The sequence below is a fragment of the Aeromonas sp. 159 genome (assembly GCF_963862045.1).
In the GTDB taxonomy this organism is placed as follows: domain Bacteria; phylum Pseudomonadota; class Gammaproteobacteria; order Enterobacterales; family Aeromonadaceae; genus Aeromonas; species Aeromonas veronii.
In genome coordinates this window covers 1-48,939 of the sequence record NZ_CAWLMI010000072.1, presented here as the reverse complement: position 1 = coordinate 48,939, position 48,939 = coordinate 1, and the positions used below count along the sequence as shown (strand labels likewise).

General features: G+C 59.6%; 45 protein-coding genes, 1 pseudogene and 1 riboswitch. Of the genes and pseudogenes, 8 read left to right on the top strand and 38 right to left on the bottom strand.

All coding sequences use genetic code 11. From position 1 onward, the window contains the following. The 7 genes and pseudogenes from AACR14_RS13205 to AACR14_RS13175 all read right to left on the bottom strand — a co-directional run. Nucleotides 1-222 (bottom strand): annotated as a pseudogene (locus AACR14_RS13205) (phosphomethylpyrimidine synthase ThiC); the annotation flags it as partial. Between the two features lie 279 nt (nucleotides 223-501). After that, nucleotides 502-614, bottom strand: a riboswitch (TPP riboswitch). A 74-nt stretch (nucleotides 615-688) separates the two neighbouring features. Continuing rightward, entirely contained in the window at nucleotides 689-1,843 is a 1,155-nt protein-coding gene (locus AACR14_RS13200) for a glutathionylspermidine synthase family protein (RefSeq protein WP_019446517.1), read from the bottom strand. A gap of 2 nt (nucleotides 1,844-1,845) precedes the next feature. After that, nucleotides 1,846-2,394, bottom strand: a complete 549-nt coding sequence (locus tag AACR14_RS13195; protein WP_019446516.1) for a DUF1190 domain-containing protein — start codon at nucleotides 2,392-2,394, stop codon at nucleotides 1,846-1,848. Between the two features lie 7 nt (nucleotides 2,395-2,401). After that, nucleotides 2,402-2,815, bottom strand: coding sequence for a DUF350 domain-containing protein (locus AACR14_RS13190; RefSeq protein WP_019446515.1), 414 nt, complete (start codon nucleotides 2,813-2,815; stop codon nucleotides 2,402-2,404). Between the two features lie 124 nt (nucleotides 2,816-2,939). Next, entirely contained in the window at nucleotides 2,940-4,403 is a 1,464-nt protein-coding gene (gene aerA / locus AACR14_RS13185) for an aerolysin AerA (RefSeq protein ID WP_192811957.1), read from the bottom strand. A 260-nt stretch (nucleotides 4,404-4,663) separates the two neighbouring features. Then, entirely contained in the window at nucleotides 4,664-5,149 is a 486-nt protein-coding gene (locus AACR14_RS13180) for a hypothetical protein (RefSeq protein ID WP_026035086.1), read from the bottom strand. 86 nt (nucleotides 5,150-5,235) lie between these two features. Beyond that, on the bottom strand, nucleotides 5,236-5,658 hold the full coding sequence (locus tag AACR14_RS13175) for a hypothetical protein (RefSeq protein WP_019446512.1): 423 nt from the start codon (nucleotides 5,656-5,658) through the stop codon (nucleotides 5,236-5,238). Nucleotides 5,659-5,746: 88 nt separating this feature from the next. Between AACR14_RS13175 and AACR14_RS13170 the strand changes: the two genes are divergently transcribed. After that, nucleotides 5,747-6,415 carry a response regulator transcription factor gene (locus AACR14_RS13170; RefSeq protein ID WP_019446511.1) on the top strand — a complete coding sequence of 223 codons (669 nt, stop codon included), beginning with the start codon at nucleotides 5,747-5,749 and terminating at the stop codon, nucleotides 6,413-6,415. Continuing rightward, on the top strand, nucleotides 6,412-7,656 hold the full coding sequence (locus AACR14_RS13165; RefSeq protein WP_019446510.1) for a sensor histidine kinase: 1,245 nt from the start codon (nucleotides 6,412-6,414) through the stop codon (nucleotides 7,654-7,656). The genes AACR14_RS13170 and AACR14_RS13165 overlap by 4 nt, the downstream gene beginning before the upstream one ends. 95 nt (nucleotides 7,657-7,751) lie before the next feature. Here the strand turns inward: AACR14_RS13165 and rimK are convergent, their stop codons facing one another. Both rimK and metH read right to left on the bottom strand, forming a co-directional pair. Beyond that, a complete protein-coding gene (rimK, locus tag AACR14_RS13160; RefSeq protein ID WP_005340088.1) occupies nucleotides 7,752-8,648 on the bottom strand; it encodes a 30S ribosomal protein S6--L-glutamate ligase in 897 nt (298 codons plus the stop codon). 231 nt (nucleotides 8,649-8,879) lie between these two features. Further along, nucleotides 8,880-12,575 (bottom strand): methionine synthase, encoded by a 3,696-nt coding sequence (gene metH, locus AACR14_RS13155; protein ID WP_019446509.1) that lies wholly within the window; start codon nucleotides 12,573-12,575, stop codon nucleotides 8,880-8,882. A 216-nt stretch (nucleotides 12,576-12,791) separates the two neighbouring features. Between metH and AACR14_RS13150 the strand changes: the two genes are divergently transcribed. Both AACR14_RS13150 and AACR14_RS13145 read left to right on the top strand, forming a co-directional pair. Next, a complete protein-coding gene (locus AACR14_RS13150; protein ID WP_019446508.1) occupies nucleotides 12,792-14,069 on the top strand; it encodes a cation:proton antiporter in 1,278 nt (425 codons plus the stop codon). 506 nt (nucleotides 14,070-14,575) lie between these two features. Then, nucleotides 14,576-14,752, top strand: a complete 177-nt coding sequence (locus tag AACR14_RS13145) for a hypothetical protein (RefSeq protein WP_005340085.1) — start codon at nucleotides 14,576-14,578, stop codon at nucleotides 14,750-14,752. A 153-nt stretch (nucleotides 14,753-14,905) separates the two neighbouring features. Here the strand turns inward: AACR14_RS13145 and AACR14_RS13140 are convergent, their stop codons facing one another. Further along, nucleotides 14,906-15,403: a GNAT family N-acetyltransferase gene (locus AACR14_RS13140; protein WP_019446507.1), complete on the bottom strand. Its 498-nt coding sequence runs from the start codon at nucleotides 15,401-15,403 to the stop codon at nucleotides 14,906-14,908. Nucleotides 15,404-15,531: 128 nt separating this feature from the next. Further along, the gene (locus tag AACR14_RS13135; RefSeq protein ID WP_019446506.1) at nucleotides 15,532-16,353 is read right to left on the bottom strand and encodes an HDOD domain-containing protein; all 822 of its coding nucleotides are present in this window, start codon (nucleotides 16,351-16,353) and stop codon (nucleotides 15,532-15,534) included. Between the two features lie 169 nt (nucleotides 16,354-16,522). On the opposite strand from AACR14_RS13135, the gene AACR14_RS13130 reads away from it, so the two are divergent. Continuing rightward, entirely contained in the window at nucleotides 16,523-16,789 is a 267-nt protein-coding gene (locus tag AACR14_RS13130; RefSeq protein WP_019446505.1) for a hypothetical protein, read from the top strand. Between the two features lie 72 nt (nucleotides 16,790-16,861). Here AACR14_RS13130 and aphA read toward each other — a convergent pair whose 3' ends face one another. Both aphA and AACR14_RS13120 read right to left on the bottom strand, forming a co-directional pair. Beyond that, entirely contained in the window at nucleotides 16,862-17,581 is a 720-nt protein-coding gene (gene aphA / locus AACR14_RS13125) for an acid phosphatase AphA (RefSeq protein ID WP_019446504.1), read from the bottom strand. Nucleotides 17,582-17,687: 106 nt separating this feature from the next. Further along, a complete protein-coding gene (locus AACR14_RS13120; RefSeq protein WP_019446503.1) occupies nucleotides 17,688-18,362 on the bottom strand; it encodes an ATPase in 675 nt (224 codons plus the stop codon). Between the two features lie 166 nt (nucleotides 18,363-18,528). On the opposite strand from AACR14_RS13120, the gene AACR14_RS13115 reads away from it, so the two are divergent. The 3 genes from AACR14_RS13115 (at nucleotide 18,529) to AACR14_RS13105 (ending at nucleotide 21,073) form a co-directional block, all read left to right on the top strand. Further along, the gene (locus AACR14_RS13115; protein ID WP_019446502.1) at nucleotides 18,529-19,848 is read left to right on the top strand and encodes an MFS transporter; all 1,320 of its coding nucleotides are present in this window, start codon (nucleotides 18,529-18,531) and stop codon (nucleotides 19,846-19,848) included. Nucleotides 19,849-19,987: 139 nt separating this feature from the next. Next, a complete protein-coding gene (locus AACR14_RS13110) occupies nucleotides 19,988-20,710 on the top strand; it encodes a MarC family NAAT transporter (protein WP_019446501.1) in 723 nt (240 codons plus the stop codon). Between the two features lie 159 nt (nucleotides 20,711-20,869). Continuing rightward, the gene (locus AACR14_RS13105) at nucleotides 20,870-21,073 is read left to right on the top strand and encodes a hypothetical protein (RefSeq protein WP_005340062.1); all 204 of its coding nucleotides are present in this window, start codon (nucleotides 20,870-20,872) and stop codon (nucleotides 21,071-21,073) included. A 133-nt stretch (nucleotides 21,074-21,206) separates the two neighbouring features. Here AACR14_RS13105 and tldD read toward each other — a convergent pair whose 3' ends face one another. The 25 genes from tldD to AACR14_RS12980 form a co-directional block, all read right to left on the bottom strand. Then, complete coding sequence (gene tldD / locus AACR14_RS13100; RefSeq protein WP_026035085.1) at nucleotides 21,207-22,655, bottom strand: metalloprotease TldD; 1,449 nt, start codon at nucleotides 22,653-22,655, stop codon at nucleotides 21,207-21,209. Nucleotides 22,656-22,788: 133 nt separating this feature from the next. Continuing rightward, nucleotides 22,789-23,610, bottom strand: coding sequence for a carbon-nitrogen hydrolase family protein (locus tag AACR14_RS13095; protein ID WP_019446499.1), 822 nt, complete (start codon nucleotides 23,608-23,610; stop codon nucleotides 22,789-22,791). 19 nt (nucleotides 23,611-23,629) lie between these two features. Further along, nucleotides 23,630-24,217, bottom strand: coding sequence for a nucleotidyltransferase domain-containing protein (locus AACR14_RS13090; protein WP_019446498.1), 588 nt, complete (start codon nucleotides 24,215-24,217; stop codon nucleotides 23,630-23,632). Beyond that, nucleotides 24,214-24,546, bottom strand: a complete 333-nt coding sequence (locus tag AACR14_RS13085; protein ID WP_019446497.1) for a Dabb family protein — start codon at nucleotides 24,544-24,546, stop codon at nucleotides 24,214-24,216. The genes AACR14_RS13090 and AACR14_RS13085 overlap by 4 nt, the downstream gene beginning before the upstream one ends. Nucleotides 24,547-24,580: 34 nt before the next feature. Next, a complete protein-coding gene (locus tag AACR14_RS13080) occupies nucleotides 24,581-28,474 on the bottom strand; it encodes a YhdP family protein (protein ID WP_019446496.1) in 3,894 nt (1,297 codons plus the stop codon). Then, nucleotides 28,475-29,944: a ribonuclease G gene (gene rng / locus AACR14_RS13075; protein ID WP_005340056.1), complete on the bottom strand. Its 1,470-nt coding sequence runs from the start codon at nucleotides 29,942-29,944 to the stop codon at nucleotides 28,475-28,477. A 95-nt stretch (nucleotides 29,945-30,039) separates the two neighbouring features. Further along, the gene (locus AACR14_RS13070) at nucleotides 30,040-30,627 is read right to left on the bottom strand and encodes a Maf family protein (protein WP_019446495.1); all 588 of its coding nucleotides are present in this window, start codon (nucleotides 30,625-30,627) and stop codon (nucleotides 30,040-30,042) included. Nucleotides 30,628-30,629: 2 nt separating this feature from the next. Further along, entirely contained in the window at nucleotides 30,630-31,115 is a 486-nt protein-coding gene (gene mreD, locus AACR14_RS13065; protein ID WP_005340054.1) for a rod shape-determining protein MreD, read from the bottom strand. After that, nucleotides 31,115-32,005: a rod shape-determining protein MreC gene (gene mreC, locus AACR14_RS13060; RefSeq protein ID WP_005340053.1), complete on the bottom strand. Its 891-nt coding sequence runs from the start codon at nucleotides 32,003-32,005 to the stop codon at nucleotides 31,115-31,117. The genes mreD and mreC overlap by 1 nt, the downstream gene beginning before the upstream one ends. A 42-nt stretch (nucleotides 32,006-32,047) precedes the next feature. Next, the gene (locus AACR14_RS13055) at nucleotides 32,048-33,088 is read right to left on the bottom strand and encodes a rod shape-determining protein (RefSeq protein WP_005340051.1); all 1,041 of its coding nucleotides are present in this window, start codon (nucleotides 33,086-33,088) and stop codon (nucleotides 32,048-32,050) included. A 204-nt stretch (nucleotides 33,089-33,292) separates the two neighbouring features. Next, complete coding sequence (locus AACR14_RS13050) at nucleotides 33,293-37,036, bottom strand: DUF6701 domain-containing protein (protein WP_026035084.1); 3,744 nt, start codon at nucleotides 37,034-37,036, stop codon at nucleotides 33,293-33,295. Further along, a complete protein-coding gene (locus AACR14_RS13045) occupies nucleotides 37,036-37,461 on the bottom strand; it encodes an MSHA biogenesis protein MshP (RefSeq protein WP_156808828.1) in 426 nt (141 codons plus the stop codon). Before AACR14_RS13045 ends, AACR14_RS13050 begins: the two co-directional genes overlap by 1 nt. Before the next feature lie 37 nt (nucleotides 37,462-37,498). Next, a complete protein-coding gene (locus tag AACR14_RS13040; RefSeq protein WP_019446491.1) occupies nucleotides 37,499-38,389 on the bottom strand; it encodes a type II secretion system protein in 891 nt (296 codons plus the stop codon). Nucleotides 38,390-38,427: 38 nt separating this feature from the next. Next, nucleotides 38,428-38,988, bottom strand: coding sequence for a prepilin-type N-terminal cleavage/methylation domain-containing protein (locus AACR14_RS13035; protein ID WP_019446490.1), 561 nt, complete (start codon nucleotides 38,986-38,988; stop codon nucleotides 38,428-38,430). Then, nucleotides 38,975-39,460 (bottom strand): pilus assembly FimT family protein, encoded by a 486-nt coding sequence (locus AACR14_RS13030; RefSeq protein ID WP_019446489.1) that lies wholly within the window; start codon nucleotides 39,458-39,460, stop codon nucleotides 38,975-38,977. The genes AACR14_RS13035 and AACR14_RS13030 overlap by 14 nt, the downstream gene beginning before the upstream one ends. Before the next feature lie 46 nt (nucleotides 39,461-39,506). Next, the gene (locus AACR14_RS13025) at nucleotides 39,507-39,941 is read right to left on the bottom strand and encodes a prepilin-type N-terminal cleavage/methylation domain-containing protein (RefSeq protein WP_019446488.1); all 435 of its coding nucleotides are present in this window, start codon (nucleotides 39,939-39,941) and stop codon (nucleotides 39,507-39,509) included. Between the two features lie 14 nt (nucleotides 39,942-39,955). Next, nucleotides 39,956-40,627, bottom strand: coding sequence for a prepilin-type N-terminal cleavage/methylation domain-containing protein (locus AACR14_RS13020; RefSeq protein ID WP_050547839.1), 672 nt, complete (start codon nucleotides 40,625-40,627; stop codon nucleotides 39,956-39,958). 77 nt (nucleotides 40,628-40,704) lie between these two features. Further along, entirely contained in the window at nucleotides 40,705-41,166 is a 462-nt protein-coding gene (locus AACR14_RS13015) for a hypothetical protein (protein WP_026035079.1), read from the bottom strand. Between the two features lie 88 nt (nucleotides 41,167-41,254). Then, nucleotides 41,255-42,475, bottom strand: a complete 1,221-nt coding sequence (locus tag AACR14_RS13010; protein WP_019446485.1) for a type II secretion system F family protein — start codon at nucleotides 42,473-42,475, stop codon at nucleotides 41,255-41,257. 3 nt (nucleotides 42,476-42,478) lie between these two features. Continuing rightward, nucleotides 42,479-44,188, bottom strand: coding sequence for an MSHA fimbrial ATPase MshE (gene mshE, locus AACR14_RS13005; protein ID WP_005340025.1), 1,710 nt, complete (start codon nucleotides 44,186-44,188; stop codon nucleotides 42,479-42,481). Between the two features lie 74 nt (nucleotides 44,189-44,262). Continuing rightward, nucleotides 44,263-45,357 carry a tetratricopeptide repeat protein gene (locus tag AACR14_RS13000; RefSeq protein WP_019446484.1) on the bottom strand — a complete coding sequence of 365 codons (1,095 nt, stop codon included), beginning with the start codon at nucleotides 45,355-45,357 and terminating at the stop codon, nucleotides 44,263-44,265. Then, nucleotides 45,354-46,244, bottom strand: a complete 891-nt coding sequence (gene mshM / locus AACR14_RS12995; protein WP_019446483.1) for an MSHA fimbrial biogenesis protein MshM — start codon at nucleotides 46,242-46,244, stop codon at nucleotides 45,354-45,356. Before mshM ends, AACR14_RS13000 begins: the two co-directional genes overlap by 4 nt. Nucleotides 46,245-46,336: 92 nt before the next feature. Continuing rightward, on the bottom strand, nucleotides 46,337-48,010 hold the full coding sequence (gene mshL, locus AACR14_RS12990; RefSeq protein ID WP_019446482.1) for a pilus (MSHA type) biogenesis protein MshL: 1,674 nt from the start codon (nucleotides 48,008-48,010) through the stop codon (nucleotides 46,337-46,339). Nucleotides 48,011-48,080: 70 nt separating this feature from the next. Beyond that, entirely contained in the window at nucleotides 48,081-48,410 is a 330-nt protein-coding gene (locus AACR14_RS12985; RefSeq protein ID WP_019446481.1) for a SctD/MshK family protein, read from the bottom strand. Further along, nucleotides 48,403-48,939 (bottom strand): hypothetical protein (locus AACR14_RS12980; protein WP_019446480.1); only part of this gene is annotated, 537 nt, incomplete at its 5' end. The genes AACR14_RS12985 and AACR14_RS12980, both read right to left, overlap by 8 nt.

Here is a 48,939-nt window from a genome sequence, read left to right as displayed (position 1 = left end):
CTCGTTGGGTTCGAATTTGGGATCTTCTTTGGTGCCGCCGACGAAGGTGTCGGCCAGCTGGATCTCCCTCAGCGGCACCCGGATATCGGGGCGAGAGCCTTCGATAAAGATGCGGCGGGAGTTGGGGTGAGCCATCCCCTTGAGGCTGTCGATAAAGGCCTGAGCGCTGAAGCGCTGCTCGCGGCGGCTGGATTTGGTGGTATCAGATACGGAAGTAGACATAGCAAAACTCACATTAACTGGTTGAAGTTATGGGTATTTGCTTGTCTGGAGTTCGAGGAGAAGATGAACTTGCGGCGGGGTGTTTATCTCGGGAGGGAGTGCGCGCGGGATGGATCTCCGTGCTGCTGTTCTGCCACTTCCCGCTCTCTGCATGCTGTGGGCAAGGCGCCCCACGTGCTGGACAACCGGACGGGACAGACTCCCTCCTGTGCGCCCTGACCCATCAGGGTTACCCCTTCGATGAGCGGAAGAGGCTTGTTCCTCCTCCGGCGCGGTAACCCGCAAGTTACCCTTGTTCCCTTCGCAGGTTTTAACCTGATCAGGTTCCACGGATCCCGAATTAACGGTCTCAGCTTCGCGTCGTTCGACGGTCAGCACTCCGACAAGATGGCGCCAGTATAAGGGGGAAAATTTAAAGCACAAGCCGTTAACAAAGTCGACCTCTTGCTCCCCTTGGGGTCTACGGCTAGTCGAGGATGATATGGGGCAGGAAACGGGAGCTGTCTTTGGTGATCAGGGTCGCATCCTCGCGAATGCCAATGCCAGCCGCCGCATCGCCGACCACCCAGCTGCCGATCAAGGTGTAACTGCCAGCAAAGCAGGGTAAGGGGTGAAAGGCCTGAAGCACATAACCCGAGTCGTTGTATGGGCCTGGCTCATGCAAGCGCATACCCTGATAATCCATCAGCTCGATATTGGCCCCCTCTCGTGAATAGAGAGGCTTACGTACCCAACCCGGCGCCATCTGACTAGCGGGATCGGGATCAAAAAAAGCGGGCAGCAGGTTGGGATGGTCAGGAAAGGCCAGCCACAACAGGGGCAACATCCCCTTGTTGGAGAGAATCATCTTCCAGGCTGGCTCGATAAAGCGGGTCTGGCTTGTGAGCAGCGTCTGGCCAAATGGCTCGCGCACCATGAACTCCCAAGGGTAAAGCTTGAATATCTCGTGGATCGGCTCGTTGCCCAGATCCACTAGCTGGCCCTGCAGCTCGCCGATATCCTCCAGATCCACAAAACGGGCATCACAACCAGCCTGCAGGGCGATATCGATGAGGTAGTCGAGGTTCCCCCTGTCTTCCAGGTTCTCGCCCACGCAGGTGAAGTGCAAAGGGCCACGATTGCCAAGGGCCGCGAAGGCGCCGTACAGCTTCTCCTGCAGGGAGTTGAACTGATCGACTCCGGCTGGTAGCACACCGCGATGCAGCTGATCCTCCAGCCAGATCCACTGAAAAAAACCCGACTCATAAAGGGAGGTGGGGGTGTCGTAGTTAAGCTCCAGCAGCTTGGCGGGCCCATGCCCGTTATAGGCGAGATCCAGCCGACCATAGAGATGGGGATCCCGACGTCGCCATGAGGCCTCCAGTGCGGGCCAGCAGTATTCGGGAATATCGAGCCGGGTCAGTAACTCTTCGCTGCCCACTATCTTTGAGACCAGCGAGAGGGCCATCTGATGCAGTTCCTCGGTGGGCGCCTCCAGATCATCCTCTATCTGCGAAAGGGTGAAGCGATAGCAAGCGCTCTCATCCCAATAGGGCTCCCCATCGAAGGTGTGAAACTCGAAACCAAGCTCGGCAGCCCGTTCGCGCCAATCCGGACGTTCGGGTAAGGAAATGCGCTCCATCTTTAACCTCCGCTGCTGTAGCTATTGCTATGGCAGAAGTTGGCTCGCCGCGCAGCTTCTCCACCGAAGCCACCACGCCGTACTTGTAAGGCGGGCTCCAGTGTCACCGCACTCTGGCAGACCCGAACCAGGCTACTGCCTGCGGGCAAGCGTGTTCCCTGAGCGGTGCGCAGCGCATAAGGCTCATCTGTACGTTGATAGAGCGGCTGGGTCGGGATCCCGGGGAGAGGGTCTGTTCCGATGGCAACGCCGCTGGTCAGAATCCCCCTCATCCGCGGCACCTTATCCTCACACCCTCCTGCGCCAAAATCCGCCTCACACTCCACCCGGTCAGGATAACGGGGCGCCCGCAGGAGGTGGCGACTGCGGGCCTCTTCAAAGGCCAGCTGGCACCGAGCCGGATCATTACTTGGGACAGCGACACATGCCTCGACCGAGGTGTAGACATAGGCCAGCTCGGGGCGTTCGTTGCACCCCTGCAGCCAGAGGGAGGCTGTCGGCACCATCATGACCAGTGCGACCTGGCTACTTCGCTTGTTGCTGCTCTTCATGGGATCCTCAGTAGGTCATGCAGGCAGCGTTGAGCAGCCCCACCGACAGGGACGCAGCAGCCAGCAAAATGGCGCCAGCCATCTCCCCACGGGAGATCCGTTCGCTTAGGTCGGTGAGCCAGCGTTGCATTACCCGAAACGCGGCAACCTGCACCAGCAGGGCAATCGCTCCCCAGATGGCGCAATCGAGCAGGGAGAGAGAGTGACTGATTGCACTGGCCAAGGGCAGCGCAAAGCCAATCAGCGCGCCGCCAAACGCGGTGGCAGCAGCCGGATTACCCGCACGGATCAGGGCAAATTCGTGGTGTGGCGTCAGCCAGGTATAGAGGCGAATAAAGGTCGCCAGCAGCGCCATGGCCAGCAGAAAGTAGGCGATAAAGGGGAGCAGCCCACTCAAGGAGCCGAGCAATTGGGAGAGCATCTCACAGTTCCTGTGACAAAAAGAGTCGACATCATAATGAAAGGACAAAGGGACCACAATGGGCCCCTTGAGAACGGCGGATACGAAAACAGGGTCCCCCCGCCAAGGGGATTTACCCCTTGGGTCAATAGGCAGGAGTCACCGTCAGACTGACATTGCCAAACCCTTCGTTGGCAAGGGCCTCCTGATCCAGATCTACACCGGTCAGAGCCACACCTTCAGCAGAGGCGTGACGCAACTGGGCAGAGGCCGCGGAACGGGTCTGGGGCTGACCGATTTCGATATCGCCGGCAAACTGGCTCTCGGCATAGAAGTCACCGGTCACCGCCGAACGGATCGGGCGCAGCACACGACCCAGGTTATTCTGCATGGTCGACAAACCATACTCGCTGATGGTCCAGTTCCAGTCCCACCACTTCACTTCACCCGGGATATAACGCTTGTCCCACTGATAGCGGATGCTGCTGGCCTTGTCGCGGAACGGGCCGACGGCAAAGGTGTGCTCCCAGGTCGGACGATTATCAGGATGGGTATACCAGGCATTGCCGCCCCAACGCAGGAAGCCCTTCATGGTCAGGTCATAATTGACCTCGGCCTTGAACTCGTAGGGGTAGGAGATGTTGGACTTGTAGAGGGCAACCCGCACCGGCAGGCTGGAGTGAGGCGGCACCGTGGGACGCGCTTCAACCGAGACGGTCTCGGTCGTCGAGCCTCCTTTCTGGGAGGCCCAGCTCTGGCTCGCTGCAATCTCGATGGCTAGTTCAGTTTCCCCCACCAGCGGCCACTGAAACTTGTTCTTGGTGGTCACCTTCTCGCTCAAGCTGTAGGTGTCGGTCTTCGACCAGTTGGTGGCCTTGTCGTACTTCAGGGTCACCACCACCTGCTGGGGCAGGTCGGTGTAGTTGGTCGCATTGGCCGTGATGGTCTTGACCAGCTGCTTGCCGCTCTCGGTGACCTGACCATGGCTGAAGGAGTCGGGTTCCAGAGTATATGAGAAGTTGCTTACCTTGATGGAGCTCTTCTCCCCGCAACGATATCCGGAGCAGCCGCCGTCATTATTTCCCTTTATCAGCCAGCCATCGCCAACCCGGGTAACATCCATATCTTCCCCGACATATGGGCTATGATTCCCACCCACCCAGGCGTATCCCAAATAATGGGCGAGATAACTGACCGGCTTGATAAAATAATCATTGTCGTGAACAAGCCGCCATTGCACATCGACCTCATCACCTGCCGGAATATTCCAGTCAGAGAGTGTTGGTATTTCTCCGGAAACAGGTGAATTGGGATAACACCAGGTTTCTCCGGCAGTGCCCTGTTTGATTTCGCCATTATATCCAGGCCCCATAATCACCCAGCGATCCGCCAGCCCGGTGATCTGCCACTGCCCCATGCGGCTGCCCAGATTACCCTTGATACTCATGGCTTCATCGCGGGTCAGAGGACGATAACCACTGGCACAGAGGCCCGTCCCAAGACCCGCCCACTTGACCTGATCAGGGTAGACAGGTTCAGCCGCCTGCACCTGAGCGAGCATCAATGAAGACGCCAAAAACGCCAGATTAGCGGTAATTATTCTATTCATCATTTATCCCTCTTTCAGACATACGATAATTGTTATTGTGTAGAAATATCCTTTTTCATTTGACAGGTATGGACTCCGACAAAACCTGACACAAATAAAATAAACCACCAAAAAACATCCATGACAAACAAAATAATGGTGATACAGGAAAATAATTAGAGCGATGACTTTATTGAGGAATAAATCATAAATATTGTGACAGTCATTATTTAATGGCTGCCACAATATGGTGAAACCATATTAAATAAGAAGATGCTGAATTACTCTTCCGGATTGATCACTTCAATTCCCTGCAATATTCCATCCGCCGAACGGATCAATACCAGCTCGCTCCCGCCATGCAGATCGGCGGCCGAACCGTTGACCCAGCGCACCTGCGGATTGAGTGGCACAGTGCCCAGGGTGGCCAGGGTGAGCTGCCGATCATCGAAGGATTGCAGGCGATCTTGCGCCCGCTGCCAGGGCTGATTGGCCCGCGGGGCTCTGGCGGCCAGCAGCTCAATCCGGGTGGCAACGCCATCGGCCACCAGCAGGGCGAGCTGGTCGCCGGGTTTGAGTGGCTGCGGCCAAATCTCCCCCTGCCGCCAGATGGCGGCACTGCCCTGCTCCACCTCGGCCCCCTGAAATTGCAGGCGGATGCCGTCGCTGTGCTCCAGCTCCACCAGCCACAATTCGTCGGCTCCCGCCTGCGCCGCCCAGAGCGGCACACCCAGCATCCATGCACACCACTTTCTCGATTGTTCCATCTTCGTTCGTCCCTGAACAAAAAGCCCATGCTGGACAAGCATGGGCTTCATTCGGGAGCATTTCTAATCGGAACGCAGAGATCGGATCAGTCATCCTCGCGGCAGCGGCTCAGGCGCATGCCGTCAAACTTGCACTCCAGCTCCAGCCAGCGCCCTTCAAACGGCGCTAGACTGTTGTCCGAGGTGGTGTAGCCCCAGATCCGCCCCCCTTCCACCGGCCCCTCCAGATCCATCTCGCCCTTGTCATCTTCGTCGAGGGCTTCGACCTTGCGTACATAGCGCACGCCGTTCTCCACCACCCCCTTCATCTCGACCCAGGTGCCGCCGAGATCATCCTCGTTGAGCCAATCCTTGAAGCGGGTCTGGTCGTCGATCACGAACGGCATGCCGTTGACCATCAACTGGCCAAGCTGCCAGGTGGTGCGGCCGGTCAGTTTGAATTCGGTCGCCTGTGCGGTGCCAAGTGGCAACAAGATCAACAGCAGGAGGGCGCAGAGAGACTTCTTCATCAGGGATCCTCGGGGTTACACTGGCAAACAGGATGCCGAATCCGGTGTGAAAAGAGCGTGAAACGCTCACCAACCAGGAGAGCAAAGCATGAAGATTTTGGTAGTGGAAGACAATCCTCAGGTGGCGGAAACCATCATGGATTATCTGGAGCTGGCCGGTCACCGCCTCGATTGTGCCTATCACGGTCAGGCGGCGCTGCAACTGCTGGAGGAGCAGCGTTTCGACGTCATCATCATGGATGTGATGATGCCGCGCCTCGATGGCCTCAGCACGGTGGCGCGCCTGCGCGAGCAGGGGATTGCCACTCCCGTGCTGTTTCTCACCGCCCGCGACAGCCTGGAAGACAAGTTGGCGGGCTTCAAGGCGGGAGGGGATGACTATCTGGTCAAGCCGTTCGCCATGGAGGAGCTGGAGGTGCGACTGCAAGCCCTCAGTCTGCGCGGCCCGCGCGGCGATGTGGGGGCCATCAGCTTTGGCGATCTGACGGTCGATGTCGCCAGCGGCCGCGCCACCCGCGCCGGTGAGCCCCTCAAGCTCGGCAAGATCCCGTTCCAAATCCTCGCCCTGCTGGCCCGCCGCGCCCCCGCCATCGTCAGCCGTCAGGAGGTGCTCGACACCGTCTGGGGGGATGAGGAGCCCGACTCCGATGCCCTGCGCAGCCATATCTACGCCCTGCGCAACGCGCTGGACAAACCCTTCCCCACTCCCATGCTGGAGACCCTGCACGGTCAGGGCTATCGACTGGTGAGCGCATGAGCCTGCCGAGCCTGCGGCGCCGCCTGATCATGGCGCTCGGCGGCGCCGGGGTGGTGCTGCTGATCCTGCTCTCCGGCTTGATGCTGGTGGCCGAGGACAAGATGGAGGAGCTGAGCCTGCGCCACTGGCTGGAGGCGGAAGTGACTCGCTACAGCGATGACTGGCTGCGACTCGGCCCGGCGGCGGCGGCCCCGAGCCCCAGACAGTTCTCCAGCTACTGGACCGAGGCGGGCCGCTTGCCCAAGTGGTTGAAGCCCTACCAGACTCCCGGCTTTTTCGAGCACCAGCTGGGCAAGGAGGACAAACACTTTCTGGTAGCCCGTCACCCCTCCGGCGAGGGACTGCTCTATCTGGTGTTCAACGACGATGCCGACGACTACCTCGACCCCTACGAAGACAAGCTGCATCTGGCCACCCGACTGATCGGGGTGACCCTGCTGCTGGGCTGCCTCGGCTTCGGTATCTGGCTGGTACGCCATATCACAGGGCCGCTGCAACGGCTGCAACAGAGGGTCGCCCACCTCACCCCGGATCAGGCGGATTTCGAGCCCGATGCCCCCTGGCAGGAGCTGCGGGATATCGAGCTGGCGCTGCTAGCCGGCAAGCAGGAGGTGAGCGCCGTATTCGCTCGCGAGCAGGAGTTCAGTCGCTTCGCCAGCCACGAGCTGCGCACCCCCAACATGGTGATCCAGGGCTCGGCCGCGCTGCTTGGCAAGGTGACAGATCTGCCCGCACCGGCCGCCCGCGCCACCACCCGCATCCGCGCCGCCGCCGACGAGATGGCGCTGCTCACCGAGACCTTCCTGCTGCTGGGCCGCAAGGAGGCTGTGGAGCGACCGCTGCAACAGGTCACCCCGCTGATCCGTCAGGAGCTGGCACGCCTCGCTCCGCTGTTGCAGCGGGAGGCCCTCGATATCCGGCTTAACCTGGACGAGAGCAGCGAAGTAAACGCCCCCCTCTCCCTGCTTGCCATCGCCCTCGGCAACCTGCTGAAAAATGCCCTGAGCTATGCCGAGGGACATATCGACATCGAGCTGTGCGGCCCGATGCTCACCATCAGCAACCCGACGGCGGCGGCGCCGGATCAGATCCTCGGCTACGGCTGTGGCCTCACCATCATTCAGCGCATCTGCGAGAAGCTGGGCTGGCAGATCGACACCCGGCTCGAGGATGGCGTATTTAGCGCCCGGCTGGCGATGATCACTGCCGAACAGTTCCCTCTCCCTTTGGGAGAGGGTTAGGGTGAGGGCGCAGTGGCACCGCTAACCCACCAGCCAGATAGCAACAAGGCGCCCGAGGGCGCCCTGTTTCTATCTGACAGATGCAAGCCCGCGGCTCACTCCGCCGGTTTGTTCTTGCGGCTCGCCTTGAGTTCGAGGAACTCGATGATCTTGCCGGCCACATCCTTGCCGGAGGCGGCTTCCACCCCTTGCAGGCCGGGGGAGGAGTTGACCTCCAGCACCAGCGGGCCACGGGCGCTGCGCAGGATATCCACCCCCGCTACATCCAGCCCCATGATCTTGGCGGCCTGCACCGCGGTCGCGCGCTCTTCCGGGGTGATCTTGATCGCCTCGGCGGTGCCGCCACGGTGCAGATTGGAGCGAAACTCTCCCGGCTGGGCCTGACGGCGCATGGCGGCAACCACCTTGCCGTTGACCACCAGACAGCGGATATCGGCGCCATTGGCCTCGCGGATATACTCCTGCACCAGAATGTTGTTGTTGGTCTGGATAAAGGCCTCGATCACGCTCTCGGCGGCTTTCTGGGTCTCGCAGAGCACCACGCCAATCCCTTGGGTTCCCTCCAGCAGCTTCACCACCAACGGCGCCCCGCCCACCATGGTGATGAGGTCGGGCACGTCGTGGGTGCTGTGGGCATAGCCGGTGATGGGCAGGCCGATGCCGTGGCGGGAGAGCAGTTGCATCGCCCGCAGCTTGTCGCGGGAACGGCTGATGGCCACCGAGCTGTTGAGGGCCATGGTGTTCATCATCTCGAACTGGCGCAGCACGGCGGTACCGTAAGCGGTAATGCTGGCCCCAATCCGCGGGATCACGGCGTCATAACTTCCCAGCTCCCCACCCTCGTAGTGAATGGAGGGGTTGTGGGAAGCGATATTCATATAGCAGCGCAGGGTGTCGAGCACCTCTACCTGATGACCGCGCGCCTGTGCCACCTCGACCAGACGGCGGGTGGAGTAGTTTTTCGGCTCACGGGATAAAATGGCGATCTTCATGACAATTCCGCTAGAAGGCTGTGCCTGGGCAGGATGGGGCGGGAGAGTATAAGGTGCCACAGCGCCAAGACAACGCCAATTGTTTATCCTGACAACAAGACAAACCACACCAAACCGCACGCTAACCTGTCACTATGACCAACAGGTTAAACGGCGGCTCTGCGCAGGTTGTTCAACCCGTGCAAGGATGCCGCCGTTTCTCGTTAAAGATCAACCGATGTCACGCGGGAGTCAGTTCAGGTTTGGCCCCAACCAGCGCTCAGCCTCTGCCAGCGTCATCCCCTTGCGAACAGCGTAATCTTCCACCTGATCGTGCTGGATCTGCGCCACTGCGAAGTATTTGCTCTCGGGATGAGAGAAGTACCAGCCGGACACGGCAGCCCCCGGCCACATGGCGTAGGATTCGGTGAGCTGCATGCCAATGGCCTGCTCGACATCCAGCAACTCCCAGATGCTCCCCTTCTCGGTGTGCTCCGGGCAGGCCGGATAACCGGGGGCCGGGCGGATACCCTGATAGTTCTCGCGGATCAACTCCTCGTTGCTGAGGGCCTCGTCGGGAGCATAACCCCAATGAACCTTGCGCACCTGCTCGTGCAGATACTCGGCAAAGGCTTCGGCGAGACGGTCGCACACCGCCTGAATGAGGATGGCGTTGTAGTCATCGTGCTGCGCCTTGTAGGCCTTGGCGATGGCCTCCTCACCGATACCGCCGGTCACCGCGAAGGCGCCGATCCAGTCCGGCTTGCCACTCTCTTTCGGCGCCACATAGTCCGCCAGACAGTAGTTGGGGAAGCCCTGCTTCTCGCTCTGCTGGCGCAGGTGGTGCAGCACCTTGATCACTTCTGTGCGGGACTCGTCGCTGTAGACCTCGATGCTGTCCCCTACCGCGTTGGCCGGGTACAGGCCGACCACCCCGGCGCAGCGCACGCTCTGATCCTTTTCCAGCTGATCCAGCATGGCGTTGGCATCGGCAAACAGCTTGGTCGCCTCCTCGCCGATGACCTCATCCTCAAGGATGCGCGGATACTTGCCCGCCAGCTCCCAGCTGAGGAAGAACGGCGTCCAGTCGATGTAGGGGCGCAACACCGAAATGGGCACATCTTCGAACTTCTGCACCCCGAGCTCGCGGGGCTTGGGTGGCTGGTAGCCAACCCAGTCCAGCTGGTGCCGGTTGGCGCGGGCGTGGGCCAGACTGACCGGGCGGGAGCGCGGCTGCTTGCGGGCATGCTGATCCCGGGCGATCTCGTACTCCTTGTCGATGCGGGCGACAAACGCCTCCTTGAGATCCGGACTGAGCAGGCTCTGGGCCACCCCTACCGCGCGGGAGGCGTTGGAGACATAGACCACAGGCTCCGAGTAGTTCTGCTCTATCTTCACCGCAGTGTGCGCCTTGGAGGTGGTGGCACCGCCGATCAGCAGCGGCAGCTTGAAGCCCTGACGCTCCATCTCCTTAGCAACGTGCACCATCTCGTCCAGCGACGGGGTAATGAGGCCCGACAACCCGATGATATCGGCGCCGACCTCCCGCGCAGTCTTGAGAATGGTCTCGCAGGAGACCATGACCCCGAGGTCGACAATCTCGAAGTTGTTACACTGCAGCACCACCCCGACGATGTTCTTGCCGATGTCGTGCACGTCCCCCTTCACGGTCGCCAGCACGATTTTGCCGTTGCTGGAGCCGCCCGACTTTTCCGCCTCGATGTAAGGTTGCAGGTAGGCCACCGCCCGCTTCATCACTCGGGCTGATTTCACCACCTGCGGCAGGAACATCTTGCCCGCGCCGAACAGGTCACCGACCACGTTCATGCCATCCATCAGCGGCCCTTCGATGACGTGCAGCGGCTTCTCGGCGCCAGCGCGTGCCTCTTCGGTATCCTCTTCGATAAAGTCGGTGATCCCCTTGACCAGTGCGTGCTCCAGCCGCTTGCCCACCGGCCAGCTGCGCCACTCCTGATCCCGCGGATCCTCAGCCTGGGCGCCGGCACCGCGATACTTCTCTGCGATGGCCAGCAGCTCTTCGGTGGCGTTGTCATTGAGGTTGAGCACCACCGCCTCGACCTTCTCTTTCAGCTCCGCCGGAATGTCTTCATAGATGGCGAGCTGACCGGCGTTGACGATCCCCATGTCCATGCCGTTCTTGATGGCGTGATAGAGGAAGACGGCGTGAATCGCCTCGCGCACCGGCTCGTTGCCGCGAAACGAAAACGAGACATTGGAGACGCCGCCGGAGATCATGGCGTGAGGCAGGTGCGTCTTGATGTCCTTCACCGCCTCGATGAAGTCCACCGCGTAGTTGTTGTGCTCATCGATGCCGGTCGCTACCGCGAAGATGTTGGGATCGAAGATGATGTCTTCCGGCGGGAAACCGACCTGATCCACCAGGATCCGGTAGGCACGCTGGCAGATCTCGAACTTGCGGGCGCGGGTATCGGCCTGACCCGCTTCATCGAACGCCATCACGATGACGGCGGCGCCGTAACGGCGCAGCAATCTGGCCTGCTGGATGAACTTCTCCTCCCCCTCTTTCATGGAGATGGAGTTGACCACCGGCTTGCCCTGCACGCACTTGAGACCCGCTTCCAGCACCTCCCACTTGGAGGAGTCGATCATCACAGGCACCCTGGCGATGTCCGGCTCACCGGCGATGAGGTTGAGGAAGCGCACCATGGCCGCTTCGGCGTCCAGCATCCCCTCGTCCATGTTGATGTCGATGATCTGGGCGCCGTTCTCTACCTGCTGCTTGGCAACATCGAGCGCCTCGTCGTAGAGCCCCTCCTTGATCAGCCGCTTGAACTTGGCTGAACCGGTAACGTTGGTGCGCTCCCCCACGTTCACGAACATGGATTCAGGGGTAATGATCAGCGGCTCAAGACCCGACAGGCGGCAGGCCACCGGCAGCTCGGGCAGCACGCGCGGCTTGATGCCCGCCACGGCGTCGGCCATGGCGCGAATATGGGTCGGGGTGGTGCCGCAGCAGCCACCGACCATGTTGAGGAAGCCGCTTTGGGCCCACTCGCGGATATGCTCTGCCATCTCACCCGCGTCGAGGTCGTACTCGCCGAACGCATTGGGCAGACCGGCGTTGGGATGGGCGCTGACATGGGTCTCGCTGATGCGAGACAACTCCTCCACATACTGGCGCAGCTCATCGGGCCCCAATGCACAGTTGAGGCCGAACGACACCGGTTTTACGTGGCGCAGCGAGTGGTAGAAGGCTTCGGTGGTCTGGCCGGAGAGGGTACGGCCGGAGGCATCGGTAATGGTGCCGGAGATCATCACCGGCAGGCTGTAGCCCAGCGCCTCGAACACCCCTTCCACCGCGAAGGCGGCCGCCTTGGCGTTGAGGGTATCGAAGATGGTTTCGATCAGGATGATGTCAGCGCCGCCCTCGATCAGGGCATGGGTCGATTCGGTGTAGGCGGCCACCAGCTGGTCATAGGTGACGTTACGCTTGCCGGGATCGTTCACATCCGGCGAGATGGAGGCGGTACGGTTGGTGGGGCCCAACACCCCTGCCACGAAACGCGGCTTGGCGGGATCTTTTGCCGTCCACTCGTCTGCCACGGCGCGGGCCAGACGGGCGGCTTCCCGGTTGATCTCGGCCGAGAACTCTTCCATCTCGTAATCGGCCATGGCGATGCGAGTGGCGTTGAAGGTGTTGGTCTCGAGAATGTCGGCCCCGGCAGCGCAATACTGCTCGTGGATCTCGCGGATCACCGCCGGACGGGTCAGCACCAGCAGATCGTTGTTGCCCTTGATGTCGGTATGCCAGTCGGCAAACCGCTCACCCCGATAATCCGCCTCCCCGAGTTTGTAGCCCTGGATCATGGTGCCCATGGCCCCGTCGATGATCAGGATCCGCTCCCTGAGGCAGGCTTCCAGCTTCTTTGTTACGTCCGACTGCTTGCTCGGCTCTCTGCTCGACATTACGTTCGACACCGCGTGTTCCTCTTACATCCATGCAACTGCGTAAATAGCATCCTAACAGCAAACAAATAAAATGGAAATCTAGCCGTCTATCAGTCCAAATGCGCCACCATATACTCATTTATGGGTAATGAGTAACATAGGGCCCGAGAGTAACCTATGCCCGTCCTGCATAGGGATACGTGCTTGCTGTCTACCAACGAGAAAAAAATAACTATGAGCGTCTACTACACACTCTGTTTTCTGGCAGCGTTGGCGATTTTTATCGCCTTTGCCAACCAGTATGTTGTGAAGATCCAGACCACCATCGCCATTACTGCGGGCTCCATGCTGATCTCCGCACTGCTGGTGCTGTTTGGCAAACTGGGCTGGTTCAACCTGGAACCTCTTGCCGTCAAGACCATGGAGAGCATCGACTTCCAGAACTTCCTGCTGAAGGGGATTCTGGGCTTCCTGCTGTTCGCCGGTGGCCTTGGCATCAACCTCAAGGCGCTGCGTAGCCAGAAGTGGGAAATCACCATTCTGGCCATCATTGCCACCCTGCTCTCCACCTTCCTCATCGGCTACGGCTTCTGGTTTATCGCCAAGCTGCTGGGCTGGGAGTTGCCGCTGGTCTACTGCATGCTGTTCGGCGCGCTGATCTCCCCCACTGACCCGATTGCCGTACTGGCCATCGTCAAGAAGATGAAGGCGCCACCCCAGATCGCCATCCAGATCGAAGGGGAATCCCTGTTCAACGACGGTGTTGGCCTCGTGATCTTCGCTACCGTGTTTGCCGTCGCCTTTGGCGGGGTCGAGCCCACCTTCGGTAGCGTGGCCGGTCTGTTCCTGCACGAAGCCCTCGGTGGCATCCTGTTCGGTGCCGTGCTGGGCCTCATCGCCCACGTGATGATCAGTGCCACCGACGACGGTTCATTGGAGCTGCTGCTGACCCTCTGCATCCCGACCGCCGGCTTTGCCTTTGCCAACATGATCGGCGTCTCCGGCGCACTGGCCATGGTGGTCACCGGCATCATGATCGGCAACTGGACCCGTCACTCCGGCTTCTCCGAGCAGAGCAGCCACCACCTGGATCACTTCTGGGAGTTGATGGACCAGTTCCTCAACGCCCTGCTGTTCCTGCTGATCGGTCTGGCACTGGTACTGCTGGATCTCGCCTGGCGTGACTGGATCCTGCTGGTCATTGCGGTGCCGCTCTGCCTGGGTGCCCGCTTTATCAGCGTGTCGCTGCCCTATGTGGCTTTCCGCCGATTCCGCAATTACAACACCTTCTCGGTACGGATCCTCACTTGGGGTGGCCTGCGCGGTGGTCTGGCCATGGCGATGGCGCTGGCACTCCCCTCCGGCGTCATGATGATCCCGGAACATGGCGTCGACCTGCGGGAGGTCATCCTGGTGATGACCTACTCGGTGGTGATGTTCTCTATCGTGGTGCAAGGCATGACCATCACCCCGATGATCACGGCCGCCAAGAAGGCCTGTGGCGACTACTGAGTCGGCCCACTGTGCAGGTTGCAGAATGAGAGAGGGCTCCCGTCGGGAGCCCTCTTTTTATGGCGGATAGATGCGAATATTTGCTGCTGATAGCCCCTTGATTACACAGAGGAAAAGCGTACTGACTTCAACATCGGCAAATTATTGTTTGCTTTTTATTCATTTCGAGGAGAGAATGCGCGCCGGCTAGTTAATCAGCCCTGTTTATGTTTATCCTGCAATGCTTCACCTCACGATGAATCCTGCCAGTACCCGCATAACCTTCTTCTGATTTACTCGCCTTGAGAACCGTCAGGCTGTCTGCCTGCGTTGCCCGGCTCTCACGGTGCAGACCCGATCTGCCCACCCAATTTGATTTATGCATCAGCATATTCCTTGAAAGTGCAGACGCCCCTTAACCGGGCTGGGTATTCCTGCGCGCTTGTCGTTCACCCAATCGACCGCGCCCATTGACCTGACATTTGCCAATACAAGGAGCAAACACCTAATTTATATAGAGAAATACCATGATGAAAGCAGTACAAACACACAAGCCCCTGCGTCGCAGCAAGCCCATCAACCTGCCTGTGCAAGAGCACGACAATGATGCGTTTCTGATCCAGTTCAGCACCCGCTTCAGCGGCGGTTTCGCCATCTCCTGTGATGGTATCGCTGGCGAGTTCTCCATCGAAGACCTCAACTGATCCTGCCTGCCCTCCGGCAGCGCCCGATGCAGACAGGCCGCAACTCACGGCGGCCTCTTTGCTTCTCTCACGCCTTTCGCCAGACCCGGGCTCTTGCTTGTCACTCAGCCTGACAGCCACCTCGCCATTCGCTTCCCCACTCTCTGACCTTGATCACTGCTCCAGCAGCAGGCACTCATCAGCATCTTCGCTCAACTTGACCAGTCGACTGCGCACCAGCCCCAGCTTGGCCAACAGGCCGATGGATCGCTCGTTACCCGGGGTGACGATGGCGACCACCTGCCCGATCCCCAACCGGCTTTTGCCATCGGCAAGGGCGGCATGCGCCGCTTCAATGGCGTAGCCCTGACCGCGATATTGCGGCAGGAAGGCGTAACCGATATCGACCTGCTCCAGGGTATCGCGCTTGATCAAACCGCAGATACCGAGGCTGGCACCGTCCTCCTTGCGCTCCACCAGATAGAGTCCGTGACCATAGCGGGCATAGCTGACCGCCGGTCCCTGCTGGATATACTCCTGCGCCTGCTCCAGGGTGCGAATGCCCCGATCACCGATGTAACGATAAAAGTCGCCGTCATTGAGCAGCTCAAGGATGAAGGGGGCATCGGTGGCGATCATTTCGCGCAGGATCAGGCGGGAGGAGGCAATCATGGCAAGGGCTCTCAAACGAAAAGTGAAGGGCAAAGAGTGCCCCGTCACTCCAAGACTGGCAAGCCTGTGGCACCATCGGCCATGAAAAAGGGGCCATATTGGCCCCTGATGAGATGGGATAAACGGGCTCAGGCAGCCAGTAACCCGGCGTAGCCATTACCCTGCTCGCGCAGTGCAGTGAACTGGGCGGCGCAATCGGCCCAGCTCAGCCCCAGCGCGTCTGCCACCTTGTGGGGCCACTCGGGCGGCGCCTCTTCCCCCACATCGGATTGCGCTGCCAGCACGATCGCCAGATGGATCAACCCGGCCTCGGGAGAGAACTCCTTGGCCAGCATGGGGTTGTAGTGATACTCCACCGCATTGCTGATGGTCTCGGGGAACTTCCAGTAACGTGCCATGGCCGCCCCGACCTGGGCATAGTTGAAGCCGACCACCAGCTCTTCCGCCTTGGCCCGCCCCTTGTGCAACTCCAGGTCGTGAATGTGATGGACGGTGTTTTCCGGCAGGCCCACATGCATCACCAGTCGGCCAAGGTCATAGAGCAGGGCGCAGGTAAAGACCTCATCTCCCTTCATCCCCTTCTTCACAGCCAGACGACGCGCCAGCTCCGCCACATTGAAGACGCAGCCCCAGAAATGTTTGAGGTCAATGCCGGGCACCGCAGTGACCGATTCGGTGAGCCCGCAGGCCAGCACCATGTTGCGCACCATCGCCAGTCCAAGCCGCACCGCGGCTTCATTGACGGTGCCGATCTGACGACTGCTGCCGAATTTGGCCGAGTTGGCCAGCCGCAGCAACTTGGCGGAGATGACAGGGTCCTTGTTGATCAACTTGCTGATCTTGAGCAGATCCGGATCCTTTTCATTGAAGGTCTGGATCAAATCGCGCATCACTTCCGGGATCTGGGGCAGTAGCTTGGGCTCGGCCAGCAGGGAATCTATCGTGGGCATAGGCGTGTCCATCCATGTTATCTGTGTTCCAACCTGTTTGCCTTGGCAAACTCCTCCTAATTATGGGTAACAAATGGCCTCCCCATCGGATTGTTTATTCGCTGGCCATTCAAGGTGTTAGTCACATTCAGGCTATACTGGCCGCCACATTCACTGCTGCGGATATCCCATGAACGACACTCAGGAATTTTTTGACGAAGAGACGCTGCTGGAGATGGTGGAGAACCAGCTCAACGATGGTCACCCGCCCCATGTGAAGGCGACTCTGATGCGGCTAGTGATGAAGGGCACCCCACGGGAAGAGGCGCTGCAATATATCGCCTGCGCCCTCGGGGCCGAGCTGATGGCAATGGAGGCCGATCAGGGCCCCTTCAATCTGACCCGCTATGGCGAGTTCCTCGACAGCCTGCCCGAGATGCCGTGGGCAGACGACTGACCCGAGCTTGATGACGGATGCAAAAAGGGCGGGTGCCAATGGCCCCGCCCTTTTGTATGGATCCACTCCGGATCAGAACTGGGAGTTGATGATCACCTCTTCCCCCAGCGCCCCTGCCAACGGCAGTGGCCGATAGCTGGAGTTGGCGGCCCGCAGCAGACGAATGCCGCGAATGCCGACCTCCTGCGCCGCCTTGATATCCCCATCGGCGTCGCCGTAGAAGAGCTTCATCTGCTTATCCTTGAGCCACTGCACCTTGGTGTTCTGGCTCGGCTGATCACCCGCGAAGATCACCGGATTGAGCTGGTCGGCCGGAATATTCATGGTCTGCTGCAGAGTCTGGCTCACGGTTTCGGTCTTGGTGGCCGAGCGACCGGTGACGAAATAGATGTGGTCACCGCGCTTGAGATGCATGGCGATGAGCGCCTTGCCCACCTCTTTCGGCATGCTGAACGCATCCCAGCCGTTATTCATCTTCTCCCAGAAGGCGGGGTTCTTCAGATAGCTCTCGTCGTTGGGCGAGAACTCCTGTTTGCCGCGATAGAAGCCCGGGCTGGAGAAGAGCAGGGTATCGTCGATATCAAACCCGACTGCCATTGGCGGCAGGCCATCCAGACTCTTGGCAATCTGCTCCACCGATACCCAGTGGATTGGCGCCTGCTGGGCCAGAGTGACGGTGGTGACACCGGCAGGGATAGGCTGAACGGTAGCGACTTGACCCGCCACGGCAGGCAGAGAGAGGGCGGCAGCCAGCAAGGAGGCAAGCAGCGCCGGACGATAGATGTGTTTCATAAGGCAGGTTGTCATCTCCAATCAAAAGAGGGGGCCAATAGTGCCCCCATCCCGCCTCTCAAATCTGTGAATACTCCAGCAAAAGGGAGCATTTGACGCCCGATAATTAATCTTCGATTGGCAGCAGATCGGTAAAGACAAAGCCGTCGCGCAGCACTGTCTCACCGACCCGAATGCCGAGCGGGCGGGAGAACATGGGGCCATCATAGGCCAGGGTGTGAAACTCGCCGTTCTCGCCGCACGGATCGACCCCCTCCGGCAGCGCCGCCAGCAGTGCCTCGTCAAAATCGTGGCCACCCAGGCTGGCATCCAGCTTGTTCGGGTCGAGAGCACTGATCCGCGCCTTCAACCCAGCGGCCACCATCTGCGGCGCCAGTTCACGGGTATTGCTGCCCCACAGCGGGAACAGTGGTTCGATGCCGGTACCTGCCAGCTGCTTTTCACGGTAGGCGCGCACATCCTCGAGGAACAAGTCGCCAAAGGCCATATGGCGGATCCCCTGTGCCACCACATCGGCGATAAAGCCGGTCATGATGCGGGCGTAATCCTCGTTGCTGCAGGGCCAGGGCAGATCGATGGTGATGAGGGGCAGCCCGACGCAGGCGGCCTGCTCGGTCAACAGTTGCTTGCGCACCCCGTGCATCGCCACCCGCTCGAATGCCTGATTGAGGGTGGTAAACAGCCCCACCACCTCGATGGCGGGATCTTGCCGCAACTGATGCAGTGCCCATGCGCAATCCTTGCCGCTGCTCCAGGAGAGCAGTACCCGTTTCTTTTCCATCATTCCTCCGCCAGCGGGGCATTCGGATTGCCCCAAAAAGATGCAAGACAGTGTTGCGAATTGCGCGATTTACACACAAGAGGCAGGCAGCATACTCTCGATCACCTGTATATGCCCCTTGTACGGGGTGACAATAACTAAAAAAACCGATGGGAAACATACGGATATGACCACGACCACACAACAGCACGATCACGCCCGCCCCCTCAATCGACAGGATTACAAAACCCTGAGTCTGGCTGCCCTCGGCGGCGCGCTGGAGTTTTACGACTTCATCATCTTCGTCTTCTTCGCCGTGGTCATCGGCGAGCTGTTCTTCCCAGCCGATATTCCCGAGTGGCTGCGCCAGTTCCAGACCTTCGGCATCTTCGCCGCCGGTTATCTGGCCCGCCCGCTCGGCGGCATCATCATGGCCCACTTTGGCGATCTCATCGGTCGCAAGCGGATGTTCACCCTCAGCATCATCATGATGGCGCTGCCGACCCTGTTGATCGGTCTGCTGCCCACCTATGCAGTGCTCGGCATCGGCGCCCCCATCGCCCTGCTGGGACTGCGGATCCTGCAAGGCGCCGCCATCGGCGGTGAAGTGCCCGGCGCATGGGTGTTTGTCGCCGAGCACGTTCCTGCCCGTCGGGTAGGGGTCGCCTGCGGCACGCTCACGGCGGGATTGACGGCAGGCATCCTGCTTGGTTCCCTCATCGCCACTGCGGTCAACAAGAGCCTGACCCCGGCCGAAGTGAGTGACTGGGGCTGGCGAGTACCCTTCCTGCTGGGCGGTATCTTCGGCATCGTCGCCATGTACCTGCGTCGCTGGTTGCACGAGACCCCGGTCTTCGCCGAGATGAAAGCCAACAAGACCCTGGCCGATGAGCTCCCCCTCAAGTCGGTGCTGCGCAACCACAAGAGCAGCGTGGTGGTCTCCATGCTGCTCACCTGGCTGCTCTCCGCAGGGATCGTGGTGGTGATCCTGATGACCCCGACCTATCTGCAGAAGGTCTATGGCATCAGCCCGGCCGACGCCCTGACCGCCAACTCGCTGGCGATCGTGGCCCTGACCCTCGGCTGCATCGTTTATGGTCGACTGATCGACCTGCTGGGCAGCGGTCTCACCTTCATGTTCGGCTCCCTGCTGCTGGCGGGCTCCAGCTACGCCTTCTATCACGGTCTGGCGGCAGGCACGAGCCAGCTGGTGCCGCTCTACATGCTGGCGGGCTTTGCGGTCGGGATTGTCGGTGCCGTGCCTTATGTGATGGTCAACGCATTCCCGCCGGTGGTGCGCTTCTCCGGTCTGTCGTTCTCCTATAACGTGGCCTACGCCATCTTCGGCGGCCTCACCCCGATGGCGGTGACCCTCTGGATGAAGAGCGACATGCTGGCCCCCTCCCACTATGTGGTGAGCCTGTCGGTGCTGGGTTTCGCCATCGGTCTCTGGCTCTGGTTCCAGCAACGGGCCATCCGGCAGCAGCAAGCGCCGCAAGCGGCCTGACCCGAACAACAAGCCCCGGTATCTGCCGGGGCTTTTTTGTACTGCTTATGTTCAGTTTCGCCAGCATAAGATATGCCTCCCTCTGGGGCCTGCCACCCGCATCGCCCCATGGCTTCCCACTCTTTATCCGAGGCTCAAGATGTTCTTTCAGGTCGTATTACTCACCTTGCTGGCGCTGCTGCCCATGGTCAACCCGCCTACCACGGCCACCCTGCTGCTGGGACTGAGCAAGGGGATGTCGCGCGAACACGTGCGCCGTCAGGTCAATCTGGCCGCCATCTATCTGTTCTGCACCCTCTGCACCACCTTCTTTATCGGATCCTCGATCCTGGATCTGTTCGGGATCTCCATTCCGGGCTTGCGCCTGGCCGGTGGCCTCATCATCGGCTTTATCGGCTTTCGCATGCTGTTCCCCGCCCCCAGCCAGCAGAGCGGGGTCGATATCAACCAGAGCATTGCCTTCGTACCGCTCACCATGCCCAGCATGTGCGGGCCAGGTACCATGGCGCTGGTAATAAGCGGGGCAGCCCAGATTGCCGAGCTGCCTGACGAGTACAACCGCCTCACCATCAACGCCGGTGTGGTAACGGCGTTTGCCCTGATGAGCCTGATCAGCTGGGGAGTATTGAAGCTGGCGGATCCGGTCTGCAAGATCCTGGGCGCCACCGGCATCGACGCCATAACCCGCATCATGGGCTTCCTGCTGGTCTGCATGGGTATGCAGTTTTGCATCAACGGCATCAAGGAAGTGGCACAGGATCCAGTCTTCCACGGCGGCCAGGCTGTGCAAACCGCGCCGGCGCTCCCAAAGGCTTCCGGCACGTTTGATCAGTTGCCGCAAAAGCCCACCGGCTCTGATTGAAAACGGTATCAAAAAGTCCCTGACGATCTGCACTGATCTTGTTCCTGATCATGTTATTGACACACAAATGAGTTAGTTTGTTTTTCATACAGACTGTATTCAGATGGACGCTGATAGGTTTGTTGATGAATACCCACTCAACTTCAGGAGAGTATGCAGATGGACAAGATGCTGACCGAAATAGGGAGCCATAGCCTGTTTCACGAGTACCTGAACGTGGTTGGGATTGCGAGCCCATCCCTCGCCAAGATCGAGCAACGCTGGGAATATAAAGATCAAGAGCAGCTGGTTGCCAAAATCCAGATCGACAAACAGGGTAACGCTCGCTATTTCATCGACGCCCGCGCCATATCCGTCAACTGATACCGAATCACCCGCCAGCCCCGGTCCAACGACCGGGGCTTTTTGTTGTCTGCGATCCCCTGAATAGCAAAACCCCGGCAAGAGCCGGGGGTTTGAATGCGTCGGGTTACGCCGCTGCGCGGCTAACCAAAACCTACGAAGTACCACCCACGGTGAGCTGGTCCAGTTTGAGGGTGGGCTGGCCGACACCGACCGGCACGCTCTGCCCCTCCTTGCCGCAGATGCCAACCCCACGATCCAGCGCAAGATCGCTGCCCACCATGGAGACCTGGCTCATCGCTTCTGGGCCGTTGCCGATCAGGGTCGCGCCCTTGATGGGGGCAGTGATCTTGCCATCCTCGATGAGGTAGGCCTCGGAGGCGGAGAAGACAAACTTGCCGGAGGTGATGTCCACCTGACCGCCACCGAAGTTGGGGGCATAAATGCCCTTCTTCACCGAGGCGATGATCTCGGCCGGATCGTACTGGCCCGCCAGCATGTAGGTGTTGGTCATGCGCGGCATCGGCATGGCGGCGTAGGATTCGCGGCGCCCGTTGCCGGTGAGCGGTACCCCCATCAGGCGAGCGTTCTGCTTGTCTTGCAGATAACCCTTGAGGATACCGTTCTCGATCAACACGTTGTAGCCACCCGGTGTCCCCTCGTCATCAATGGAGACGGAGCCGCGCCGACCCGGCAGGGTGCCATCATCGACGATGGTACAGTGCTTGGAGGCCACCTGCTCGCCGATGCGGCCAGCAAATGCGGAAGATCCCTTGCGGTTGAAATCCCCCTCCAGACCATGACCTACCGCCTCGTGCAGCAGCACGCCGGGCCAGCCGGAGCCCAACACCACCGGCATGGTGCCGGCTGGCGCATCGATGGCTTCCAGATTGACCAGCGCCTGACGCACCGCTTCACGCACATAGCCAAAGGCGCGGCTCTCCAGCCCGTCCAGTTCGAGGAACCAGTCGTAACCAAAGCGCCCGCCGCCACCAGCACTGCCACGTTCGCGGCGATCGCCCTTCTCGGCGATCACGGTCACCGACAGACGCACCAGCGGACGCACATCGGCAGCCAGGGTGCCGTCGGTGGCGGCCACCAGCACCTCTTCGTAGACGCCGCTGATGGAGGCCATCACCTGATTGATGGCGGGATCCAGACTTCTGGCGAACTTGTCCATCTGCTCCAGCAGGGCGATCTTCTGATGCTTGTCGAGGGTCTGCAGCGGATCCATGGCCGGATAGAGCAGGTTCGCTTCGGTGCGCGCCCATGCCTTCACCTTGCCGTGAGCACCGGCAGCGGCGATGCCGCGGGCGGCAGTCACCGACTGTTGCAGCGCCAGCAGGCTCAGCTCGTCCGAGTAGGCGAAGCCAGTCTTCTCGCCGCTGACGGCGCGCACCCCCACACCCTGATCGATGTTGTAGCTGCCATCCTTGACGATGCCATCTTCCAGCATCCAGGACTCGTGCCAGCTGCGCTGGAAATAGAGATCGCCGAACTCGACCTGATGGCTCATCAGGCTGCCGAGCAGTTGCTGCAGGCGCCCTTCGTCGAGATCGTTCGGGGCCAACAGGGAGGCACTAACCTGGCTCAATAGACTCAATCTTCTTCTCCACTCTCGTAACGAGCTGTTTTAAATCGTCTTGCCGACGGGTTGGCGACAAGCCACACCATCACAACAAACGGGTATGCTCCAGCACGGGCAAACGGCTGCGTTTCAATTTTTCACCACACCATCAGAGCAAACGGGCGTGTTGCAGCACTGGCATGGTGCGTTTCAATTCATCGATAAGCCCGGGCTCCATCTTCGCCAGCACTGTGCCGCGCCCGGACTCTTTGCTCGCCAGCACCCGACCCCAAGGGTCGACCACCATGCTGTGGCCCCAGGTCTGGCGCCCCGTCTCGTGAGTGCCGCCCTGATTGGCAGCGACTACGTAGCACTGGTTTTCGATGGCGCGGGCCCGCAGCAGCGGCTCCCAGTGCGCCTCGCCGGTCACGGCGGTAAAGGCGGCAGGCACCAGCAGCACGCGGGCACCAGCACGGGCCAACTGGCGGTAGAGCTCGGGAAAGCGCAGATCATAACAGATCGAGAGGCCGAGGGGACCAAAGGGGGAGTCCACCAGCACAGGCTCCTTGCCGGGGCTGAAGGTCTCCGACTCCCGATAGCGGCCGTGATTATCCGCCACATCCACGTCGAACAGGTGGATCTTGTGGTAGTGGCCCCTGAGCTCACCGCTTGGGTCAAACACCAGCGAGCTGGTGTGGATATGGTCGGAACCTGAGATGGTGGTCGGCATAGCCCCGGCCACCAGCCAGATGTCGTAATCACTGGCCCATTCCGCCAGTTGCTGCTGGATCGGCGCGACTCCGCTCAGGTCGGAGCCAATCGCCTCGGCACCATCCAGATAACCCTGCCGTTCGCCAAACAGGGCAAAGTTCTCCGGCAGCAGCACCAGCAGCGGCCGCTCTTTGGGCAAGGCCGCCAGTTCAGCGGCGATCTGCTCCCGGTTATCCTGCCAGTGACGGCCAGATACCAGCTGTATTGCGGCTAACCACATGACGTTCTCCTTGTCCGTATTAATCGCGATCCACAATATTCGGGTCTTTATCCATCTCGGCCAGCAGCTTGCGAAGATGATGCCGGACCAATCCCCGCTGCCCCCGCTCCGCCCATTTGAAGCAATCGAACAACTCCCAAACCAGACCATCTCCTTCGGCCATATAGGCAGGAAAGTCCCAATGGCTTGGTGCAGGGCCAGATACCTCAAGCGCACCAAGGGAGGAAGTTTTATCGAACAGTGGCAAATAAGGTTTGGCAAGGGGGAACTCAGCCCCCCGATCAAGGATATGGATCTCGATGCTGGACATATCGAGGAAGATGAAGCGCCAGTATGAACAGACCTCTTCATGTCTTCCTTGCCAGCAATGAAAGATGGGCCGCTCCCCCACAATGGTGCGCACCAGTTCGTCTCCCTGCTTATGGAAGCCCGGCTCGGCCAGCAACAAGAGATCGACATCGGATACCCGGTCTGCCTTGCCCTTGGCGAGCGACCCAACCACTACCCCGGCATCAATCGCAGGATGAGCTGCGCCATGTTTCATAACCGATTCCAGCAGTGCGCGCTGCAGTGGAGGGATGGCAGCCCAGTGCTCATCCACCATCATAACGGCCCCTCTGACACAACCCGATCCCCCGCCTGCAGGGTGTAATCCAGCACTATGATGCGCGCCAGCACAGGGCGGAAGATGGCCTTGAGGGCATCGTGATCCGGGTGGGGCAGATAGCGCTGGCGGGCCGCTTCGTCGGCGAAGGTCATCAGCACGCTGTGGGTAAACCCCTCGGCCCGCCCCTCCGGGCTGTCATCCCGACCCCACTCGACAGCGGTCACGCCGCTGACCTGATGGGGAATGGCGAGAAAGGCGGTACGCACCGCATCTATCTGGGCAGGCTGGGTGCCCGGCTTGAAGGCGATCAGCAGGATATGTCGGATCATGGCTCACTCCTTGTGATGGTGCCGGGCCGCTCGTTCAGCGCTGAGCGGGCCCTGCGTGTTTGGGGCTCAGCAGGAAAGGGGTCACTTCTTGGGTCGGCAGGCCGGGGGCAACGGCGTCAACCGCCTCTTTCTGCTGCTGGTTGAGCTTGATGCGCGCGCGATCTCGCCCCGCCTCGATCAGCTTGGGTGCGTCGAGCGGGCCCGAGATGCGAAAATCGATGCGGGTCACCACATCCACCACCGGCTCCAGCAGTTTGGAGAGGGCCAGCACATAGAGACCCGTGACCGGCGTGATGGAGAAGGCCGCCACCACCGGCAGGGTGCCCCCCAGATTGGGAGAGAAGCTCAGCTCGTAGTCGAGCCGCCAGCGCACCAGATCGGCGATCCCCTCGCCGCGAAGGTTGCCTGCCGCCCCCTTCATATAGAAATCATCGTTGCTGACCTGCCCCTGCTTGATGGTGGCAGAGGCAGACATGGATTCGAAGTAGAAGCCCTTGTCGAACACATCGCGAAAATCGAGTCGCAGTTTGCGCAGCAGGGAGTCGAGACTGAGCAGGGAGAGCAGCCGTGCCCCCTTGTCGTTGACCTCTCGCAGGGTGCCGCCCTCCAGCTGATAGTTGGCACTTCCCCCAAGAGTCGGCAGGCTCGGGCGATAGGGCACATCCTGCCAGTTCAGATCAAAAGCGAGGGAGCCGGGGGCATCGCCGATGGGCGAGGTGTAGCCGAGCCGCTTGAGCAGCAGTTCGCTGTTGTTGCTGGTCAGCTTGCCACGAGCGCGGGTCTCCATCCGGTTGCCATCGGCCAGCCAGTCGACGCTGCCGGTGAGCTGACTCCCCGCCAGCCGCACATCCAGCCCCTTGAGGGTCACCTTGTTGGCACCGGGCACCAGCTCCCCTTTCACTTCGCCGAGCGGCAATGCGCCAAAGCGGCAATCGACACAGCTGAATGTCAGCCAGGGGATGGAGGCCATGATGGCATTATCCTGCTTCGTATCGGGATCCGGGCTGAGATCCGAACTCTTGCCGGACCAGTAGATGCGGGCAAACTTGGCATCCACCGGACGATTGGCTACTGCAGGCAGGCGGATCACCCCCATCACATCGGGGCTGTCGATCATCACTTCGGTAGCCTGATTGGTCGGCCCCACGGTGAAACGCGCCGCCTTGAGGGTGGCACTGCCGATATAGGCGCGAGCCAGCTGTCCATCCACCCACCACTCCTGCGGCAGGAAGGCCGGGCCGACCACCGCATTGCCGGTCTGGTTCTGCGCTGGCAGCCACTGCTTGAGTCTGGCCAGCCAGCCGCCCACATCGGCCTCCTGCTGGTTGATGGCGAGCAGCATGGGGGCATCGCGCATTACCCGGGCGCCCGGCTGACCCACATCGACCCGCACCCGGCTGAGATAAGGTACCCCTTCGCCGTAGACCAGTCGGGTCTGCATATCCACATCAGCCCCCAGTACGGCACGAATGTCGGCGCTGCCATCCCGGCCACGGGCGATCACCTTGAGCGGCAGCCGGCTGGCGCTGCTCTTGGCCAGCGGCAGCGGCAGATCCAGCGCCATCCCCTGCAGGTTGGAGTCAAGCGCCAGCTGGAAGCTGAACGGCTTGCTGTCGGGCAGGATCAACCCAAGCTTGCCGCCCCAGTTGCTGCGGCCGTTGAGGATACCGTATGAGGAGATGGCGGTGGGCTGGCGGCGGCTATCCCACTGCCCCTTGAAATCGAGGTCGACCTGATAGTGATCCGGATGCTGGCGCCCCTGATAATCGAGGGTCAGCGGCTGGTTCCACAGGCTCGCCTTGAGGTTGCTGAAACGGGTCTGTTCGTTGTCATATTCGAGCCGCCCCTGCACCTTCTCCAGCGGCAGATCCAGACTGGCGACCCGCACCTTGTTGTTGCTGAAGGTGGCATCGCCGCTCGCCTTGACCTCGCTCTCGCCATCGAGAGGAATATCGAGCTTGACCGAACCGGCCATCGGGCCGCGGATCTCGATCTCTCGCAGCGCCTGACCTACCGAACTGCCCAGCGGGGAGTCCTGCAGGTAGTCGCTGATGGCCTTGCCCTCCCCCTGCACCTTGGCATCCACATAGAGGTGGGCGCCGGGGGAGAGATCCGGGATCCAGGCATGCACCGAGTCGGAGCTCGCCTTGCCGAGTTTGGTGGAGTGGCTGCGCATATCGAGACCGGCATTCTGGAACAACAGGTCGATCTGCAGGTCGGTGAGCGGTTGCCAACCGGGGAAGAACTCGTAGGTGGCCTGCTCCAGCGGCACCGCCACCTGGAAGATGCCCTTGCCGTTGTCGTAGGGAAAGTCCCTGAACTCGCCATACCAGAGCAGGTCGGCCCCCTTGGCCTTGCCCCCCTTGATGGCGCCGCTCAGGTAATCCACCAGCCCCTTATCCATCGCCTGCAGCGGGAAGTAGCGATCCGCATGGCCCGCATTCTTCACATCGATGCGGCCGGTCAGGGCCAGGAAAGGGTGCTCGAACAGATCGAGGCGGAAACGGCTGGCCAGGGTCAGATCCGGGTTATCCAGCGCGATATCCTGCCCGTAGAGCACCCAGCCCTGTTCCTCGCGCCACCAGTCGAGGCGGGCCGAGAAGTTGTCGACCGGGATCGGCATCTTGAAGTGACGGGCGGGATCCACCTTGTCGTTCGCCAGCGCCAATCTGGCGCTACCGCCGGTCGGGGTAAGCCAGAACTCGCCGTTGAGATCCTGCATCCCGGGTATATCCTGCCACGCCTTGAGGCGCACCTTGCTGAAGCGGCCACTGAGGGAGAGATCCTGCCAGTCGGCATTGGCCAGCAGCGTCAGCTCCTGCACCGAACCCTGCGGATTGGTCTGGCGCAGGGTCTCGCAGAGTGTGGGGTAGAGCGCCGAGACCAGCTGACTGATCTGGGTGATCTTGTCGAACTCTATGCTGGGCAGATAGCCCTGCACCCGATCCCCGATCCGCTCCAGCTGCAAGCGGCTCTGCAACCAAGGCTTGCCGTCCAGCTTGAAGTTGACGTTGTGGCTCGCCAGTTGCCAGTCGGTGCCCTCACGGCGCAGCTGGATCTTGCCACCATCGAGGCCGAAACGGTGCATCTCCCCTTTCTTGGGATCCTTCCAGATCAGGTAGTTGTTGCCAAACGCCAGCAGGGTATTGCCCAGCTTGCCACTGTCAAACTCGCTCCAGAGCTGGAAGTCGAGCTGACCGGCAACCTTGGGTTCGCCCGCATGGATCTTGGCCAGGGTCGGGGTGATATCGAGCTGGCGGGCCCCCAGATAGAGCTGACCCTTGAGGCGATCGAGCCGGGCGGTCGGGGCGTCCACATCCAGAATCAGGTCGAGGGTGCTCTCGCCCACCCCGTTGATGAGATAAGCCTTGCCGACCCCCTGATGGCGCTTGCCACGGTTCTGCCAGCGCAGTTGGGCGATGTCGAGGGCACGCAGATCACCGAGGGAGGTGGTGACGCTGAGGCGGGTGTTGTGCACATCGAAGGTGGAGAGCTGGGTCAGCAGAAAGCGCAGCAGGGCGCCCTGCTGGGGATCGCCGGAGGGGCTGTCGTCAGCCGGTTGGCGCAAGTCGATGGTGATATCGCCATCGCTCAGGATTAGCTCGCCAAACACCGGCTTGAGCTCGTTAATGGTGCGCCAGAAGTCGAGGTGCACCCAGGCTTTGCCGAGCTGTACGGTAAAACGCCCCGAATCCGGGGCGATGGCGAGTTGCTGCAGTTCGAGAGCGGGCCCGGACTGTGTCCAGTCCAGCCCCACTTGCTCCACGCTGACCTTGAGTTGTGAATCGCCCAGCAGAGTGTGGATCAGACTCTCCCGGTATTGATTCAGCAAAGGGCCCCCGACCCGTACCAAGGTGACCAGCATGGCCATCAGTACGAACAGGACCCCCAGGGCCAACCAGCCCCGACTCAGCCAGCGATAGACCAATTACATCATCACCACGTCGAACTGCTCCTGACCACAGAGGGGTTCGCTCACTACCCGCACCTGCTTGCCGATGAACACTTCCAGCTCCGCCAGACTGTGGGACTCCTCGCCATGGAGGTAGTCGGCCACGGCAGGGGCCGCGTAGACGGTGAACTGATCCGCATCATAGGCACGATTGACCCGGATGATCTCCCGCAGGATCTCGAAGCAGACCGACTCCACCGTCTTGACCCGGCCGCGCCCTTTGCACTCGGGGCACTCGGAGCAGAGCACATGCTCCAGACTCTCGCGGGTGCGCTTGCGGGTCATCTCCACCAGACCGAGCTGGGAGAAGCCATTGACGTTGGTCTTGGCGCGATCCTTTGACAGCGCCTGCTCCAGACTGTGCAGCACCCGACGGCGGTGATCTTCCGACTGCATGTCGATGAAGTCGATGATGATGATGCCGCCGAGGTTGCGCAGGCGCAGATGACGGGCGATGGCCGCCGTTGCCTCGACGTTGGTGTTGAAGATGGTCTCTTCCAGATTGCGATGGCCGACAAAGGCGCCGGTGTTGATATCCACCGTGGTCATGGCTTCAGTCTGGTCGATGATGAGGTAGCCGCCGGATTTCAGCTCTACCTTGCGCTCCAGCGCCCGCTGGATCTCGTTCTCCACGTCGTAGAGATCGAAGATCGGCGACTCGCCAGGATAGTACTCCAGCTTGCTGGCCAGCTCAGGCACGTACTCCTCGGTGAAGCGCTTGAGCTGATCGAAGCTCTGGCGGGAGTCAACGCGGATCTTGTCGAGCTCGGCACCGACGAAGTCGCGCACTACCCGGAACGCCAGACTGGGATCCTCGTAGAGGATCTTGCAGGGAGGATACTTCTGCTTGCGCTCGAGGATCTTGCGCCACAGCCGTTTCAGGAATGCTGCATCCTGCTCCAGCTCCTGCTCCCCCACCCCTTCGGCGGCGGTGCGGATGATGTAGCCACCCAGCTCGTCCACATAGCCAGCTACGGTGCGCTTGAGGCGCTCACGCTCTGCTTCGGACTCGATACGCTGGGAGACGCCGACATGGGCGCTGCCCGGCATAAAGACCAGATAGCGGGATGGCAAGGTGATATCGGTGGTGAGACGGGCCCCCTTGGTACCCAGCGGATCTTTCACCACCTGCACCATGATGTCCTGCCCCTGGCGCACCAGCTCGGCGATGTTGCCGACCTGGAACTGCTCCTTCTCCTTCACCGCCACACACTCGGTATGGGGCACAATATCGGAGGCGTGCAAAAATGCCGCCTTGTCCATACCGATATCGACGAAGGCTGCCTGCATGCCAGGGAGCACCCGGCTGATCTTGCCTTTGTAGATGTTGCCGACAATGCCGCGTTTGGCCTGACGCTCTACATGCACTTCCTGCAGCAGACCGTTTTCGACCAGAGCGACCCGGGTTTCGGAGGGGGTAACGTTAACCAGCAGTTCTACCGACATAAGTAACCTTGCCTGTTCCAGTTTTGAATTCTATAGAGCCAATCCGGTACAACGCGCGCAAGGGAGAAACGCAGCAGAGCACAGCTGACGGGAAATTATTTGAGCTGTTCCAGATGATGCTTGATCAGCAAGTCTGTCTCCAGCAGGGGCAGGCCGACCACGGCGCTATAGCTCCCCTCGATGCGGCTGACAAACTTGCCGGCAATCCCCTGAATGCCATAAGCCCCGGCCTTGTCACAGGGCTCACCGGTCTGCCAGTAGGCCTCGATCTCGGCCTCGTCCAGCTTGCGAAACGCCACGTTGGTGGTGACCAGACGCACGTCACAACGATCCTTGCTGGCCAGCGCTACCGCCGTCATTACTTGATGCACCTTGCCGGAGAGGGACTCCAGCATATCTTTGGCATCCAGCAGATCGGACGGTTTCTCCAGTACCCGCTCGCCCAGCACCACTATGGTGTCGGCACCCAGCACCGGCAACGCCGTCGGCGCACACGCCACGCCCGCCATCGCCTTGTCACGGGCGAGGCGGCAGACGTAATCCTGCGCCTTTTCACCCTCTTCCCGCTGCTCGGGCACATCCAGTTTCAGAACCTCGAAGCGGTAGCCAATCTGGGTCAGCAGTTCACGGCGACGGGGAGAAGCCGAGGCGAGATAGAGTTGTGGTTCGTTGTTTTTGTTCATATTTACCTGATATTGAAGCGGCGCCGCACCTTGCGCAGCACCAGAAACACCCAGGGCCATATTAGCATCGTCGTCAACGTCGACCAAAAGTAGGAGAAGTTGAGACTGGCCTGGCTGAACAGATGCTCGGCCCAGAATACCGTCATTTTACCCACCAGCGAGAGGCCACCGATGATCAGTGCCTGCTGCCAGAGGGAGAAGTTGCGGATCTTCTGGAACTGGAAGGCCGCCAGATAGGTGGTGATGGCCATCGCCATCGCCCGCACGCCGAGGGTGCTGCCAAGCAGCACATCCAGCAGCAGACCGGCAACCCAGGCGGTACCGACGTTGGTCCGGTGCGGCAAGGCCAGTGCCCAGTAGATGAGCACCATGGCCAGCCAGTCTGGACGGAAGGGGTCAAATTCGAAAGGAAGCGGCAGGATCGACAGGCTTAAGGCCAGCAGGATCGAGATCCAGATCCAGATCCTGCCGCTGGCGGGTTCTAGCATCAGCGGGTGGCTCCTGCGGCGGACGCAGCGGGAGCCGCCCGTTCGCCATCCTCATCATGTACTTCAGGCTTCTTGTCGGTCCACAGCAGCAGCAGATAGCGCAGTCTGTCCAGCTCCACCAGCGGCTTGGCCTCGACCTGAGCGAAGGGCTTGCCCTCCACATACTCGGAACGGGTCACAGTCGCCACCGGATAGCCTTCCGGGAAACGGCCACCCAGACCTGAGGTGACCAGCAGATCACCCACCTGAATATCGGTATTGCGCGGCAGGTTGCGCAGCTCAAGCTTGTCGAGCTCGCCACTGCCGGAAGCAATAGCACGCAAGTCGTTGCGCAGTACCCGCACCGGAATGCCGTGGCTGGAGTCGGTGATCAGCAGCACGCGACTGGTGGTGGAGCCCACGTGGAGCACCTGACCAATCACACCCTGATCGTTGATCACCGCCTGACCGTTGTAGACGCCATCCAGCGCCCCCTTGTTGATCAGCACCTGATGGCTGAAGGGGTCGGAATCCACCGACAGCAGCTCGGCCACCATCTTGCGGGACTCCTTGTGCACCGGTGAACCCAGCAGCTCACGCAGCCGCTGGTTCTCGTGCTCCAGCTGATCCATTTTGAGCAGACGGGCACGCAGGGTAAACAGCTGTTGCTCCTGCTGTTTGGTCTGCTCGATGAGATCGGCGCGAGTCTGCACCTGGGTCGACATGGTGTCGAGCAGGGTACCCGGCGCATTGGCCATGTATTGCAGGGGACTGACTAACGAACTGAGGTAGACGCGGACATGGGTAAACACACCGAAGCGGGAATCCGCGACGATGGCAGCGATGGAGATGATGACGGCGAGAAACAACCGTAACTGAAGCGAAGGGCCTCTACCAAAAATGGGTTTCATGGGTCGTCAAAAAAGAGCCGGCACGCTGGCCGGCTTTGGGTCTTATTCGTAGTGGAACAGATCGCCACCGTGCATATCGATCAACTCCAGCGCCTTGCCGCCGCCACGGGCCACACAGGTGAGGGGATCTTCAGCCACGACGACAGGAATGCCAGTCTCTTCCATCAGCAGACGGTCGATATCTTTCAGCAGTGCGCCACCACCGGTCAGCACCATGCCGCGCTCGGAGATGTCGGAAGCCAGTTCCGGCGGAGACTGCTCCAGCGCCACCATGACGGCAGCCACGATACCGGACAGCGGCTCTTGCAGCGCTTCCAGGATTTCGTTGGAGTTGAGAGTGAAGCTGCGCGGTACACCTTCAGCCAGGTTGCGACCACGGACTTCAATCTCGCGCACCTCTTCGCCCGGATAGGCGGAACCGATCTCGTGCTTGATGCGCTCGGCAGTCGCTTCACCGATCAGGCTGCCGTAGTTGCGACGGACGTAGCTGATGATCGCCTCGTCAAACTTGTCGCCACCGATACGGACGGACTGGGAGTAGACCACACCGTTTAGAGAGATGATGGCCACTTCAGTGGTACCACCACCGATATCGACCACCATGGAACCGGTCGCTTCGGACACCGGCAGGCCGGCACCGATGGCAGCAGCCATAGGCTCGTCGATCAGGTAGACCTCGCGGGCACCGGCGCCCAGTGCGGACTCCTTGATGGCGCGACGCTCAACCTGAGTTGAACCGCACGGTACACACACCAGCACACGCGGGCTGGGGCGGAAATAGTTGTTGTCGTGAACCTGTTTGATGAAGTGCTGCAGCATCTTCTCGGTCACGTAGAAATCGGCGATCACGCCGTCTTTCATCGGGCGGATTGCGGAGATGTTGCCCGGGGTACGGCCCAGCATCTGCTTGGCGGCATGACCGACAGCAGCGACCGATTTGGCGTTCCCGCGCTCTTGGCGAATGGCGACAACTGAGGGTTCGTTAAGGACGATCCCTTGATCTTTTACATAGATCAGGGTGTTGGCAGTTCCCAAATCGATCGACAGATCGTTGGAAAAGACGCCTCTGAGCTTTTTGAACATGGCTACGGGAAATCCTAAGAATTTGGAGGTGCAGAAAACCGGCTAACTTTACCAATGCCCACCCCAATGGGCAAGCGCTCAAACTGTCGCCAATCAATCAGGCGCGACAAAAATGCGAGTCATCACTCACTCGCACACGCTTGCAAACACTAATAAACAAGGATTTAGGGGGATGCTGTTGAGCCAACCCCCCTTACACATCAATTACTGCAATACTTCGCGCCGATAAATAATTCTGTCATTACCCCGGCTGGAGCCGAAAATGGCCTCACCTTGCAGGTTGCCGTCATTGGCACTCGTTGGGTCAGACAACCAGAGTGGCGATGATGGCTGTTTTGCCAAATCGACCTTGTAGGGAATGCGCACCGAGATGTCCGGCTTGGCAAAGTGGAACAAGATCTCCCCGTCTTTCGCCAGTGCAGCATCCCCACCCGGTGCAGAACTACCCAACCCCAACTTTATCTTGCGACCCGCCCCCAGATTCAGCTCGCGAGTCGCCGCATCAAAGGTGTGACTCGGATTGAGGAAAATGAACCCCTGATTGGCCAAAGAGAGCTGGGTACATTTATCTTCCTTGTTATCTTCCTTGTTTTGCAGCCAGTTGCCCGCTTCGTAATATTGCATCTGCAGTGGAATGGCCAGCGGCGCCGAGGCCAGGCCCGCCGCCGTACCAACCTGCAGGCGGCCGTACAACAGCTTTTGAGTACCCAGCAGCACCGCATTACACCCCGATCCGGAACATGTCCCAGCGACAGCAGTATTCATATTTGGATTAGCCAACAGTGTATTGCCGCCATCCTGATCATCGACTTTGAGACCAAAGCTCAACGTGGCGAAAGGTGCTTCTGGACTCGCTGCACGATCAAAGCGGGTATTCAGCCCCAAAGGTGACTGCTGATTAACGCTCGCAATACCACTTGCCCAGCTGAGCGAGGGAGATAGTGTAATACGCTTGTCTCGCGCAACCCCATCCAGAGCATTGGCAGCCACCATCTCAGCAACCCCTTTAGCGAACGCCCCCTGATAGTTCTCTGTCGTCCCTTTCTGCAGATTGCGTGCAGTGAGGACAAAACCGCTGGCAAAGGGCTGGCTCATATATGTAAAGGCATTGCAGGCAGGCGTGATAAAACCATTACTCAAACTGTAATCCCAGGGTACGAAGCGGCCCACCGGCATGCTGCTGGCGGGAGGGATGGTATAGCCGAAATAGCCCGTAGATATAGTGCTTCCTTCTGGCGACTTTGCCGCCGGTGGCGTCGCCGTCATCCGGAACACTCCCACCTCGCTCACGGTCTGGCTAACGTTATTGGCACTGTTGGCCGCAGCCACATGGCTATAGGCGGTAGTACCCAGCGTTGCATTGGTGCCCGGATTGGGTGCCACCAGCGTACTGCCCAGAGCAATATTGGGCAGGGAAAAGTTGGGCGTAGTCTGATTCCCGACGCAGATATCCCCATCATTGGCGGATTCCCAGGCCATCGCCTTGATATCTACCTGGAACGCCTCCCCCGCTTTTTTGAAGACCGGACAACTGCTGTCACCAGCCGCGCAGCCCCCTTGCGGGGGCGTAATGCACAGGCCGACCGGACGTGCCACAAACGTGTCGGCCCCCTTCATCACCAGACCCGCCGTCTCACCACTGCCATTATGACTGGCTGAAAGCTGCATCTGACCCGCATCCGGGTAGGTCACTTTTTTCAAGGTCGCTTTACCCTGATTATCAAAAGCCAGGTTAAGGGTGGTTGGCGTTGGTGAAGGAACACTGGCGGCATAGGTAGCGATGGCATTGCCATCTATCGAGATCTTGCTACCAAAGTTATTGGTATTTGGATTGTTGTACGTTCCCCAAAAGCCGACAGACCTCACGCCGGTAAATCCGGGCACACATTGCTTGGTAATGTCGTCTTTTTTGACCGCACTGATAGTCACATCCTGAGGCTGGTTGGAATAAGTATCAGGCACATCAAAGAAGAAACCGCTATCGGCAAAGTTCAGGGTACAGGCTGCCGCACTGGGCGTACCGGCCCCGGCCTTGCACAAGGTGGTACTGAATGGCTTGGTCGTCGGAGTCGAGCCGGAAACGCCTATGGTCACCGCGGTCGGCGTATTGTTGCGCAACTGCACCGTGGTCGAACCGCTGCTAAAGGTCACCGTATTGCCGCCAATCCAACCATTGCTGGCAGAAGTTGGGGTAAGACTCAGGGTTGCAGTAACCGGGTCTGTGATAAGCGTGGAACATGCTGCATCGGCGCACGCCTTGACCGTCACCGTCTCGGGATTGCAGGTCAGTGGCTGACCGGAGTGATCAAGTTGGAAATGATCAATCTGCACCCCGATCGGGTTGGAGCGCAGGGCGCAGATCTGGATATCATCCAGCTCATGGTTATTGTTGGCGCCTCCAGTTGACCCTGTAAGCGACAGCAAAAAATCTGCAGGAACCTGCTCCTGCCCAGCGGTCGCCATCGCATCGAATGGCGCAACCAGGGTACTAAATCCGGAGCCAGTGTTTCTATCCAGCGAGACCATGGAGCGGCCAGCCACACGTGAATCAATCCTTAACCGATAGAGATGGCCGGGCTGGGCGGAACTGGTGCCACTCACATCAATCTTGGGATTAAGATTGGCCGCCGTGCCTGCCAAATAGCGATAACTTGAACCGACGCCCCCCCGAATCGCAATTGCTTGAGCACGGAATCCCGGGCCACCAACTTTTCCTTCATTACCGTTGGAAAAGTTTCCATATTCGTCAAGACCGACGCCAAGCCAACCACCGGCAAAACCGGGCGTTCCATTATCACGTTGAGCATAACCGAGCGCGCCACCAAAACTACCAGGCTGCGGGGTTACTGTCGCATCAGAAAGAATCACCGCTAATCCATCCCCCCCGGTATTAAACCAAGTGGGTGACCATGCATAATAACGAAAGGTTACTTCAACCAAGTTGTTTGCAGCCGGGAATAAACGCTGATAGGTAGCAGAGGTGGCCTGATTGCCAATATTTCGGGTCATCCGCAAGCGACCGCTCTGAATAGATGGCAACTCACTATTATTTCTCTGAGATACAACCCAGTTATCGCCCAGACTTGGTCTCGAAAAATCGTCACTGAAACATTGTGACAATGGGGTATCAGCACTTATATTTATCACTGCATTGTTATACATCAATAAATTGCGAGCACTGACTCGACCATTGATAACAGAACTACCTTCCATTGTTAGCGTTTGATTGCTGTAAACATAGCCATCAACACGACTGCTGCTATTCATAGTTATACTGTTATAGCCAAATAATAGAATAGAACCACCGTTTGCACGTAACAAGCTGGCATTTTCTAGTGATGTAGAGTTATTGACAAATATTCTTACCTGTCCAAGAGCCTCAATGAGGCTACCACTAAATAGATTCAACGAATTTATATAATAATCACCAGCCGGAAGAATGGCCTTGCCACCATTATTGATTGTTAATGTCCGTAGTCGGTATTCACTCTGGCTATCTGAAAAAGTGAGCCTGCAGCCATTATTAAGTGTGAGGTCTCGAAACTGACTTTGCACATTTGAACCAATGAGCAGTGAAGAGTTACAGGTTACGTTACCGCCTGCGTTAGAACTGGTTAAAAATACGTTTTCACCGGTGATGGGTAATGCAAGCTCCCGGGAGCCCGCGATGGTACAACGCCGATCTCCACTATCAACTGTATCGCAACCTCTTTCTGGTAATGGGGAGTTTGAAGAACAAAAATTTAAATCAGCCCCTTGTGTACCATTGATACGAGCAGTGCCATATTGTTCCAGACGCCCCCCACTACCGGTTGAGCAGGTACCTCCACCATCACCTCGATGCCCTTGCGCCACCGCGGGAAAAAAGGTTTCACTATCAATCTGCTGAAACGCCCCTGCTGCGCCACTAAATAGCCACACGGCTGCGACGATCCATAAATTGCGCATCAGGGAGTTCCTCCATCATAAGCTTCGACCATCAGGGTTCGGCTCACGGCAAAATCAGGGTTGGCACTGTTAAGGTCGGAACTGCCACAGGTTCCGACACTCTCGAGACGATAGCCATTGGTCACAGATCCGTTGTAGGTCACCGGCACCGTGGCGCAACGAACCACAGCCTGACAGTTGGTCAGCCCTGGATTGCTGGCAAAGCTGAATGGGCTGCTTGCCAGGCAGACTGCAGGTGGGTTCGGTTGGGCAAGCGTGCGCTTGGGGAACAACCGATAGAGCGCCACTTCCAACCCGCTCTGGGCGACCAGCAGAGCCCGCACGCTGCGCACCTCCACGGTATTTTTCTCGCCGCTATCGACCAGAAAACGGCCCATTGCAGCCGCCAGCAGCGCCATCACCACAATCACAAACAGGGCGATCATCAAGGCACTGCCTCGCATCCGTCCGAAAGCCTGTGGATCAGGGCACATTGAACACCTCTATCTTGTGGTTGAAGGTGACCGACTCCCCCTTGCGTTCGAACACAAAGCGCATACCAAACTCCCCTTCGGCGTTAAACGCCGAGGTTTCCCGATAGAAGGTGCCAATACGAAGGGAATCCGCCATCAACACGCCCTGTGCAGGTAAGGATGCTCCAATGGAGGCAGTGGCACGGGTCAGCGTGTTTCCTTCCACACAGTAGCGAACCTGCTGGTTGGCAAAGTAGACCCGGCTGCCTGGAGAGAGGCCAGTCAGACTCTCGGTGCTGGTATAGCGGATGGTTTGCGCTCCGGATACGGGCGTCAGCACATCGGTAACCCTGGCTACGCAGCGGCCATAATCGCAGCCTGCCGTGAGCGAACCGACTTTTTTGTCCGGCACGGGGAAGACGATCAGCTGATCATCTTTTTTGACGGCAGTGGCATCCACATCCAGCGGATTGGCAGCAGAAGCCGGGGTCGCCATCACCAGCTCAAGGGTGGCCGTGCTCCCCGACATGGCGCGGTTAAGTGCCAGATAGCGGCTCGAGGTGCTGATGGGCCAGAACCGCAAACAGGCGCCGGTGTCGACCCATGTCCCGCCAGTCGTCTCGATCCGCTCCGATCCCGGCACCGCATCGCGCAGTTCGCGGTTAAGCCGCTCCATGGCGAAGCGGGCATCGCTCATCAGCTGCTCGCGGCTGCTGGCATCGCCATAAATCTGGGTACCGATACCGATAAACTGGCTGGTAAACGTCGCCATTATCCCGAGCAGCAGGATAACCATCACCAGCTCGACCAGGGTAAAGCCACGATTACCCTGAGGTTTACGGTCGGTTCGATTGGCCGCCAGGCGTAATCGAACGCCGGAAGTGGTTACAGGCGCGGACATTCGGACAGGCAAGCAACACCCGACAGCGGAGCGATCCATCAGTAATTACCCCGATAAAAAGAGAAGTCGAGCACGCTCTGATCCGGTAGCTTGATCTGCAGATCAATGCGCTTGCCCACCGAGCAGGGCGCGGCACAACTCTTGAAGGTGCCGTCGCTGAAATCGGCTCCACTCACCGCAATTTTCACCTGATAGTTGCGATACTCCTCGCTGCTGACTCCCACCTCAGGTTGGGTCAGCGTGTTGGCATCCACCCAATTACCTGCGGTATCGAAATCATCCACATCGTTATAGGCATAGGATGCGGGCTCGCCATCCGGGCCATAACTGGTGGAGCAGGAAGAGATGGCCACCCCTGCCACCTGCTCGCCACAACGATAACGACCACCGTTATGATCCGAATGTTCATCAAACGACTTTTGCAGGATCTCGCCGGAGAGGCGCTGGGCCAACTGGGCGGCACGCACCTGCTGCACCGGATCCACCGCCTGCGGCGCCTGATTGATGAGTAACCCCAATATGCCGGTCAAGGCCACCGCCAGCAGCACTATGCCGACGATCAGCTCAATCAGGGTGAAACCACGCTTAAGGGATCTCATGAATAAACCCCTCGGATTCAATCTTGATACGGCTGGTTTCACGACCATCGGTGACTTGCAGCTCGCAGCCACCGGCGCAGCTACCAAGCGGGCGGCCCATCTGATCGAAGCGGAGTACGAAACTTTTGTTGCTGTTCAGGGAAAGAGTGATTCCGTCAGAGGCGGTCACCAACCGACCACGGGTGTGCTGATTAGCATTCCAGCTCGATATGGCCGCAGGATTATCACATGGGGATTCTGTGCTGTGGCCAAATTGGCCAGATTCAACAAGTAGTGAGGTACAACGATTGGCCGGTTCGTGCATATTGACGGTCTGTACCAGCCGCAGCCGGGTCAGCAGTTCGTCACGTACGGTTTGAGTTTCAAAGCCGCCTTTGCCCAGCCATTTGGGCACGGCAAAGGCGGCTAGAATCCCGAGTAACAGGATCACCATTACGAGCTCGATAAGGGTAAAGCCTCGTATTTTGGACACTGATACTCCGACTAAAAATGGGAGGGTTTCCCCTCCCCAAAATGTTTTATTTACCGCAATCAGTGGCTACAGCAATGCTTGGTGCACTTCCAGCAGCACCAGGTTGAGTGTAAGTGACCGAGCACTTGCCATTGGCTTGATCATTAGGCTTGAAAGTACCAGGAGTACCTGACACAACAGCCCAACCGTCCAGAGTAACAGTCTTGTCAACATCAGTAGTGGTTGGATAACCATAAATAGTGTTAACAGTGGTACCTGCAATTGAGACAGCCCCTGAAGTTGACTCAATTCCTTGAATAGCGGCTTTGCTATAAACCATTTGTGAAGCACTCTGCAGCGATGCTTTAACTCCATCAGCAGCTGCTTTACGAGCATCATCCTGCAGATTCAGGAACTTGGGTGCAGCGGTGACCGCCAGAATACCCAGAATGATGATCACGATAACCAGTTCGATCAGGGTAAAACCCGACTGTTTTTTCATTTCACTTTCCTCTGTTAATTAATATTTGTGGTCACCTGACCGGACGCCGGACGGTAACTGAAACTCATAAATGCATCAGTCTTGCCTTGCGGATCCTGATGCTTGCCATCACTGCCCTTACTCAAACTATTGACCAAATAGTAACGGCAGACCGAATCCAGTCCATTACTGCTCACTGTGGCATAGTATTTCAGGTCATTGCCGCTACCGCGCACTTCATTGAAGCTGGCCGTAGCCTTGGGCGGGTTTTGCAGTAACCCTTCCCAAATATTGAGACAACGTTCGGCGGTCAGATTAGCGGGATCCACATCGGGATTACTGCTTGCAACGGTATCCATGGGATAGCCGGGCGACAGCTCGCCGTTGCTGATCTGGGTATCGGTCGGAGTGGTCAGATAGAAGCGGCTGCCGTCATAGAGCACGGTATTGAGGCTGTCCTGTTTGGCGCGACCTTCCGCCTCCCATTGAGCACGCACCAGCGAAACGCCGGTAGCAAAACCGCCGGAGACTCCCTCGACGCTGGCCTTTTTCGCTTCATCTGTCACATCGAGAAAGCGCGGCAGTGCAGTCACCGCCAGGATCCCCAGGATCACGATAACGATCACCAGCTCAATGAGGGAGAAGCCGGCAGACCGTCTCCTCATCCCGTTTTCCGGCATTGTTGGTGCCATTGGTTTCATTGTCATGCTCCCTCCGTAATGCCCTACATTATTTCATGCAGACCCAAAAAAATCATGTAGTTGGGTCATATGATTAGTTTCATTCAAGGCTTTTTCATCACCCGCCCGTCAGAAAACTGATAAACCAGCCAATAACGATCCCACCCCATCTCGCAACCACTGCCATCGGGGCGGGCCAGAACCTGCAGGGGAGGCATGCCCCCCTTCGTCTCACCCATCAGTGCCAACCACAACTGGCGGCAATTTTCCGAAGGTGATTGCAGCGGCACCAGCCCCAGGGGCCACCCTCGGGCATCAAACTGCCACCCCTTGCCAGCGACATGCAGTGTCTGCGGGCGCCGCTCATCGAGCCAAATGCCGTGCAAACGCTGTGCCCGCTCGGCAAATTGCTCCCCCAGCAAGGTGAGAGTGAGCTGCTGCGCCTCTTCCCGGTGGCCCTGATAGCTCCGCACCAGGGTCGCCACGATCACCATCAGCAGGATGATCACGGCGATCCGCCGATATCCGGTCAGCCAGCGATCATCCTGCTGCGTCTGTCTGCTCATCCAGCCCTCGACTCCACCGATCACTTGCCTCATACGGCTCGCATCATGTCCCACCACTCAGGTGTGAAGATATCCAGTTCCAGCAAGATTACTTGCCGCGAACTGCGCGCATCATGTCCCACATGGGGGTGAAGATACCCAGAGCCAGGATCAGTACCATCACCGCCACGATCCCGATCAGGATCGGCTCGATCCGAGCGGTGAGACTCTTGAGGTCATAATCCACCTCCCGCTCGTAATACTCGGCCGCTTCGTGTAGCAGGTCATCGACCTGACCGGTCTCCTCCCCCACGGCGATCATCTGCATCACCAGCGGGGTGAACAGGCCGCTGCTGCTGGCGGTGCGCAGCAGGCTCTCGCCCCGCTCGATACCGGCGCGCATATCCCGCACCCGCCCCGCCATATAGGCGTTATCCACCGCATCGGCCACCAGGGTCAGCGCCGTGTTTAGCGGCACCCCTGCCTTGAGCATCATGGAAAAACTGCGGGCAAAACGGGCCAGCAGGGAGCGCTCTATGATGGTGCCGACGATCGGCAACTTGAGCTGCCAGCGGTGCCAGGTCAGCTTGCCCTTGGTGGTGGCGACCCAGCGGCGCCAGCCGAACACCATCCCCGCCAGAATGGCGAGCAGCAGCCACCAGTAGTGGACGAAAAAGTGGGAAGTCGCGAGCAGAATGCGGGTCGCCAGCGGCAACTCCACCCCGAATTTGGCGAACATGCCGGCAAACACCGGGATCACCATGATATTGAGGATCACCATGGCGATACCGATGGCGATCATCACGAAGCTGGGGTAGCGCATGGCGGTCTTGATCCGCTTGCGAGTCTCCAGCTCCAGCTCGAAATAGTTGGCGAGCTGCAAAAAGGCCTCTTCCAGCTGACCAGTGTTCTCACCCACATGGATGATGGCAACAAACAGGCTGCTGAATACCTTGGGGTGCGCCTGCATCGAGCTCGAAAGCGGGCGACCGTTGCCGAGATCTTCCCCAAGCGAATGAAGCGCCCGCTTGAGCGGCTTGCTGTGAGTGCTCTCCTCCAGCCCGGCGATGGCGCGCAGGATCGGGATCCCGGCCCGGGTCAGGGCATACATCTGGCGGCTGAAGATCACCAGCTCATCCAGCTTGACGCCCCCTTCCAGCAACAGTGACCAGTCGATGGCAGCGGATTTGGCCTTGCCCGGTTTGAGCTCGGTGGGCATCACGCCACGGCGCATCAGCTGTTCGGCGGCCGCCATCTCGTTGGCCGCTTCGACCACGCCACTGGTGGCGTTGCCCTGGCTGTCACGCCCCTTGTAGGCAAAGTTAGCCATCGCTTACCCCAAATCCTCGGCCAGTCGCAGCACCTCATCCACCGAGGTGATCCCCTGACGGGCATAATCGAGGGCCGTCAGGGCCAGCGGCCGATAGTGTTCATGTTGACGGGCCGCCTTGGCGAACCCTTCCGCATCATTGCGGCGCAGGGCATCCATCATCGGCTGATCCAGCTCCAGTAGCTCGTAGACCCCGATCCGGCCGGAATAACCGGTAAAGTTGCAGCTCTGGCAACCCCGGCCCTTGTGATAGGTATGCTGGCCAGGCGCCTCGCCGGAGAGCACGGTGAGCCAGGTGGCCTGCCCTTCGTCGGGCGCCTTCTCCTCGACGCAGTGCTCACATACCCGCCGCACCAGCCGCTGGGCGACCACCGCCCGCAGGGCACTCGCCACCAGATAGCCGGGCGCCCCCATGTCGATAAGGCGCAAAGCACTGGTCACCGCATCGTTGGTGTGCAGTGTGGTCAGCACCAGGTGACCTGTGATGGCGCCACGCAGACCGATCTCTACCGTCTCGTTGTCCCGCATCTCGCCCACCAGCAGGATGTCCGGATCCTGACGCAAGGTGGAGCGCAGCACATTGGAGAAGGTGAGGCCGATCTTGGGGTTGACCTGCACCTGATTGACGCGGGAGAGACGATACTCCACCGGGTCTTCTACCGTGATGATCTTGTTGCTGGACTGGTTGAGCTCGGAGAGAGCGCCATAGAGGGTGGTGGTCTTGCCGCTACCGGTCGGGCCGGTCACCAGAATCATCCCGTGCGGGCGTTTGAGCTGGCGACGGAAACGGGTCAGGATCTCAGGCGGCATGCCGGTCTCGGTCAGCGACAAGATGCCAGAGGATTGATCCAGCAGACGCATCACCACCGACTCGCCATATTGCACCGGCATGGTGGACATCCGCACATCCACATCGCGGCCGCGCACCTTCATGTTGAAGCGACCATCCTGCGGCAAGCGCTTCTCGGAAATATCGAGCCCCGCCACCAGCTTGAGACGCAGCACCAACGCCTGGGCGATGCGCACCTCGTTGAGGATGTTCTCGTGGAGGATGCCGTCGATCCGCTGGCGAATGCGCAGCACCTTCTCGTCCGGTTCGATGTGGATATCCGACGCACCTACCTGCACCGCATCCTCGAACAGGGAGCGCAGCAGCTTGGCCACCGTCGCCTCTCCCTCGTCGTTGGCCCCCAGATTGCTGGAGCCCAGCTCGAAGCCGGAGTCCTGATATTCCTCCTGCAGCTGTTCGGCGAAACTCTCAATCTCGCGGGTACGGCGATAGAGGCGGTCGAAATACTCCAGCAACTGCCCTTCCCGCGCCACTGCCAGCACCATGATGCGCGGGCTGAGCAGGGCGGCGATGGCATCCAGCGCGCTCAGATCCGCCGGATCCGACATGGCCACCGTCACCTTGTCGTCGGTGAGGTTGACCGCCAGTGCCCGATAACGGCGCGCCTGCACTTCGGGCAGCAGCGGCACCGCGGCGGCGTCGATGGTGAGGTTGTTGAGATCGAAGAAGGGCACATCCAGCTGGCGGGCGAGGAACTGCAACAGCTGCACCTCGCTGATAAAGCCGAGGTCGATGAGAGTGGTGCCCAGCTTGCGGCCGGTCTGACGCTGCTGCTGCAGGGCAAGCTGCAGCTGATCATCAGAGATGATCTGCTCTTGTACCAGCAGGTCGCCGAGGCGCATTTTCAGTCTGGGTTGTGCCATGTTTGCTCCGATCTCTGTTACTTCACACCCGTTGCCGCATCCGATTAGGCTTAGCTAATCGAACCTGCTGTTTATCAAGGGGTTAGTTGACCAATTCGTTGTTCCAGCCAGTTGGTCGACGCCTCGCCGAGGTTGCCGTGCAGCAAGGCGTTGCGATAGGCATCGAGCGCCCGCTGGCTGTGGCCCTGACCATCCTCGGCCACGCCGAGGCCCAGCCACCAGCGGCCCTGATCCGGCTGCTGACGCAGCAGCTTCACATAGAGCGCCGCCGCATCGGCATTCTGGCCCAGCTCCTGAGTCAGCCCGGCCCAGGTGGCGTAGTAGTCCATGTTACTGGCGAGATCCGGCTGATAGCCGGACAGCCAGCCAAGCGCCTGCTGCTGCTGCCCCTCGCTGATGGCAAGGCGGGCCAGCAGCAGACGAAAATCGGCCTGCTGTGGATCGAGCCGGATCCCCTCTTCCAGCAGCTGACGCGCCTCGGTCAGACGGCCCTCGCCGTAGAGCAGCCCCGCCAGCTGCTCGCGCGCCCCCTGATTGTAGGGATCGTGGGCCAGCACCTGATAGTAGTTGTCCTGCGCATCCCGCAGGCTTCCCTTGGCCATGGCGGTAGTCGCCTTGCGCTCCGCCAGTGCCGCCAGCTCCTTGGCCGACAGCTCCACCGTCTCGATCTTCAATACGCTCGGTTTGCGCGGCGCGCTGGCGACTGCCTGCTGCTCTGCCGCCAGTTCGGCGTAAAGCTCGGGCTGCAGCTCTTCATCGGTCGGCTCCGTCTCGTCAACATCGCTGGAGGCATCAAAGGGCGCACCGTCGGCCATGCCATCCGAGTCACTCTCGCCTGCCTCATCATTCACCTCATTCTGACTTGGCAGCGGCAGCGCGGCCGCCACCTCGACCGGCTCGGGCGGGCTGACGGGCGCGGCGGCCCTTGCCACCACATCGGGAATCACCGCATCGGAGGCGATCACTTCACTGGCAGCCGTCACGGTATGGGTCTGCTGCCAATAGATCCAGGTTCGCCAACCGAGGATCCCCAGTGCCAGACCGCAGATCAGGGTCAACAGCAACATCCACCATCCCTGCTGGCGCGCAGGGGCAATATAGACGGCAGCACCTTCGGATCCTTGCTGGCGCCGATCCAGATCTTTCAGCATCTGGTTGATAACGCTCATGGCCAGACTCCATAAGCCAAGGCGCACCCCAGCAACAGTAACAGGGGCCACCAGCGCCGTGGCGCAAAGCGGCTCGCATCGTCGGTATCGCGAATGGCAAGCCGGACCAGACGACTGTCGACCTGACGCACACCCTGACCATAGGCCAGCATCAGGCACTTCTGCGCCAGGATATTGATCAGTCTCGGGATCCCTCGCGATGCGCGCCACAACAGGCGCATGGCTCGACCTGCAAACAGCGGTGCCCCGCGGTAACCGGAGACCTGCAATCTGTGCTCCAGATAGGCGCGGGTCTCGTCAAAACGCAGCGGCCGCAGGCAGTAGGAGAAGCCAATCCGCTGGCGCAGTTGGCGCAGATGCGGCTTGGCCAATCTGGCATCCAGCTCCGGCTGGCCGAACAGCACGATCTGCAGTAGCTTGCTGGATTCGGTCTCGAGGTTGCCGAACAGGCGGATCGCCTCCAGCGTCTCGTCCGGCAGCGCTTGCGCCTCGTCGATCAGCACAACCACCCGACTGCCCTGCTGGTGCAGGCTGATCAGGTGACGATGGATACGATCGGTCAGATCCAGCTCGCTCTGATCCCGTACCGCCAACCCCAGCTCCAGCGCCAGCGCGATGCGCAGCTCGGCCGGAGTGAGGTGGGGATTGGGCAACCAAGCAAGCCGCACCGGACGCGCTTCCGAGCCCAGCTCGCTGAGCAGCTTGCGGCAGAGCAGGGTCTTGCCGGTACCCACCTCGCCGGTCACCTTGATAAAGCCCTCCCCCTGCGCCAGCGCCCAGTTAAGCACCTGCAGCGCCTCTTCGTGAGGCGGCAGGCCGTAGTAGAAGCCGGTATTGGGAGTGAGGCTGAACGGTGCCTCCTGCAGGCCGAAGTGGGTCAGGTACATGAGACCTCACCTGCCACGACAAGCAAGCAGCCTGTGCTGGCAAGGCAGCACAGGCCGTTCGGGATAAGGGTGACCGCATCTGGTGTCATGGGTCAGCCCTTGGCCGGATACCACTTGTCGAGCAGCTCGGAGGAGCGTTGCAGCTCGTTTTGCCAGGTATCTTTCTCCACCACGGTCGGTTTGAGCATGATCACCAGCTCCACCTTCTTGGTGCTCTCGCGGCGGTTGGTAAAGGCTTCACCCACCCAGGGAATATCCCCCAGCAGCGGCACCTTGCTGACGATCTCCTGCTTGTCGGTCTTCATCAGGCCGCCGATAACGATGATGTCACCGTTATTGGCCTGCACCACGGTATCGGATTCGCGGATCGAGCTCTTGGCGAGCGGCAGTTGCAACTTGCCACCCGAGGTACCCATGTCGATCACCTTGTTTTGCTCTTCGGTATCGATAACCGAGGGATGGATATGCAGCAGCACCTTCCCCTCTTCATCGATCTGCGGCGTTACGTCCAGCGCTATACCGGAGAAGAAGGGGGTCAGCTCCACGTTAGGTGTCTTGTCTGTGCCCGTCGAGGTAGTGGTAATGGTGGTGGACGCATTGGTGACGTAATACTCGTCCGTCCCCACTTTGATCACCGCCTTCTGGTTGTTGGTCGCGGTGACACGGGGACTGGAGAGGGTATTCACATCACCCTGGGTCTTGAGCAGGTTAACCGCTACATTGAAGTTGCCATCAGAGATGGTAAAGCCAGCCCCCCCCCCGAGCGCAGTAAAGATCTGGTTGGGGGTGGAAGGCAACTGGGTATTGGCCAACGACTTGCCACCGGTAATCCCCTTGTTGCCATCCCAGCTGGCGGATAGACCGCTCCAGTCCACCCCCTGCTCATACCCTTCGTTGAGGGCGACTTCGATGATCCGCGCCTCCAGCACCACCTGCCGCTTGAGGTGACTCTCGGACTGAGTCAGGAATTCACGCACCGCCTTGAGCTCTTTCGGATAGGCGCGGATGGTGACCAGACCCGCCTGCGGGCTGGTGATCACAGCGCGACCGTCACCCGTGCCAATCAGGGTCTGCAGGGAGTCGCGCAGATCGGTCCAGTAGTCGCTGTTGGTGTCGGTTTCGATACGGGTGCCGTTGTTGTTGTCACCGCTCGAGTTGCTGCTGGTTGAGCTGTTGCTGCCGCTGTTGTTGTTCGATGCACTGTCAAAACTGCTGTCGCTGCTGTTATTGCTGTCATTGGCCGTCACCCCGCCTGTGCTGACCGAGGTGCGGGAGAGGCCACGACGGGACATCATCAGATAGTTGACCGGGATGGTTTCAGTACGCAGACCCGCCGGATAGATATGGAAGACATTGCCCTTGCGCTGCACGTCGAAGCCGTACATATCGCCCACCACCGCCAGCACCTCCGGCAGAGTCACATCCTTGAGCTCGACGGAGACCAGCCCGGCCACCCCGGGGTGAACCGCCACGCTGTAGCGGGAGCCCTTGAACAGGGAACCGAAAAACTCCACCGCCTCCACGTCGTGAGCCGCGATACGCAGCCGCTTCTCCGGCATGCCGACCGGCATCTGGGGCCGGTTCAGCTGCAGCAATTCACTTTGCACCGATTTGGGCAAAGCGGTCAGAGGGGCAGCCTGTTTCTGCTGTTCGTTCATGGCCTGTTTGAGAGCATCCTTCGCCTGGGTCGGCTCGGGGTGCTGATACGTGGTACAGCCTGCAGCCATCATGGCCACGGTGATCAGACAGAGACGGTGTTTTTTCATGTAATTAGGGCACCCTGACTTGCAATTAAACTCGATAAAGCCGATTCACCTCTCGAGAGGCAAGCACGACTCAAACCCGGATCTTGCTGGCAAACAGTGTTACCGCATGGCGTTTTCCCGCCTTTTCCAGCACCACGGCATCGGCATTGATGGCCACCAGCGTATAGCCGTCCACCTGTTGCCCGACCCGATAACTCTTGCCATTGAGTACCGCCAGTGCCGGGCCATTGCCCAGCACCACACTCTGCAGCTTCGGCAAACCGGCACTGCTCTCGCCAGTTGCACGGGCGCCAACCGCCACATCCGCCAGCGGCGCAGTGGGATCCTGCAATACCTCGACCTGCTCCGCCTGTGCCAGCAAGCTGAACAGGCAACAGCACAACGCAAACACTCTAGCCACGGATAAACTCCTTGCTGGTACTCAGGGTGTAGATCTCCATCTCCACCACCGCGCCGGGATAGGCTTTGACCTGATAGTCGAACTGCTTCCAGTAAAAGTGGCGCGGCAAGGCTTCCAGCGCTTTAAGATATTGATACACATCGAAATAGCCGCCTTCAAGCTGAAGCCGGATACCATGCTTGTAGAGATTGACCTTCTGCTCTCCCGCCATCAGCGGGGTCGGCTCCAGCGAACTGAGGGCCAGCATGTGAAGGTTGGCGGAGCGGGAGAGCAGCGCCTCCAGCACCAGCGGCATCTCGTGCGCCGGGATCAGATCGACGGTCTGTGCCTTCAGCTCATCGTCGATCCGGACCAGATCCGCTTCGACCTGCGCCAGCTGGTCGCGAACTCCCTGATTGGGATCCCGCTTGAGCCGGGCCTGTTTGCCGAGGTTTTCCAGCTCCATGATCTCGAGGTCGCGCTCGGCGGCGCTCAGGGCCATACGATCCTGCTGCAGGCGGGTATCGGCGCCATCGAGCCAGCCGTAGAG

Coding starts and splice junctions, on each gene's coding strand:
- AACR14_RS13115 (WP_019446502.1), top strand. CDS start 18,529: ATGACCACGACCACACAACAGCACGATCACGCCCGCCCCCTCAATCGA.
- metH (WP_019446509.1), bottom strand. CDS start 12,575: ATGTCGAGCAGAGAGCCGAGCAAGCAGTCGGACGTAACAAAGAAGCTG.
- AACR14_RS13045 (WP_156808828.1), bottom strand. CDS start 37,461: ATGATCGCCCTGTTTGTGATTGTGGTGATGGCGCTGCTGGCGGCTGCA.
- AACR14_RS13085 (WP_019446497.1), bottom strand. CDS start 24,546: ATGATCCGACATATCCTGCTGATCGCCTTCAAGCCGGGCACCCAGCCT.
- AACR14_RS13050 (WP_026035084.1), bottom strand. CDS start 37,036: ATGCGCAATTTATGGATCGTCGCAGCCGTGTGGCTATTTAGTGGCGCA.
- AACR14_RS13015 (WP_026035079.1), bottom strand. CDS start 41,166: ATGAGCAGACAGACGCAGCAGGATGATCGCTGGCTGACCGGATATCGG.
- AACR14_RS13105 (WP_005340062.1), top strand. CDS start 20,870: ATGGACAAGATGCTGACCGAAATAGGGAGCCATAGCCTGTTTCACGAG.
- AACR14_RS13090 (WP_019446498.1), bottom strand. CDS start 24,217: ATGATGGTGGATGAGCACTGGGCTGCCATCCCTCCACTGCAGCGCGCA.
- mshM (WP_019446483.1), bottom strand. CDS start 46,244: ATGTACCTGACCCACTTCGGCCTGCAGGAGGCACCGTTCAGCCTCACT.
- aphA (WP_019446504.1), bottom strand. CDS start 17,581: ATGAAACACATCTATCGTCCGGCGCTGCTTGCCTCCTTGCTGGCTGCC.
- AACR14_RS13095 (WP_019446499.1), bottom strand. CDS start 23,610: ATGTGGTTAGCCGCAATACAGCTGGTATCTGGCCGTCACTGGCAGGAT.
- AACR14_RS13110 (WP_019446501.1), top strand. CDS start 19,988: ATGTTCTTTCAGGTCGTATTACTCACCTTGCTGGCGCTGCTGCCCATG.
- AACR14_RS13025 (WP_019446488.1), bottom strand. CDS start 39,941: ATGAAAAAACAGTCGGGTTTTACCCTGATCGAACTGGTTATCGTGATC.
- aerA (WP_192811957.1), bottom strand. CDS start 4,403: ATGAATAGAATAATTACCGCTAATCTGGCGTTTTTGGCGTCTTCATTG.
- AACR14_RS13145 (WP_005340085.1), top strand. CDS start 14,576: ATGATGAAAGCAGTACAAACACACAAGCCCCTGCGTCGCAGCAAGCCC.
- AACR14_RS13055 (WP_005340051.1), bottom strand. CDS start 33,088: ATGTTCAAAAAGCTCAGAGGCGTCTTTTCCAACGATCTGTCGATCGAT.
- AACR14_RS13040 (WP_019446491.1), bottom strand. CDS start 38,389: ATGTCCGCGCCTGTAACCACTTCCGGCGTTCGATTACGCCTGGCGGCC.
- AACR14_RS13020 (WP_050547839.1), bottom strand. CDS start 40,627: ATGACAATGAAACCAATGGCACCAACAATGCCGGAAAACGGGATGAGG.
- AACR14_RS13170 (WP_019446511.1), top strand. CDS start 5,747: ATGAAGATTTTGGTAGTGGAAGACAATCCTCAGGTGGCGGAAACCATC.
- AACR14_RS13195 (WP_019446516.1), bottom strand. CDS start 2,394: ATGAAGAGCAGCAACAAGCGAAGTAGCCAGGTCGCACTGGTCATGATG.
- AACR14_RS13180 (WP_026035086.1), bottom strand. CDS start 5,149: ATGGAACAATCGAGAAAGTGGTGTGCATGGATGCTGGGTGTGCCGCTC.
- mshE (WP_005340025.1), bottom strand. CDS start 44,188: ATGGCACAACCCAGACTGAAAATGCGCCTCGGCGACCTGCTGGTACAA.
- AACR14_RS13175 (WP_019446512.1), bottom strand. CDS start 5,658: ATGAAGAAGTCTCTCTGCGCCCTCCTGCTGTTGATCTTGTTGCCACTT.
- AACR14_RS13035 (WP_019446490.1), bottom strand. CDS start 38,988: ATGAGATCCCTTAAGCGTGGTTTCACCCTGATTGAGCTGATCGTCGGC.
- AACR14_RS13120 (WP_019446503.1), bottom strand. CDS start 18,362: ATGGAAAAGAAACGGGTACTGCTCTCCTGGAGCAGCGGCAAGGATTGC.
- AACR14_RS13150 (WP_019446508.1), top strand. CDS start 12,792: ATGAGCGTCTACTACACACTCTGTTTTCTGGCAGCGTTGGCGATTTTT.
- AACR14_RS13190 (WP_019446515.1), bottom strand. CDS start 2,815: ATGCTCTCCCAATTGCTCGGCTCCTTGAGTGGGCTGCTCCCCTTTATC.
- mreC (WP_005340053.1), bottom strand. CDS start 32,005: ATGAAACCCATTTTTGGTAGAGGCCCTTCGCTTCAGTTACGGTTGTTT.
- mreD (WP_005340054.1), bottom strand. CDS start 31,115: ATGCTAGAACCCGCCAGCGGCAGGATCTGGATCTGGATCTCGATCCTG.
- AACR14_RS13010 (WP_019446485.1), bottom strand. CDS start 42,475: ATGGCTAACTTTGCCTACAAGGGGCGTGACAGCCAGGGCAACGCCACC.
- AACR14_RS13200 (WP_019446517.1), bottom strand. CDS start 1,843: ATGGAGCGCATTTCCTTACCCGAACGTCCGGATTGGCGCGAACGGGCT.
- AACR14_RS13000 (WP_019446484.1), bottom strand. CDS start 45,357: ATGAGCGTTATCAACCAGATGCTGAAAGATCTGGATCGGCGCCAGCAA.
- AACR14_RS13140 (WP_019446507.1), bottom strand. CDS start 15,403: ATGATTGCCTCCTCCCGCCTGATCCTGCGCGAAATGATCGCCACCGAT.
- AACR14_RS13130 (WP_019446505.1), top strand. CDS start 16,523: ATGAACGACACTCAGGAATTTTTTGACGAAGAGACGCTGCTGGAGATG.
- AACR14_RS13070 (WP_019446495.1), bottom strand. CDS start 30,627: ATGAACAAAAACAACGAACCACAACTCTATCTCGCCTCGGCTTCTCCC.
- AACR14_RS13135 (WP_019446506.1), bottom strand. CDS start 16,353: ATGCCCACGATAGATTCCCTGCTGGCCGAGCCCAAGCTACTGCCCCAG.
- mshL (WP_019446482.1), bottom strand. CDS start 48,010: ATGAAAAAACACCGTCTCTGTCTGATCACCGTGGCCATGATGGCTGCA.
- rng (WP_005340056.1), bottom strand. CDS start 29,944: ATGTCGGTAGAACTGCTGGTTAACGTTACCCCCTCCGAAACCCGGGTC.
- AACR14_RS13165 (WP_019446510.1), top strand. CDS start 6,412: ATGAGCCTGCCGAGCCTGCGGCGCCGCCTGATCATGGCGCTCGGCGGC.
- rimK (WP_005340088.1), bottom strand. CDS start 8,648: ATGAAGATCGCCATTTTATCCCGTGAGCCGAAAAACTACTCCACCCGC.